This is a genomic window from Escherichia sp. WS2035 (assembly GCF_046487065.1).
Classification (GTDB): Bacteria; Pseudomonadota; Gammaproteobacteria; order Enterobacterales; family Enterobacteriaceae; genus Escherichia; species Escherichia coli.
Map to the genome: position 1 here is coordinate 1 of NZ_JBJQKD010000003.1, position 57,671 is coordinate 57,671.

General features: G+C 48.1%; 47 protein-coding genes and 10 pseudogenes. 19 read left to right on the top strand and 38 right to left on the bottom strand.

The genetic code is table 11. The features are described 5' to 3' along the window. On the top strand, nt 1–183 hold a 183-nt coding region (locus tag ACJHX4_RS06915; protein WP_410239910.1), incomplete at its 5' end, for a hypothetical protein. Nucleotides 184–301: 118 nt separating this feature from the next. Then, nucleotides 302–681, top strand: a pseudogene (locus ACJHX4_RS06920) (GTP-binding protein); the annotation flags it as partial. A 451-nt stretch (nt 682–1,132) separates the two neighbouring features. On the opposite strand, the gene sfaX reads toward ACJHX4_RS06920, so the two are convergent. The 11 genes from sfaX to ACJHX4_RS06975 form a co-directional block, all read right to left on the bottom strand. Beyond that, nucleotides 1,133–1,684: an HTH-type transcriptional regulator SfaX gene (gene sfaX, locus ACJHX4_RS06925; RefSeq protein WP_001445604.1), complete on the bottom strand. Its 552-nt coding sequence runs from the start codon at nt 1,682–1,684 to the stop codon at nt 1,133–1,135. Between the two features lie 262 nt (nt 1,685–1,946). After that, nucleotides 1,947–2,954, bottom strand: coding sequence for a P fimbria tip G-adhesin PapG-III (papG-III, locus tag ACJHX4_RS06930; RefSeq protein ID WP_001531935.1), 1,008 nt, complete (start codon nt 2,952–2,954; stop codon nt 1,947–1,949). Between the two features lie 43 nt (nt 2,955–2,997). After that, the gene (papF, locus tag ACJHX4_RS06935) at nt 2,998–3,501 is read right to left on the bottom strand and encodes a P fimbrial tip protein PapF (protein WP_001531937.1); all 504 of its coding nucleotides are present in this window, start codon (nt 3,499–3,501) and stop codon (nt 2,998–3,000) included. A gap of 74 nt (nt 3,502–3,575) precedes the next feature. Next, complete coding sequence (locus ACJHX4_RS06940) at nt 3,576–4,097, bottom strand: fimbrial protein (protein ID WP_001531938.1); 522 nt, start codon at nt 4,095–4,097, stop codon at nt 3,576–3,578. A 26-nt stretch (nt 4,098–4,123) separates the two neighbouring features. After that, the gene (locus tag ACJHX4_RS06945) at nt 4,124–4,660 is read right to left on the bottom strand and encodes a fimbrial protein (protein ID WP_000597719.1); all 537 of its coding nucleotides are present in this window, start codon (nt 4,658–4,660) and stop codon (nt 4,124–4,126) included. A gap of 9 nt (nt 4,661–4,669) precedes the next feature. Next, the gene (locus tag ACJHX4_RS06950; RefSeq protein ID WP_000261302.1) at nt 4,670–5,251 is read right to left on the bottom strand and encodes a pilus-assembly fibrillin subunit; all 582 of its coding nucleotides are present in this window, start codon (nt 5,249–5,251) and stop codon (nt 4,670–4,672) included. Between the two features lie 36 nt (nt 5,252–5,287). Beyond that, complete coding sequence (locus tag ACJHX4_RS06955) at nt 5,288–6,007, bottom strand: molecular chaperone (protein WP_001363619.1); 720 nt, start codon at nt 6,005–6,007, stop codon at nt 5,288–5,290. An 85-nt stretch (nt 6,008–6,092) separates the two neighbouring features. Next, the gene (gene papC, locus ACJHX4_RS06960) at nt 6,093–8,603 is read right to left on the bottom strand and encodes a P fimbrial usher protein PapC (RefSeq protein WP_000654936.1); all 2,511 of its coding nucleotides are present in this window, start codon (nt 8,601–8,603) and stop codon (nt 6,093–6,095) included. Nucleotides 8,604–8,661: 58 nt separating this feature from the next. Continuing rightward, entirely contained in the window at nt 8,662–9,249 is a 588-nt protein-coding gene (locus ACJHX4_RS06965; RefSeq protein ID WP_021533987.1) for a fimbrial protein, read from the bottom strand. A gap of 62 nt (nt 9,250–9,311) precedes the next feature. Next, entirely contained in the window at nt 9,312–9,863 is a 552-nt protein-coding gene (gene papA, locus ACJHX4_RS06970) for a P fimbria major subunit PapA (RefSeq protein ID WP_001531940.1), read from the bottom strand. Nucleotides 9,864–10,070: 207 nt separating this feature from the next. Next, nucleotides 10,071–10,385: an adhesin biosynthesis transcription regulatory family protein gene (locus ACJHX4_RS06975; RefSeq protein ID WP_000930062.1), complete on the bottom strand. Its 315-nt coding sequence runs from the start codon at nt 10,383–10,385 to the stop codon at nt 10,071–10,073. A 405-nt stretch (nt 10,386–10,790) separates the two neighbouring features. Here ACJHX4_RS06975 and papI point away from each other — a divergent pair, with 405 nt between their 5' ends. After that, nucleotides 10,791–11,024, top strand: coding sequence for a major pilus subunit operon transcriptional regulator PapI (gene papI / locus ACJHX4_RS06980; protein WP_000006211.1), 234 nt, complete (start codon nt 10,791–10,793; stop codon nt 11,022–11,024). Between the two features lie 461 nt (nt 11,025–11,485). Here the strand turns inward: papI and ACJHX4_RS06985 are convergent. Further along, nucleotides 11,486–11,899 (bottom strand): annotated as a pseudogene (locus ACJHX4_RS06985) (helix-turn-helix domain-containing protein); the annotation flags it as partial. Here ACJHX4_RS06985 and ACJHX4_RS06990 point away from each other — a divergent pair. Then, nucleotides 11,897–12,049, top strand: a pseudogene (locus ACJHX4_RS06990) (integrase core domain-containing protein); the annotation flags it as partial. The pseudogenes ACJHX4_RS06985 and ACJHX4_RS06990 sit on opposite strands and share 3 nt — an antisense overlap. 66 nt (nt 12,050–12,115) lie before the next feature. On the opposite strand, the gene pgtA reads toward ACJHX4_RS06990, so the two are convergent. Genes pgtA through pgtC form a run of 3 tightly spaced genes read right to left on the bottom strand, consistent with a single transcriptional unit; the run spans nt 12,116 to nt 16,576 of the window. Next, nucleotides 12,116–13,363, bottom strand: a complete 1,248-nt coding sequence (pgtA, locus tag ACJHX4_RS06995; RefSeq protein WP_001531941.1) for a two-component system response regulator PgtA — start codon at nt 13,361–13,363, stop codon at nt 12,116–12,118. Continuing rightward, entirely contained in the window at nt 13,353–15,362 is a 2,010-nt protein-coding gene (pgtB, locus tag ACJHX4_RS07000; RefSeq protein ID WP_000790442.1) for a two-component system sensor histidine kinase PgtB, read from the bottom strand. The genes pgtA and pgtB overlap by 11 nt, the downstream gene beginning before the upstream one ends. Then, on the bottom strand, nt 15,359–16,576 hold the full coding sequence (gene pgtC, locus ACJHX4_RS07005) for a phosphoglycerate transport regulator PgtC (RefSeq protein WP_085961702.1): 1,218 nt from the start codon (nt 16,574–16,576) through the stop codon (nt 15,359–15,361). The genes pgtB and pgtC overlap by 4 nt, the downstream gene beginning before the upstream one ends. 398 nt (nt 16,577–16,974) lie before the next feature. Between pgtC and pgtP the strand changes: the two genes are divergently transcribed. From pgtP to ACJHX4_RS07020, 3 genes and pseudogenes are all read left to right on the top strand, one after another. After that, nucleotides 16,975–18,339 (top strand): phosphoglycerate transporter PgtP, encoded by a 1,365-nt coding sequence (gene pgtP / locus ACJHX4_RS07010; protein WP_000948757.1) that lies wholly within the window; start codon nt 16,975–16,977, stop codon nt 18,337–18,339. Nucleotides 18,340–18,381: 42 nt separating this feature from the next. Beyond that, complete coding sequence (locus tag ACJHX4_RS07015; RefSeq protein WP_000639469.1) at nt 18,382–18,747, top strand: hypothetical protein; 366 nt, start codon at nt 18,382–18,384, stop codon at nt 18,745–18,747. An 87-nt stretch (nt 18,748–18,834) separates the two neighbouring features. Then, a pseudogene (locus ACJHX4_RS07020) lies at nt 18,835–19,142 on the top strand (transposase); the annotation flags it as partial. 164 nt (nt 19,143–19,306) lie between these two features. On the opposite strand, the gene ACJHX4_RS07025 reads toward ACJHX4_RS07020, so the two are convergent. The 6 genes and pseudogenes from ACJHX4_RS07025 to ACJHX4_RS07050 all read right to left on the bottom strand — a co-directional run bounded on the left by ACJHX4_RS07025 (nt 19,307) and on the right by ACJHX4_RS07050 (nt 22,493). Next, nucleotides 19,307–19,864 (bottom strand): hypothetical protein, encoded by a 558-nt coding sequence (locus tag ACJHX4_RS07025; protein ID WP_001335046.1) that lies wholly within the window; start codon nt 19,862–19,864, stop codon nt 19,307–19,309. A 38-nt stretch (nt 19,865–19,902) separates the two neighbouring features. Next, nucleotides 19,903–20,419, bottom strand: a pseudogene (locus ACJHX4_RS07030) (VENN motif pre-toxin domain-containing protein); the annotation flags it as partial. A gap of 4 nt (nt 20,420–20,423) precedes the next feature. Further along, nucleotides 20,424–20,780, bottom strand: a complete 357-nt coding sequence (locus ACJHX4_RS07035) for a DUF596 domain-containing protein (RefSeq protein WP_000627272.1) — start codon at nt 20,778–20,780, stop codon at nt 20,424–20,426. Continuing rightward, a complete protein-coding gene (locus ACJHX4_RS07040) occupies nt 20,777–21,226 on the bottom strand; it encodes a hypothetical protein (protein ID WP_000250900.1) in 450 nt (149 codons plus the stop codon). The genes ACJHX4_RS07035 and ACJHX4_RS07040 overlap by 4 nt, the downstream gene beginning before the upstream one ends. Further along, nucleotides 21,183–21,413, bottom strand: a complete 231-nt coding sequence (locus ACJHX4_RS07045) for a hypothetical protein (RefSeq protein WP_001350109.1) — start codon at nt 21,411–21,413, stop codon at nt 21,183–21,185. Before ACJHX4_RS07045 ends, ACJHX4_RS07040 begins: the two co-directional genes overlap by 44 nt. An 81-nt stretch (nt 21,414–21,494) precedes the next feature. Further along, a complete protein-coding gene (locus ACJHX4_RS07050; RefSeq protein WP_001335043.1) occupies nt 21,495–22,493 on the bottom strand; it encodes a VENN motif pre-toxin domain-containing protein in 999 nt (332 codons plus the stop codon). A 152-nt stretch (nt 22,494–22,645) separates the two neighbouring features. Between ACJHX4_RS07050 and ACJHX4_RS07055 the strand changes: the two are divergent. The 4 genes and pseudogenes from ACJHX4_RS07055 to ACJHX4_RS07070 all read left to right on the top strand — a co-directional run. Continuing rightward, nucleotides 22,646–22,822: pseudogene (locus ACJHX4_RS07055) on the top strand (transposase domain-containing protein); the annotation flags it as partial. Between the two features lie 1,029 nt (nt 22,823–23,851). After that, on the top strand, nt 23,852–25,069 hold the full coding sequence (locus ACJHX4_RS07060) for an MFS transporter (RefSeq protein WP_000246906.1): 1,218 nt from the start codon (nt 23,852–23,854) through the stop codon (nt 25,067–25,069). Nucleotides 25,070–25,080: 11 nt separating this feature from the next. Continuing rightward, a complete protein-coding gene (nanY, locus tag ACJHX4_RS07065; protein WP_000611570.1) occupies nt 25,081–26,199 on the top strand; it encodes a 2,7-anhydro-N-acetylneuraminate hydratase in 1,119 nt (372 codons plus the stop codon). Between the two features lie 42 nt (nt 26,200–26,241). Continuing rightward, a pseudogene (locus ACJHX4_RS07070) lies at nt 26,242–26,366 on the top strand (hypothetical protein). Between the two features lie 53 nt (nt 26,367–26,419). Here ACJHX4_RS07070 and ACJHX4_RS07075 read toward each other — a convergent pair. Continuing rightward, the gene (locus ACJHX4_RS07075) at nt 26,420–26,725 is read right to left on the bottom strand and encodes a surface-adhesin E family protein (protein WP_001335038.1); all 306 of its coding nucleotides are present in this window, start codon (nt 26,723–26,725) and stop codon (nt 26,420–26,422) included. On the opposite strand from ACJHX4_RS07075, the pseudogene ACJHX4_RS07080 reads away from it, so the two are divergent. Further along, a pseudogene (locus ACJHX4_RS07080) lies at nt 26,681–26,785 on the top strand (integrase core domain-containing protein); the annotation flags it as partial. The gene ACJHX4_RS07075 and the pseudogene ACJHX4_RS07080 overlap by 45 nt on opposite strands. A gap of 18 nt (nt 26,786–26,803) precedes the next feature. On the opposite strand, the pseudogene ACJHX4_RS07085 reads toward ACJHX4_RS07080, so the two are convergent. The 6 genes and pseudogenes from ACJHX4_RS07085 to ACJHX4_RS07110 form a co-directional block, all read right to left on the bottom strand. Beyond that, nucleotides 26,804–27,307 (bottom strand): annotated as a pseudogene (locus ACJHX4_RS07085) (IS4/IS5 family transposase); the annotation flags it as partial. A gap of 123 nt (nt 27,308–27,430) precedes the next feature. Then, complete coding sequence (locus tag ACJHX4_RS07090) at nt 27,431–27,751, bottom strand: hypothetical protein (protein ID WP_000355946.1); 321 nt, start codon at nt 27,749–27,751, stop codon at nt 27,431–27,433. A 13-nt stretch (nt 27,752–27,764) separates the two neighbouring features. Next, complete coding sequence (gene cdiA / locus ACJHX4_RS07095) at nt 27,765–37,631, bottom strand: contact-dependent inhibition effector tRNA nuclease (RefSeq protein WP_001531945.1); 9,867 nt, start codon at nt 37,629–37,631, stop codon at nt 27,765–27,767. Nucleotides 37,632–37,643: 12 nt separating this feature from the next. Continuing rightward, entirely contained in the window at nt 37,644–39,416 is a 1,773-nt protein-coding gene (locus tag ACJHX4_RS07100) for a ShlB/FhaC/HecB family hemolysin secretion/activation protein (RefSeq protein ID WP_024187038.1), read from the bottom strand. A gap of 221 nt (nt 39,417–39,637) precedes the next feature. Next, a complete protein-coding gene (locus tag ACJHX4_RS07105) occupies nt 39,638–40,261 on the bottom strand; it encodes a hypothetical protein (protein ID WP_001313589.1) in 624 nt (207 codons plus the stop codon). Nucleotides 40,262–41,015: 754 nt separating this feature from the next. Then, complete coding sequence (locus tag ACJHX4_RS07110; RefSeq protein WP_000416157.1) at nt 41,016–42,047, bottom strand: LacI family DNA-binding transcriptional regulator; 1,032 nt, start codon at nt 42,045–42,047, stop codon at nt 41,016–41,018. Between the two features lie 270 nt (nt 42,048–42,317). Between ACJHX4_RS07110 and ACJHX4_RS07115 the strand changes: the two genes are divergently transcribed. Genes ACJHX4_RS07115 through ACJHX4_RS07125 form a run of 3 tightly spaced genes read left to right on the top strand, consistent with a single transcriptional unit; the run spans nt 42,318 to nt 44,333 of the window. Beyond that, entirely contained in the window at nt 42,318–42,761 is a 444-nt protein-coding gene (locus tag ACJHX4_RS07115; protein WP_000916811.1) for a PTS sugar transporter subunit IIA, read from the top strand. A gap of 15 nt (nt 42,762–42,776) precedes the next feature. Further along, nucleotides 42,777–43,064 (top strand): PTS sugar transporter subunit IIB, encoded by a 288-nt coding sequence (locus ACJHX4_RS07120; protein WP_000705927.1) that lies wholly within the window; start codon nt 42,777–42,779, stop codon nt 43,062–43,064. A gap of 12 nt (nt 43,065–43,076) precedes the next feature. Further along, nucleotides 43,077–44,333 carry a PTS ascorbate transporter subunit IIC gene (locus ACJHX4_RS07125; protein ID WP_000345349.1) on the top strand — a complete coding sequence of 419 codons (1,257 nt, stop codon included), beginning with the start codon at nt 43,077–43,079 and terminating at the stop codon, nt 44,331–44,333. A gap of 215 nt (nt 44,334–44,548) precedes the next feature. Here the strand turns inward: ACJHX4_RS07125 and ACJHX4_RS07130 are convergent, their stop codons facing one another. From ACJHX4_RS07130 to rbsK, 4 genes are all read right to left on the bottom strand, one after another. Next, complete coding sequence (locus ACJHX4_RS07130) at nt 44,549–44,833, bottom strand: transposase (protein WP_000436071.1); 285 nt, start codon at nt 44,831–44,833, stop codon at nt 44,549–44,551. Nucleotides 44,834–45,253: 420 nt separating this feature from the next. Further along, complete coding sequence (locus tag ACJHX4_RS07135; protein ID WP_000107474.1) at nt 45,254–46,267, bottom strand: aldose 1-epimerase family protein; 1,014 nt, start codon at nt 46,265–46,267, stop codon at nt 45,254–45,256. Between the two features lie 11 nt (nt 46,268–46,278). Beyond that, a complete protein-coding gene (gene fucP, locus ACJHX4_RS07140) occupies nt 46,279–47,595 on the bottom strand; it encodes an L-fucose:H+ symporter permease (protein WP_000998349.1) in 1,317 nt (438 codons plus the stop codon). A 27-nt stretch (nt 47,596–47,622) separates the two neighbouring features. Beyond that, nucleotides 47,623–48,543, bottom strand: a complete 921-nt coding sequence (gene rbsK, locus ACJHX4_RS07145; RefSeq protein ID WP_000350265.1) for a ribokinase — start codon at nt 48,541–48,543, stop codon at nt 47,623–47,625. A gap of 302 nt (nt 48,544–48,845) precedes the next feature. Here rbsK and ACJHX4_RS07150 point away from each other — a divergent pair, with 302 nt between their 5' ends. After that, nucleotides 48,846–49,628 (top strand): DeoR family transcriptional regulator, encoded by a 783-nt coding sequence (locus ACJHX4_RS07150; protein ID WP_001315616.1) that lies wholly within the window; start codon nt 48,846–48,848, stop codon nt 49,626–49,628. Between the two features lies 1 nt (nt 49,629). Here the strand turns inward: ACJHX4_RS07150 and ACJHX4_RS07155 are convergent. From ACJHX4_RS07155 to ACJHX4_RS07170, 4 genes and pseudogenes are all read right to left on the bottom strand, one after another. After that, nucleotides 49,630–49,856 (bottom strand): annotated as a pseudogene (locus tag ACJHX4_RS07155) (acetolactate synthase small subunit). 774 nt (nt 49,857–50,630) lie between these two features. Beyond that, complete coding sequence (locus tag ACJHX4_RS07160) at nt 50,631–51,065, bottom strand: zinc-ribbon domain-containing protein (protein ID WP_001221615.1); 435 nt, start codon at nt 51,063–51,065, stop codon at nt 50,631–50,633. Next, entirely contained in the window at nt 51,053–51,454 is a 402-nt protein-coding gene (locus ACJHX4_RS07165) for a putative zinc ribbon protein (RefSeq protein ID WP_001531948.1), read from the bottom strand. Before ACJHX4_RS07165 ends, ACJHX4_RS07160 begins: the two co-directional genes overlap by 13 nt. Before the next feature lie 259 nt (nt 51,455–51,713). Next, nucleotides 51,714–52,283 carry an inovirus Gp2 family protein gene (locus ACJHX4_RS07170; RefSeq protein ID WP_000221502.1) on the bottom strand — a complete coding sequence of 190 codons (570 nt, stop codon included), beginning with the start codon at nt 52,281–52,283 and terminating at the stop codon, nt 51,714–51,716. A 203-nt stretch (nt 52,284–52,486) separates the two neighbouring features. Here ACJHX4_RS07170 and ACJHX4_RS07175 point away from each other — a divergent pair, with 203 nt between their 5' ends. Further along, nucleotides 52,487–52,684, top strand: a complete 198-nt coding sequence (locus ACJHX4_RS07175; protein ID WP_000236763.1) for a hypothetical protein — start codon at nt 52,487–52,489, stop codon at nt 52,682–52,684. A 344-nt stretch (nt 52,685–53,028) separates the two neighbouring features. On the opposite strand, the gene ACJHX4_RS07180 is transcribed toward ACJHX4_RS07175, so the two are convergent. Then, nucleotides 53,029–53,178, bottom strand: a complete 150-nt coding sequence (locus tag ACJHX4_RS07180) for an Hha/YmoA family nucleoid-associated regulatory protein (protein ID WP_071527034.1) — start codon at nt 53,176–53,178, stop codon at nt 53,029–53,031. A gap of 751 nt (nt 53,179–53,929) precedes the next feature. Between ACJHX4_RS07180 and ACJHX4_RS07185 the strand changes: the two genes are divergently transcribed. Both ACJHX4_RS07185 and ACJHX4_RS07190 read left to right on the top strand, forming a co-directional pair. Then, nucleotides 53,930–54,136, top strand: a complete 207-nt coding sequence (locus tag ACJHX4_RS07185) for a helix-turn-helix transcriptional regulator (protein WP_000632609.1) — start codon at nt 53,930–53,932, stop codon at nt 54,134–54,136. An 86-nt stretch (nt 54,137–54,222) separates the two neighbouring features. After that, a complete protein-coding gene (locus ACJHX4_RS07190) occupies nt 54,223–54,825 on the top strand; it encodes a hypothetical protein (protein ID WP_000804452.1) in 603 nt (200 codons plus the stop codon). A 321-nt stretch (nt 54,826–55,146) separates the two neighbouring features. Here ACJHX4_RS07190 and ACJHX4_RS07195 read toward each other — a convergent pair whose 3' ends face one another. Next, the gene (locus tag ACJHX4_RS07195; protein WP_001297234.1) at nt 55,147–56,631 is read right to left on the bottom strand and encodes a YfjI family protein; all 1,485 of its coding nucleotides are present in this window, start codon (nt 56,629–56,631) and stop codon (nt 55,147–55,149) included. Between the last annotated feature and the right edge of the window lie 1,040 nt (nt 56,632–57,671).

Below are 57,671 nucleotides of genomic sequence, written 5' to 3' on the forward strand. Positions count from 1 at the left end.
TGGAAAGCTCTCAGAACAATGGAATTGCAGAAAGGTGTTAAAACGATGAAAGCCTTCATACCCAAATCGAATGTAAGAACGGCAGTAAAGACTGAATTGCGTAACCTTGCAGTAGCTCGAGTATTACACTGCATAGTGTGCAGGGTTATCTCCCATCGAGAAAATATCGGCGCCAGCGAATAACGTCACCTTAGATGTAGCAGTTGCCAAATAGTAACTCAAGGGCGGGCTTACCGCATACACTGACACTTAGCGGATCGACAGAATATTATTAGCAGATCATCACTGAACGCTACGTAATTATCGTAATAAAGGCTTTTTCTGGCTACCAGGAAGACCTGACATGGCTCTGCTCTGGAACCAGGCCGCAGGAAGCATCAATCTGGAGTTTATCAGCTACTGGAATTCCGGTGTATTGGCAGCCCCTGATAATCACCTGACCCACGAAGAGCGCTCTGCTTTGCAGAAACTCTGGGGCGGTTTGGAGGCAGGAGATGCCATTTAACGATTATAGGACGTTCTGATGAAGTCCATGATTTTACCTCCGCCTTAATTAACTGTTTTCTTTCTGAAGAAAAAATTGTCTGGTGGCAATCAGGTGGCATTTTCCCGGATCCCTGGCCCGCTAATATATCCCGGCTGAACAGACGATTAACGAGATATTGCAAATATGGCATCTGAATCGATTATGATTTGGCGGCATCCATCTCCGTTCACAGTTTGGCATGCTTCCGATCATTGATTGGCATCCAGCCAGTCACTCCGGGAATTAACTCTTTTCACCGCAGTCTCCATTGCCGTGTTTAAACCAATGGAGACGTCAATGTCCAAAAAGAGAAAATCCAGGAGTGATCCTACCCACGTAATGTGGACACGGCCCTAAGCGAGATTATGGTTTTCAAATTGTTCCGGGCTGAGACCGCCACAACTCCTTCTCCTGCCCGGGCAAAGTGCCTGGTTCAGACAATGATATTAACTGGCTGAAATTTTCGACGCGGTACAGGTCTCCCTGCTTTGAAAGATGCCTGGCGCTGCAATTTTTATCATTTGTTTTTGTATCCGGAAAAACACGTCTGCAAGAATCATTATTCTTTTGCCTGAAGCTATCCGGCATACTCAGGCATTTCACGCTTTATGAGCTGACATCATCAAGATGCGCCAGTAATTTTTTATTAATGACTTCAAACAGTTCCTGTTCATCATGGGTCAGATAACCCCAGATTTCTTTCAGATACATGCTTTGTGCAAGAGTGAGCCTCTGAATAAAAAACATACCTTCAGATGTCAGACTGATTTTTTTAGCACGGCGATCCTCCCTGCTATCCGTCCTTTTTACATATCCGGTTTTTTCTAAAAAATCTGTAATGCGGGTAATATTAGTTCTGGTAAACTGCAGTTTCTGGCTTATCTCTGAAGGTGACAGACAATGACTCTCCGCTGTGAATAATGTGGTGAGAACCATGTACACTGAGTGATTTATTCCATACGCCCCCAGAAATTCAGATATATTATCCTGCATCCTTTTATTTGCGCGAATACAGAGTTGCATCAACAAATGCTCCTGAAAGGGATATGCGGGGTCTTTGTTTTTTTGGTGTCTGATTATTTTTTCTAATGTGTCTGTGTTATTCATTTCATTATTCTCCATATTACTGAAACACACTGTCTGTGTACAAGCGCGCATCAGTCATCCGGTAAACATCGACTTTCCACTACAATTTATTCCTGCCTGATTTCTGTATAACTGAGATATCCCGGCACAGCGTACAGATAAATTCCCTCAGATAAAAGAACATAAATGCTGGCTGCTGACAAGTCTGTGAAAAAGGATTATCCATACTGCTCAGTAATCGCGGATAATTCACCAGCCCTCCGCCCGTCTGAAAGGTGACTTCCCGGGGCATGCCAGATATCCACAACACACTATCCGGCTCCGGATAAACCATTTATGGCAATATCATGAGCAGCGTTGCTGAACCAGATAGTACTCCTGGTTGTATCTTTGAAGATTCACCATAGAGGCGACTGCCGATGGTCAGGTTTTGTGTACCTGCACTGTACCATCTCATCGTTGTCTCTCCTTTGTCCACGCCATTAACCGAAACAATGGAGTCCCAGCCATGACCCAGACCAACCGAAAATTGCTGACCATGGCTGTATGCCGGAGTTGTATTGCTTAACAGGAAAAAACGAATATTTGTAGGCACATCGCAAGACACAGAAAGAGTCTGAGCCGCATAATGATTATTAGCGCTATTAATCGACAGATCACCATGATTTATTTCCAGAGACTGTGCAGAAGGACGGCATCCTCCGGTATTTTTAATTGAGAAATTCAATGTACCATTAAAAGGAAATGTTTTCATTAACGAGGAAGGAATTTTGTAGCGTCCACCAATATAATCATAATTATTACGCTGAATGCCACGTAAGAACTTAACTGGAAACGTATAATCCCCCTTAGGAAGGTCAACAGGCAATCTGGCGTTCAGGGTAACACCACCAAATGACCATGCCAGACTTCTTTTTTCTCCGATATTGAAACATGTCTGTCCAGATGTGTTTGCTTCATCCCATGCAAATCCCTTGGTAAGATAGTAATTATCATTATCTTCTGCATCAAGTGAAAAACTTCCTCTGGACTGAAGTTCAAGATATATATTATATCCATTATAGGAAACATGTTTAGGAACAACCAGCCATGCAAAATACTCAGACCAGTAAAGACCATGAGTCCAGGTAAATCCATTGCAGGCCACATAGCTTAAAGTTGCCGTACTTGATGCGGAGTTTATATCCACTATGAATTGAACAATATCGGTTACTTTAACACTAAGTTGAGGACGATAAATGTTATCATTAAACGAGTAAAACATTGTACTCTGGTTTGCAGCCAGAGCATCATTACAGCCTGACAGGGATAAAAATAAAAAAGCAGGGAGCCATTTTTTCATCAGAAATCACTTCCGTAATTACAGTTATTCATTTGGGTATGACTCAGTTATAAATCATGCTCATACTGGCCGTGGTCCGGAAATCCCCGCCATTCAGTATCCCGCTGCCATTACGAAAGGGCACTGAAGTAAAGGTGAACGTTGAACGTGCTGTGTCCAGACCTGCTGTAACTCTGTAACCATTTCCTGAACCATTACCTAATGTAAGAGGTGTTGACATTCCTTTTCCCTGATACAGCGCTATACCAAAATGAGTTATATTTGTTGCCAGTACATTATTCTGACCTACTCCCATAGTATTTCCCGTAACTTTTATCCAGAGAGAGCCACTCTTATACGGACAGGATATGCTTATGTTTTTTGTGACTTCACCACGTGAGTTGTCCACGTGCTCAGGATTAATATTCCCAAAATCAACAACAATATTCTGCCCGTTATTAATGGTGCATGGGGGGATATAAACATTTCCCCTGATGTTAATCTGCACATCAGCCAGTACAGCGACCGATGTCAGAAGCAACGATATAAATAATGATAAACGAATCATCCCCCCTCCGGAGAGCGGCACAGAAAACATTTTATTTTATGAGATATAAAATCGGCGTATTTTAGTTGATACTATTACGAATATGATGCAACCAGCGTTGCCGTTGCAGAAAATGTTCCCGCCTGCAAACTCTGCATATTTCCTTTATATCCAAGTTTTGCGTAAAGAGTAATCTTTCTGGCTGGTGCTGTTCCTGTGATTTTTCCGGGCGTAAACTGACTCCCTAAAGTGACAGCGTTACCAATACCACTGTTATTACTATTGTAAAGATAAATGAGCAGCCCATCACCAGAAGCGGTTGAAGTATTAGGCACCAGTATCGAATTACCTGTCTGACCATTTGATGTTATTGTAACTTTCATGGTTCCCAGGCTATAGGGGCAGTTCATGTCGACGGTAAAGTCTTTCTGATTTCCGCCACTCTGTACCAGATTCTGAATTTCAATATCACCCCAGTTAACTTCAGCATTTTGTACAGTACAGGCAGGAATAATCAGTTTTCCTTTAAAGGTCAGATTATCAGCTGCATGTACATGCTGAGACATTAACACTGCCCCCAGCATTACCGGAAGACACAAACCTCTTATCTTTTTCATCTGAAATATCCTGTACAAAATTTTTTCTAACGATATGTTAATTCAAACGTGGCTGTTGCTTCATAATCACCGGGTACCACACTCTTCGTCCGCAGGGCTTCCGGCGTTGCCACAACATACGCGCCGAAAGGAAGCTCAAGACTGTTTCCGGTAACCTTTTCCCCCTGGCCTTTGTTATGGGAGGTGCCGGGTTTCAGCAGACTGCTGCCATCGGTGTCCAGCAGTGCAATGCCTAACCGGCCGGAATTCACTCCGGTTACCTTCAGATGGCCCGGGAGGGCCGCCTCCTCCGTCCCCTTAAAGGTCAGTGTCACAATTTTGCCAACTGCTGTTGCATGGCAGTTTTCCAGCCTGATGACAAACGACTCTGTCGGCGAACGTCCGGGCGGATACCAGAAATCCCTGGACGCGCGGGTTTTGAAGACGACATGTTTATTCAGACTGTCACCGGACACATGGCAGGGTCTGTCAAGCAGATTACCCCTGAATGCCACATCTGAGGCCATTGCCTGCCCGGCAGACAGTGCGGCAAACAGTAAAAGAGCGCCTGTGCTTTTTATCATCACATTCCCTTACTCATATTTTATGCTCAGACGCAGCATGGCCGGATTGCTCCTGGCATCAGAATACTCACCCTCCTGTGTCGCCCTTTTCCTCCAGGCGGCCAGCATCTCCTCCTGCCGCCGGTCAGGCCGGCACAGTAAAAAGGTATCACCATCGTGTATAACAAGATGGTCACAGCCGGATAGCTTACGGTCAGGAAGTAAAGCACTTCCGCTTCCGGGACCGGTTACCAGTGAGCCGGAGACTGTCATCGCAACGCCCCGTTTTCCGGGCTGAAGTGCACCACCGTCCCCACATCCTGCCAGCCTCAGCATCAGAGGTGCTCCGGCTGACGCAGAGTGATTCTCCGGCCGGAGGCTTAACGGCACCTCATTACTCACCAGCGTGCAGGGTGAGGACAGCAGTGCACCACTGACTGCCAGGCTTCCGGTGCGTCCCCCCCGTTCATTTATCCGGTAATGATGCAACTCATCTGCAGTAAAGACGTCATCGTATATACCCCGCTCTTCAGCCCGCAGGAAAGTATGGATGAAACCACTCAGCGACAGTGCAATAAGATACAGTACTGCTGTTGTTTTATTCACAACCATAATATCCCACCCGCATTTAACCGTTATTGCGGTACATTATTTCTCTTTTTTCACAGAGCAACGGCTGCCATTACAGATAAACGACAGTACCGGGCGACCACCATAGTCGTTAATATAAGACAGATAAGGGGTATTATAATTTGCCGATTTTACTGTCTGCTCTGAACGGGGAGACAGCATCACGGTTTCAAACTCACCTTCCTCTGCCTGCTTTTCACTTCCTCCCAGACCAATAACAGTGACATAATAGGGCGTTGGGTTTTCAATACGATACCCACCGCTGACTTTGTTCAGAATTAACTGGTCCTGCCATACTTCATTTGGTCTGGTTTTAATTGCTGCCGGGCGATAAAAAAGCTTTATTTTGGTCTGTAAGGCTATCTGCAGTACATTGGCCTTTTCACTCCTCGGCGGTATTTCCCGGAGATTAAAATAAAACAGTGATTCCCTGTCCTGAGGAAGTTTACTGATATCCGGTGTGGTACTCAGCCTGACCATGCTTTTCGCACCCGGCTCAAGGCGCTGAACCGGAGGGGTGGCAATAACCGGCCCTGTAATAATTTTTTCCTGATTTTCATTTTCTATCCATGCCTGAGCAAGATAGGGCAGTTGTTTGTTATCATTGGAGATATCAAGCGTCATTGACTTCTCACTCCCGTCAAACACCGCGCGGGTTCTGTCCAGCGAAACAGCAGCGTCTGCCCCGGATATAACAAACAGGGGGATGGCAGCCATCAGAATCTTTTTTCGAATCATACTTAATTTCCACATTCTGTAATTTCACCTGGTCCGGAAAATGGCATAACCGCATTCATCAGCCGTTAATATTCCGGACTTTCATTTATTTCTGAGGCGTACAGGGAAGCAATAACTGCTGGTCAGATATTGCTGTCTCCGGTACATTTACCTGACACTGTATTTTTCCATCCCAGTTTACCGACAGGGTTTCCCCCGGCGTCACGCCACTCAGCCAGGCAAGGCCTTCGTCGGCCACCATGCCCAGTTCCCGGCCTTTTTCACTGGTTACACTGGCACCAAACGGGGGCTGAGAGCCATCAGCAAGACGCAGTATTGCAAACAGACGTTTCCCTTTAAGCACGCTGAATTTCCGGTAACCAATGGCACCTTCTGTCAGCGCCGATTCCACAACAGAACGGGTTGCTTCCACATCATCCGGTAAGCGCTTCAGGTCAACAGAGGTTGTATTCCGGTAATAACTGCTGATGTCAGTCACCACGCCCGTTCCCCAGCGATTTGTCACCACCTGCCCGCCATCAACCGGTACACCTCCCACACCATCCGTGTCAACAAGAAGACGTGTTCCACCGGACATTCCCCCTGCATGTAACGCCGCACCTTTTCCGGTAATTGTTGCCCCACCGGAAGCACTGACGCCGAAAGACGTATATCCTTTCTGCAGGGATGCAATATTCGCGGACAAATTTGCCAGCGGACTACGATGACTGTAATAGGCATTAATCTGACGTTGCGATGTCAGTCCACCGCCACTGTTAAGGCCGGCGTTCAGGCTGTAGCTGTCCAGACCGTCATTGAACGTGTCAGTGTAGCCGGCCATATTCACATAACGGTCATTACTCATACTGCCACTGTAGCTCGCTGTCCCCGTCCCCAGCGGCACGGATATACGCAGGTAAGCAGAATCGTTATCACGCCCCAGATATTTAGACCTTGAGGCTGACAATCCAACCGCCACACCCTGCAGTCCGAAAACATTAAAGTAGCGGTTGACGCTCACCGTATAATAGTCCGTTTTCCGTATGTCCCAGTATGTCTGACGGCTGTACTGCAGGTTAAAAGAGGTGTTCCAGTCCGCCACGTTTTTATTCAGCGTAACGGTATACATCTCTTTTTCCCGACTGCTGTAATCATTACGGTAGCGGGCGTTCAGGTACTGCTCCATGGTCATATAGTTTCGCTCTGAGAAACGATACCCGGCGAACGTAATGTCGGCATCCGCATTATCAAACCGTTTGGAGTAGCTCAGACGCCAGGATTTTCCCTGAAACGTTCTCTCTCCCTCAATACGGGCTACTGACTGCGTGATATCAGCGGAAAGGGTCCCCGGCACACCCAGGTCCCAGCCGGCACCGGCTGCCAGTGCATTATAATCACCGGCAAGCACAGCCCCGCCATACAGCGACCACTGGTTACTGAGCCCCCAGGATGCCTCTCCGGTCGCAAATACAGGCCCTTCGGTCTCATGCCCGTATCCACGGGAACGACCGGAGACAAGTTTATACCGGACCTGTCCCGGACGCGTCAGATAAGGAACCGAGGCTGTATCGACCTGAAAGGTTTTCTTCCGTCCATTCTGTTCAATAACCTCAACATCAAGACGTCCGCGAACTGAACTGTCCAGGTCCTGAATACTGAATGGCCCTGCGGGGACCATCGAGTCGTACAGCACCCGTCCCTGCTGCGACACCACAACACGGGCATTAGTCTCCGCAATCCCGGTAATCTGCGGTGCATAGCCTCGCAGTCTGGGCGGCAGCATCCGGTCATCGCTTTCCAGGCTGGCTCCCGTATAACTCCATGACCGGAATATATCTGAGTTGATATTATTCTCGCCCAGCGTCAGGTTTGCCCGCCATCGTGGAATGGCACGGAACAGATAAAAGCGACTCCATGTGAAATTTCTGTTTGTCGTTTTTTCCCCGTTGTAGCGGCTCTGCTCCTGGCTTCCCTGATAGTCAGCCCGCAGGCGCCAGGGCCCCAGATTCCCCCCCACAGTCCCGTTATAACTGAACTGATGAGAGTCTCCTCCCTGATAATTACGGGAAACCGTCCCGTTGAGGTTATAATCCAGCATCAGTCCGGGAATGCCGTCGTCCCAGCGTGAGGGAGGCAGCCAGGTGGCATCAGAATACTCAAGCCAGGCCTGCGGCATATTGATGCGTAATACGCCCGCTCCGGTATCAGGACGAATATCCACTCCCGGCAACCCATGAAAATCCGCACACTGACCATCATGCCAGTAAACAACTTTATCCAGAGATTCTGCTGTTAACCCCATCAGTCTGACCATATCTGATGTCAGACAGGCCTGCGGCAATTTTTTTTCTGCCTTATCTCCTGACAACGCAGGTTCAACAAATGAAATCTGTAACGATGCGGGAGAAATACTTTGCCCGTTAACAATCACATCCAGAAGATATTGCCCCGGCAGAACATAGCCGGCTTCTGAAAAACGGGTGAAGTCAATATTTTTCTTGTCCGCTGCGTCAAGTACATCTGTATTAAACTCAACGGCACTGGCTGCGTTACAAAACAGAGACAACAATATCACACAGGTAATATTGTTGACTGCAAAAGGTATTCTGTCTTTCATTCCACGCATCACCAGATTCACAAAAAAGATAAATAACCGGACATCTCACCGGAGTGACTCACTCATAATCGACCCGGAATCCCAGCACAGCAAAATAATTTCCGGCTTCAAGTTTTTTTCCGTTTCTCACAATTCTGAGGGTGTAATCCAGCGCTTCTTCATTACCCGTCAATGGTATTGCAGGCATTACTTTCCCTGCCCGGGCAATATTTCCCCTGGCATCAGCTATCTGCAGATTAATTCCTTTTGCCTGACCGGATAAATTAAACTTATCCGGCGTTTCACCCCGGACGCCATCGAAAGTCACCCTTATCCGGGAATCAGAGAAAAGGTTCCCACCCTGACTGTTAAATTCACAATTCCTGAGCCGGAGGCTGAATTTTCTTTCAGGTCCGGAGAAACCATTCTGTAAATCCCGTACCGGGGTTTCCCCCATATCAATAATCTGCCAGGCGTCTTCCATCGCCAGAGTACAGGCAGGTCTGACAACCTCACCATGAAAAGTAGCCCTGCCATCCCACCATACGTGTTCTTCTCCCCAGTATTCAGGAAGGGACATGCCGGGCGGAGGAAATGGCTCTGAAGATACAGCATGAAGTAATGTACTCCAGAAATACATCACAAACAGAACACAAAAATTCTTCATACCTTAAATGTCGTTGTCAGACACAGGGTGGGTCTTGCCTCACCCTGTAAAAATCAGATGAATTACTGGTAACTTAAATTAAAGGTTGCGACTGCAGAAAAAGCACCTTCAGTAATTTGAGCATTACCATCAGATGATTTCTTAACAACAGCTGTATAATGCAGTACATTATCACCATCTTTCAGGAGATTAGCGTCCCCCTCCGTACCATCGAAGGGAACGTTTTTACCCGCAGCCTGAATCATAATAGCTGTGCCCGTACCGCCGTTAGTAGCTAACTCACTAGGATGACCACTAACTGTTGGGCCTGTAAAAGCTAACTTAACGCTCCCAGTTTTAGCATTACCATTTTTAAAGGCAGTAATGTCACAATTAACTAATTCAATATCCAAGTTCATTGGCTTGGATTGACCATCATTTGCAAGAAAACTTTTTGAAAGTTGTCCAAAATCAATAGACTGATCAGCTGATTTCTGAGAAATGCTGCATGGAGCATCAACAACAGTTCCGTTAAAGGTTACTCTACCCTGCCCCTGTGGAGTAGTTGGAGCAGCATTTACACCAAAAGACACCACTGCCATAGCTACCGCACCGGCAATAACCGACTTAATCATAAATAACAACCTCTTTTTCATTACTGAACACACCAGAGATATCTGGCAATTTAAAATGACCCGATTACCTTTAATAACCAGATCAATACAAATAATATTCTCGTATTTTCAGGGCAGGTTATTTATCGACAGAATACTGATATAACCTGTCTGCTTTCTGATAAGGGCTTCTTTTTTTATCTTCCAGAAACTCCGGAATGCCATAATTTAGTCAAATGCCGACGACTCATCTGTATAATAAGGTGCAAGCCTTGCTGCAAGAGCATTCAGCCGTATAAGTCTCCCCAGTGTTGTACTGAAATACCCATTATTCATCTGGTATTTCTCGCAGACCTCCTTACGGGAGTGCCCACCTACCAGATAGTCCTTCATAGCCAGAATGACCCTGTCACTGTGAATAGAAGAAATACCTATCAGTAAAAAAAAATGCATTTCAGACATAGAGCCGGGCAACAGTACGCTCTCGCGTATATTCAGCAAAAACGCATTTCCTGACCGACTGATGACTTCATGATGCGCCATGTTTCCCCCCTTCTGTCGGGCCCCTGGATATATGCTTCCGGCCCGGAAACACTCTTAACGCAATAAGGTAAATTTAGTTTTTTATGTTGTAAATATTGATTTAAACGATCTTTTAACCCATAAAACAAAATCAAACTAGAATAAAACACCAACAACAAGAATACACTCAGATAAAAACATCATGGTGAATTGAATTTACAGCATAAAAGATCGTCTAAATGCATTTTTACGGACTTTCTTTTCACAGAAAAATAACACACAAAATGTGATACACATCAAATAAAGCCAACAAAAAGCAAATTCACTAAATTTCACAAATAAAGCAAACATAGAGAATAAAAATACCTTTCCGTTGATAACAGAGAGCATGATTTTTATTATTCGAAGAAACTTTGTTACAGTGAGATGAGTGAATATATGAAGAATGAAATACTGGAATTTCTGAACAGGCATAATGGAGGGAAAACCGCAGAAATTGCGGAGGCGCTGGCGGTAACGGATTATCAGGCACGCTATTACCTGTTATTACTGGAAAAAGAAGGTGTGGTTCAGCGCTCTCCATTAAGGCGAGGCATGGCAACATACTGGTTTTTGAAAGGAGAGATGCAGGCGGGACAAAACTGTTCTTCCACAACTTAATAACTCAATTTGTGGGCATGCTTCACTGAAACAGATAAAAGTTACATCAGAGTGCAGATTCAATTTTGCAGCATTCGTCACAAAATAAAAATCCAGCATTTTATGTCAGAATACCTCACATGATAATAAAACCTGTCCGGTTTTACTGCATGGCCAGACATTATAAAAAAGCAAATCCTGTAAACTCCATTCAGCCTCCTTGCTGTCCGGTAACGGAGGCTGTTTTTTCGTTACGCCTTTCCCCGGCAGCATCAGTAGCAGTAATTTATAGATTCTACGAACTGAGACTGTCTGTCCGGGGAGAACGTACACAGCCCGACACAATGTACCAGTCAATAATATCCAGTTTCTGATTCCCTGCCTGACAGACCACTCTCTGGCAACTTTGTATTCAGTTCATCTACTACTGGAGACAGATTTATAAAATCCAACGCCGCGATCTTTGACCGTCCGCATCCCCTACTCTCTGTGCTGCGGTCATCGGTTAATTCCAGCGTCCGTCCGTTACGATCAGATATTACTGTTATATACCTATACCTTTTTAAAGGCGACTTCGTCTACATTCATATGACGTGCTAATAAAGGCTTTTTCATCCGGGACAGACCGCGCTTAACCACACGAGTCATAATGCCGTCAACGGCATTCCAGCTAATTTTAAGTTGTTTCCTGACGGCATCAACGGTGCTGATTTTTAGCCATGAGAGCACGAACAATTCGAACAGCAGCGAGTACCGGCTGCCGGACCAGTCCATGCTACAGGCAGGGGCTGGCAACAACGCTTCGGGCACATAACGCGGGGAACATCGGATTCGACTAATCTCATGAACTGGCAGGTATCGAGGTGGAGCCATTTACGATGTTGGTGATCGTGAACAAAGCTGAGTTTTACGCTACCGTAGATCTTTCTGCTGATGACCTGAAGGAACTGCTGGCAGAATGGCAGCATTACTATAACTGGGAACGTCCTCATAGCGCTCACAACGGTAAAACTCCGATGGAACACTACTTTGAACTTGCTGAGAAAATTGAAACGATGTCTATGAATCACACAAATGACATAACATTATGAACAAGCTCACAAGTCTGATGGTTAAATTTTATAATGCTCCTTACTAAGACCGTATTTTTTCATTCTGAGATAGAGTTTTTTCCGTGGGATTTGTAAATATTCAGCAACCTCATTGATACGCCCCTGATGGATATTAAGCGCCTCTGTGATTATCTGTCGCTCAGCGTCCTCCACTCGCCTGTCAAGCGGTGCCGGGGTTCCGACGTGCATCAACGGGTTTGCTGTTTCTGCCAGCGGTAATATTCCTACAGTAAACAGTTCTGCTGCATTGGCCAGCTCTCGCACATTATTTGGCCACATGCGGCGCATCATCTCTTTGAGCATCTCTTTTCCCACTTCCGGAACAGGATGGTTAAGCCGTTGACATGCCTTACAAAGGTAGTGGCGAAACAGTGGTTCAATATCGTCGGGGCGTTGAGTTAATGGCAGGCAAGCGATTTGTGTCATTGCAAAGCAGTAATAGAGCTCCGCGATGATATGGTTGCTGGCGGCCAGCTCGACCAGCGAGGTGTCTCCAATACCAATCAGGCGAAAAGGTCTGTGTTCCTGGCTTTGTAACTGAACCAGATGGTACTGCTGTTCACGCGTCAGGTGTTCAGGATGGCTGAGCACTAATGTTCCCCCCTGAGCCAGCGCAATGAAATCATTAAGCTGTGGTGCATTGTCTGGTGTCAGCTCGCGGTAGACAAATTCGCCTTGTGCATTACGTCCAAATTGGTGCAGATAACGTGCACCGGTCATCCGTCCTGTGCCAGGGGCACCGTAGAGCCAGACGGCAATATCTGTCTCAGACAACTGCTGTAAACGTCGCCGATACTGATTTATCCATTCACTTCTCCCTATCAACTCCACCTGCAATGTCTGTTGGCAATACTGACGACGCGCAATGATTGATTGACGCTGGCGTAGCGCCTCTTCAACCAGAGAAAGCAATTTGCCGGGATCAACCGGTTTTTGCAAAAAATCCCACGCGCCTTTTTTTACCGCATCAACTGCCATTGGCACGTCGCCGTGCCCGGTGATAAGCAGAATGGGGATCTGTTGATCATCCTGGTGGAATAACATCATCAAATCGATACCAGAGCAGCCAGGCATACACACATCACTTAGCACAATGCCTGGCCAGTCTGGTTGTATCCACGCCTGCGCCTCAAAAGGATTGTTACAGGCAAAAACCCGATAGCCTGACTGTTCAAGTAACTGTGTGTAGGCGTCCAGCACATCTGCATCATCATCAATCAGCAGAATCGAATATTCACTACTTAGCATCTTCCACATCCGTTAGTCTGAATTGCAGTACCACACAGGCATTCCTGGTCATCGTTGATGCCAGCCGTAATTCCCCTTTCATTTGCTCCATTAACGACACACAAATTGAAAGACCAATACCCAGTCCTATTTCTTTACTGGTGGTAAACGGCTTCAATAACGAAGGCAACAATGCCTCAGGCCAGCCCGGGCCATTATCGCCAATGAATACGTTCAGCGTTTTACCCTGCATTTGCCAGTTAACGGTAATGACAGCGCCTTGCCCACAAACATCAAGCGCATTCGCCAGTACGTTAACCAGTACCTGCTGGGTTCTGACCTCATCGCCTGAAACTGTGGCTGTACCTTGTGGCAGAACAAGCGTAGCTTGCAAAGGGCGATGACGCATGGCCAGAAGTTCCCAGGCCGCACTGAACATCTTTGCTAAATCAATGGCATGGAGTGATATTTCCAGTTCGGCGCGCCGGGTAAACTGCCGTAGTGAACGGATAATGGCGTCAATGCGACTAATCCCCCCTTCGGCTTTACCAAGCATCATGCAGGCCTGTTCTATCTGGGTCTGTTCAATGGCCCTGCGGGCTGTAAACAGATACATCGACAGCGCATTTAGCGGCTGATTGATCTCGTGGGCCAGCGTGGTCATCGTTTGCCCGACTACCGCCAACTTCGCTGTCTGAATCAGTTCGTCCTGGGCGGCACGCAGATCGGCTTCTATCACCTTTCGATCGGTAATTTCTTGTTCAAGTTGCTGTTTTTGCACATTGAGCTGCCCGAGAGTATGGCGTAATAATCCTGCAATTCTCCCCAGTTCATCATTCCCATAAACAGGAATAGTCGTTTCCGTGCCTCCCAGACCAATTTGCACAACGGCCTGATTCAGTAGGGTAAAGCGTTTCACCAACCGTGAGCGGATAAAATAATGGTTGAATACCCATGCCAGCAGTAACGCCAGTGCTGTCGCCACTAGGATCAGCCCACCGCTAACGCGAACAATTTGTTCCATTCGTTGATTAAACATCTGCATTTGTTGATGAGTACTGCCAAGCTGCGCTTCCAGTAACGTTCTGAAGAGACCCAGTGTCGCTTCCCTGGTGCGACTGGCATCCTCTAAGGCTTTTTGGGCGGCGACATATTCACGCATCGTATCCGGCATTTTGTTTTTTACGATTCCCATATCCAGCAATTCATCGATAGTCTGCCTCAGGGTAATGGTGCCAGGCCAGTCATCCAGCATACGTATATTTTCATCTGCCGTTTTTTTCAGATTTTCAAAATAACGGAGATGAGTTTCCACCTGTGTGTCGTCATCACGTCCTGATTTGAGTTCATTGAGTCTGTCACGCAGATCGTCAACAATCTGATTTTCAATGCGTGCCAGGGTATAAACCTGCTGCTGTTCATTTTGCACTTCACGAGATCGCTTCAGGTATTGCGCCGTATCGCCCTGTCGGGAGGCGATTTGATCCAGCAGCGTTCCCTGCTGCCAGGTGAAATCCTGCACTAAAGAATTAAGCTCGGTAGTAAAATCATCGTGTAACCAGTCAATCCTCGCTGATAGCTCACTCACCTTTTCCCGTAGTAAAAACATGTTGTAAAGCGCACGATCCAACTCGGATAACAGTGATCGACTGTCCTGCAAAATGACCGTCAGTTGTTGGCGTTCCCGGGATGACAGCCCCCGACTAAGCCGTTCTATGGTGTCGAGATGCTGAATAATCTGGGTACGAAGTTGCAATCGCACCGTGGTGTTGGGAGCCTGCAAAAATTCATTTAGCTGGTCTACCACCAGATTCAGGTTCCCTTCAATAAGGAAAGCAGAGTGAATACGGGGAAAATACTCATCCAGCGAGTAACGAATTTGTGAGCTTTGTTCATGCCATGAATACAGACTGACACTACTGACAATCAGGGTCAGTAGTGCCCCCATCAGAAATGCGCAACGTAAGCTGGTACTGATACTGACCTGTCTTAAACGCTGCCACAGCGTTATGTTTTTCATTTCAGCTCTTCCAGTTTTTTTATCGCCAGGCGCTGGTTATTCAGAAACCAGAGTTGCCATTCCATCATTTGCTGCTCGGCAAAGCTTTTGTTATCGAACTGTGCCAGCCAGAAGGGATCTTCACTGCTGGCCGCTGCAACGGGCACTTGTGTTAACAGTGCACGTATTTCTGGTAATGGTTTCTTCAGGCGTGCCTCGGTACTGTGCAGCGCTCGCCAGGCATCTTTTAGCTGTGCTAACCGAAAGCTAATTGCCGTATCAAACAAGCGCTGCACCAGACGCTGACGTTTCAGGATAAGGTGATAATTCAGCGGGGGTTGATTCATCAGGAGCTGTTGTTGCGTTGCCCGCGGGTTGTCTGCGGCAAGTGGTGTCACCGGATATTTTCCTGTATTGGCATCGGCCAGAATACGCTGTCCTTTCGGACTTAACAGGTAGTGAATAAAGCGACGGGCTGCATCGGCGTGTGGGCTTTTCTTGAGAATTGCAACGTAGGTGGGAGATACCGCAGACCGGGGGAAATAGGTAAAAGAGAGATGGGGGTCATTTAACAGTAAATTAGCATAGTTATCGATAACGGGGCCGGCAACGCCGAGTCCGCTTTTTATTTTATCGGCTACGCCAAAACTGCGGGAGGAGATTGTCACCAGGTTTCCTGCACTTGTCAGCAACGTTTCCCATCCTTTCACCCAGCCTTTTTGCTGTAGTAATGACTCAACCATTAAATGGTTAGTATCTGAACGCGACGGACTACTCATCAATAAAGCGTCCTGATAGATCGGCAAAGCAAGATCGTCCCAGTCAGCAGGGGCAGGAAGGTGTTTTACAGAAAGCGCCGGACGATTAATGAGCAGACCAAAACCTGATATTGCTACTGCAACGGAGGTTGCACGGATCGACTCCGGCACCAGATTTTGGCTTTCTGCGGGTGCATCATCAAACGGGGCAAGTTTCTGGTGCTCCTGAAGGTGCTGGAGCAGCATTGGTGATGAAGTCAGGATCAGATCGACGTTTTCTACGTTGGCCGTATCAAGCAACTGTTCCAGTGAGGCACTGGTGCGGTTAAGCGTACGGATCATTACCGACTCAGGCTCTGTTTGCCAGCGCTGTATTATCCACGCGGTAGCTCCGGGTGAGAATGTGGTGGCCATCACCAGTTCATTTCGTTGAGCCCTGACGGCCCCGGTATCCATCAACAACAGTAAAAGAATCATGGTTTTGATGCCGATTTCGCACCAGCTAAAAAATCGGTTTGTGATCCAGGTCATAAATATTAATACACCGCAAAAATCGCATTGAGACAAAAATTACCCGTTTCAGACACTTCGTCTGATAACACATCTGCTCAAAGAGAGCGTTAATATATTAATCAGTGATTACCCGATAATCAGCATGAGATTTGTTAATATCCGCACATGCTAACAATAAAACAGATAAAGCATAAATCTACCCTGTCTATGCATCAATAAAATGGGTCAAAAACAGGCTTTGATTTTATTAATTTGTGTCAATTGTGACACATTTTTTCAGTTTGATGTTTCATCTCAATTATATAACTCTCATTGTCAGAATACTCCAAGTGTTCATATCAATATAAAATACAGGTGAAGACATGTTATCAATATTTAAAACGGGGCAAGCGGCGGATAGTGTTCCGGCGGAGAAAATTCAGGTGACATATCGTCGCTATCGTATGCAGGCGTTACTTAGTGTATTTCTGGGGTATCTTGCATACTATATCGTGCGTAATAATTTCACCTTATCGACGCCTTATCTTAAAGAGCAATTAGATCTCAGCGCCACACAAATTGGCGTACTGAGTAGCTGTATGCTTATCGCCTATGGTATCAGCAAAGGAGTGATGAGTAGCCTTGCCGATAAAGCCAGTCCGAAAGTCTTTATGGCGTGTGGGCTGGTGTTATGTGCCATCGTTAACGTTGGCCTGGGATTCAGCACCGCATTCTGGATTTTTGCGGTATTGGTTATTCTGAATGGTCTTTTCCAGGGAATGGGCGTTGGTCCTTCTTTCATCACTATTGCTAACTGGTTCCCTCGCCGGGAGCGTGGTCGGGTTGGTGCTTTCTGGAATATCTCTCATAACGTCGGTGGTGGTATTGTTGCACCCATTGTTGGTGCCGCTTTTGCCCTACTCGGCAGCGAGCACTGGCAAAGTGCGAGCTATATCGTTCCGGCCTGCGTGGCCATCGTTTTTGCGGTAATTGTGCTGATTCTCGGTAAAGGTTCCCCACGTCAGGAAGGTCTACCCTCTCTGGAAGAGATGATGCCGGAAGAAAAAGTCGTCCTGAATACCCGACAGACGGTAAAAGCACCAGAAAACATGAGTGCCTTTCAGATTTTCTGCACTTATGTATTACGCAATAAAAATGCCTGGTATGTCTCACTGGTTGACGTATTTGTATACATGGTACGCTTCGGGATGATTAGCTGGTTGCCTATTTATCTGCTGACGGTGAAACATTTTTCTAAAGAACAAATGAGCGTCGCGTTTTTATTTTTTGAATGGGCCGCAATCCCTTCCACGCTACTTGCCGGTTGGTTGTCAGACAAACTGTTTAAAGGGCGTCGTATGCCATTGGCGATGATTTGTATGGCGCTGATTTTCATTTGCCTGATTGGCTACTGGAAAAGTGAATCGCTGTTTATGGTGACAATTTTTGCTGCCATTGTTGGTTGCCTGATTTACGTTCCACAATTTCTGGCTTCCGTTCAGACTATGGAGATCGTTCCCAGCTTTGCTGTTGGTTCTGCAGTAGGCTTACGCGGTTTTATGAGCTATATCTTCGGTGCGTCTCTGGGCACCAGCCTGTTTGGTATTATGGTCGATCATATTGGCTGGCATGGCGGATTTTATCTTCTTGGCTGCGGTATTATTTGTTGCATCATTTTCTGCTGGTTATCACATCGTGGTGCAATTGAACTTGAACGTCACAGAGCCGCATATATAAAAGAACACTGATTACCTTCCCCAGGGCCGTCTCCTTGGGGAGTGGAGTATATTATGATTTATAAGATATCTGGAAATCAGAGATTAATATGGAAATTTTATAAGACTGATGACAATAAATGGAGATGGTATTGTCATGAGAAAAATGGATATCTTTTGTCTCAATCAGATAACGCATATAATTCGCAATTGTTATGCATTGAAAATGCTAAAAAACAGGGATACTCAGACGAATCGGTCTTGCCACTTTTTCTACATATTTCCTATATTCAGGAAAAAGGCTGGAAATGGTATCAATGTTATGATTGTGGATATATTGTAAAAGAAACCTCTGTTTTTTTCCCGACATACCAAGCATGTATCATTGATGCTGAACAAGAATGTATTGGTATACTAGTTCAACTGTCTGAAAAAACTTGAAGCGCCCCTTGAAACGCCAGACAGTGGATGTATCTTAAAATAAGAGATAGGCTTGGATATATGTCTAACACTAGTTCTAATTTTGAGATAACTGGAACTTTGCTGGGGCAGGAGCTTCGTAAACGTAAAACTCCTCAGGAAAAAATTGCCATTATTCAGCAGACAACGGAGCCTGGCATGAGGGTGTCCCATGTGGCGCATTTGCATGGTATTCAGCCCAGTCTGTTGTTTAAGTGGAAAAAACAATACCTGGAAGGAAGTCTCGCTGCTGTTACTACCGGAGAGGATGTTGTTCCTGCCTCAGAACTGGCTGCCGCTATAAAAATAAAAGAGTTACAGCCCTTGCTGGGTAAAAAAACATGGAAGTTGAGATCCTCAAAGAAGCCGCGGAGTACACCACTCTACAGTAGTTGCGCAAAGTCGGAGTGGACGATAATGTGATCGTCTATAAGGGCAACGCTATCATAGTCTTGTTCTGGCGCGTAAAAAAACGGTAAGCGTAAAGCCAATGCCGTCTGTAACTCCTGATCCTTGCAGACTAAGTTACTTTTCCACCTAGCTAGGATCCTATAGAACCGCCAATATCTCCAGCAGTTCCAAGAACATTGCTCGGTTTCATGCCTTCTCGAATGATATCGTTACGATTTACTTCAGCATATTTTATCCATGTTGGATCGTACTTAGGATCCCAGCCATTTGTCACCCATTTTCCTACAGCATTCGTAATATTATCTGTCCCCCAAGTAATACCTTTACCGATACCATACCCGGCAGCAGAACCGATACCATTTGAAATTGCACCAGACAGAGGATCTTTGTTGTCAATCCAGTTACCCAGCGCACCACCTGCCGCATTCCAGCCCACAGTCCCCGCCAGGCCATTACCCATGCTGAACACATTCACCCAGCCTGCAATGGCTGCGTTTGTCGGATCTACAGTACCATCAGCCAGATAACTGATACCAGCATTCGCACTTGCTCCCAGTCCCCACACAGCCTGAGCACTACCGGGGAGTAGTGCCACTGTACCTGTTGCCAGAGCCAGCCCTACAGCATCCCTCTCATTCATTGCTTTCTGGCAGGCGGCACCAGAAGGGTTTTCTGCACATGTTGCCATGTCGATACCATGCTGGCGTATCCACGCAGCCTGAGCATCTTCACTACCGCCAAGTAAATTATTCTCAACAGTCGTCTTACCTGACTGTGCGCCGGCTACCGCTGAAGCCCCGAGTCGCCCACCAGACCACCGGCCAGGCCAGCAGCAACCGTTGCCAGTGTCGAGACCGTCTGCTTCTCTGTCTCGCTCAGTTCACTCACCGGCTTACCGTACATCTGTGTGGCTATCATTCCCACCACCTCGCCGGTGGCTGCACCTACAGCACCGGCAAGAGCGTTATTTCCCTGTGCCACAGCCAGTGCGGCATTCACCACGGCATGAGCAGCCACATTTGCAGCCTTATTCACCTCACCGGTAACCGGGTCTGTGGTCATGGTTTTCACCACTTCGGCCAGATACGGTGCTGCACCACCTGCCAGGGCTGCACTCAGATTACCGCCGGCCAGTCCCTGTACCGCTGCCGTTGTAGCCTGTATCGTTCCCTCCGGTACCAAAAACTGAGGCCGCCATATCGTTGTTATACGCTCGCTGCGCCGCATCCTGCGCTGTGAAGGGGTTATCAGGTCCATTCGAGAGAGCCATCTTCAAGCACCCAAACAGCCCCCCCCGGACAACTCTCATCAAAAAACCAGATACCGTCTTCCATCTCTTCTTCTGTTTTCGGAAATGCCTGTCGAAAACGCTCAACCTGCTCGTCAACACTTCCTTCCAAAAACTTACCGTGCTTGGCGAGTTTGATACGCCCTTCTTTCAGAAGACGGGTTAATGCCCAAAAAAAGATTTCTCTTCTATCTGCAAAACTAAACTCTGCAGGGTGAATATCAGGAACTGAATAACACAAAATAGCATCAAGAGTCTGTCCCTCTGCAGCGTCTGTCAACTCCTTGTATTCTCTTTCACTTAACTCAGTAATCATTTGAACTTAATCTCCACACGTGAATATTTATTCCCCAGTTCAGTAAGCTTTTGGTTATTACGAATATCTATAGTCCAACGAGCGCCTGTCTGACCTTCTGATGTAGATATGTTTCTAAGTGTTATTACCGAACCATCTGATAGTTTAGACGTGTAGATTCCCGATTTTACCTCTTTCAGCGGTGTATCGCCTGCCAGTTGCTGTGCGTAATTGTGGATCTGTTTATCCGTCAAAGTCTGGCTTTCAAACACTTTCGTCGTACCATAACGGTTACTTACCGAACTCTGCCTGATAGTCTGCCCATCCACCGTTAACTCTCCGGCCGGGTGACTTTTATCATATATTTTACTCAGTTCATCAAATCGTTGTTGCTGAACCTCCTGATGACGGGCTTTTTCTTCATTATCCGGTCCCCATCCCCCCCGGTATTCCAGCACCTGCACCACCAAGCTCAGCTTTATCCTTATCCGTTGCGCTCGCTACGTCTTTGCCCAGATTCGGCTGTTTGTTTCCGTCTGTATTGTCGCCATTCAGCACATGCCCCGGTCCTCGGGTGCCATCGCGACTCGGATCACGTACAGCACACTGTTCCCGTAGCCAGCGTAACACCACCGGTATCCCAGCTATTATCATTCCCGGTATCCTTACTGGCATTACCTGTAGCACCAGCTATTGCTGCTGCCGTATTAGCTGCTGTTTCAGTGGCTATCACGTTCAGCATATTGTTTTCAGCCGAGTTCCTGCCTGTGCACCCGTACCGGCAGACGCCGTACTGTTGCCTGCAAGTCCCCCCGCAATACCAGAGGCAATGGTGGCCAGCATGCTGATTTGCTGACGTTCCTGTTCACTCAGGTTATCGGTACGACCACCGTAGTAGTTATCAATGATATACCAGGCTGCAAGTTCACCACTGAATGCCCCAGCAGCACCGGAAGCCGCATTGTTTCCGCCCAGTTGTGCGGCAAGTGCACCCCAGACTGCGTGAGCCATCAGGTTTGCTTCCCGGTTATCGCCGGTGGACTGTTTTATAAGCTGTGCCACTGCCGGATTCAGACCGCCCGCCAATACCTGCCCCGGGTTCCCTGCATTCAGTCCGCCCAGCACGCCCGTGATGGCCTGTACCACCATCTGCGGCGAACTGCCCGTACCGTAGCCTTTCATGACCTCTCTGTATTCCGGAGTCTCCCGCAACTGTGCATCGCTCATGCCAGGATGCTCTTTCCAGGCTGCTTTCATCGCTTCAGTTTCGCCATACGTCATTACGATATTACTCATCTGACCGCTAATCTGGCTGATAACCTGCGCTTCCTGCAGACGCTTCTGTTCTTTCTCCTTGTCAAATATCGGTGCAATGCTGCCGTTGGCGTTTTCCGGGTCCCGGCTGAGCCCGGCAATATCCTGCTTCTGACTCTCCTTATCACGGATAATGAGATTTCCGCCGCTGATGGCGGATGACGTGGTACCTTCAGCATGTCCACTGCTGCCGGACATACCGGTAAGTGCGTTCGCCGCACCGGCTATTGCATTTGAGGCCACCATCTGGCTGGCTGACATCCCTGAGCCACCCGATAAACTGATTCCGGTATAGCTGGCTTTATAGTCTGCCTGGTTATGGATATCCGACCAGCCCAGAGTACCGGTGTCCAGCGAGTTCCTGTCGGCAGGTGCTGTCGAAGCAATCACCGCACCATCGAGCTGAGTGTGATTCCCCACAGTGATATCAAAATAACCCCGGCCTGCGAAAATACCGCTCTGCTCATTAACGGAATCATAGTTGCTGTGGATATTATCGCGGCTGGCGCTGCCATAACCACCTCTGCCAGCACCCCAGGTAAAACTGCCGCCCGCTGACGCACTGCTCTGACGGCTGTCGTATGGCGGGAGAACGCGCTGCGCAAATAATGAGCTTGCTGGAAACCGCGAAACGCAACGGTCTGGAGCCACATGCCTGGCTGACAGACGTCCTGACACGTCTGCCGGAGTGGCCGGAGGAGCGACTGGCAGAGTTGCTGCCCCTTGAGGGATTTACCTTCTCCGGGTGAGTGATACCTGCCGTCAGGTGTTCGCTCACCGGGCCATAACCTGCAGTTGGGAATTGAATGCCTGACAACAGGAAATGAGCTAGAGCAGTAAACACGCGGGCTGACAATGGGTCAGAATATGAGTCAGCCCGGCGTTATTCCTAGGGTCAGTACTTCAGATCCAGCCTCCGGTACCAGACTAGCTAGCCCCTATGCAACCAAATAAATCAACCATCGTCAGAGTGCAATCGTTCATATACACTGTCGGTGATGCGCTGAAAAATGCGTTAATGTTGAGTTCCTCGAACCCTTACCAATTAAGGGACATAGCCAGATACGCAACTGGCTGATGCAAGCAGTCTGATGTCTTTAGATCCGCTGGCCTGCGGGCATGACAATGTCAAACAGTCAAAGATTGTTGCGTTGACGGTCAGTCTTAGGGACAAAAAAGCTCAGTATTCTCGTTGGCAACCAGATAATTTAACAGTTGATGCTGAAACGAAATAGGCATCTTGGTTGTGGTGTTTGTAACAAACTATCAGATACAAAAATATGCTCAATTTGTGACATCAGTAACAAAACGCGTTTTGTTATGTGGATTGCTTGTTTTTTGATCTGGTATAACAGGTATAAAGGTATACAGAAAAGCAAAGAAATACTGCAAAGGAAAACAGCTATAACGTAAGCTAAAGTAATAACCTCTCAGTCTTTCCTCATTTGACTAAGGGAGTTTTATTCAACCTGAACGGACTACGAAAATGAGCACAATGAATAAGTCAATTTTTGAAGCAGGGTTGAACTGTGCCAGTGGTGGAATATCTGGCGAACATTTTTTTTGATGGTGACCCAAAACTGAAGGTGGGTATCAGTTTTATCTTTCATAGCGTGAAATATGTTAAGAAGAAATGGAGAAAAAGATTGTACTGATTAGGTATTGATAACAATTAATAGTACTGGCGTATTTGAAGACAATATAATTATTGCTGGATATTGTTGAGGCTCCCTAATATTTACTTTAAGGGCTGTATTAGAATAACACAGGAAACAAATATGGCAACAGTATGGTATAAACAAGTTAATCCACCACAACGGAAAGCTCTTTTTTCTGCATGGCTTGGATATGTATTTGATGGCTTTGATTTTATGATGATATTTTACATTCTTCATATTATAAAAGCAGATCTTGGCATTACGGATATTCAGGCCACTTTAATAGGGACAGTGGCCTTCATAGCCAGACCTATTGGGGGCGGTTTTTTTGGTGCCATGGCTGATAAATATGGGCGTAAGCCAATGATGATGTGGGCAATTATCATTTACTCAGTCGGAACAGGCCTTAGCGGTATTGCTACAAACTTATATATGCTCGCAGTTTGCCGTTTTATTGTTGGCTTAGGGATGTCTGGTGAATATGCATGTGCTTCAACTTATGCAGTAGAAAGTTGGCCTAAAAATCTTCAATCTAAAGCTAGTGCTTTTTTGGTAAGTGGTTTTTCTGTTGGAAATATTATTGCGGCACAAATAATCCCTCAGTTTGCTGAAGTATATGGATGGAGAAACTCTTTTTTTATAGGCCTGTTACCAGTTTTACTAGTTCTTTGGATCAGAAAAAGTGCTCCAGAAAGTCAGGAGTGGATTGAAGATAAATATAAGGATAAATCAACATTTTTGTCTGTCTTCAGAAAACCACATCTTTCAATCTCTATGATCGTTTTCCTCGTCTGTTTTTGTCTATTTGGTGCAAACTGGCCGATAAACGGACTACTTCCTTCCTACCTAGCAGATAATGGAGTTAATACAGTGGTTATTTCAACTCTGATGACAATAGCAGGTTTAGGTACACTGACAGGTACAATATTTTTTGGTTTTGTTGGTGATAAGATTGGTGTAAAAAAAACATTTGTAGTTGGTCTAATAACTTCATTTATTTTCCTTTGTCCTCTTTTTTTTATTTCTGTGAAAAACTCTTTTCTTATAGGATTATGTCTCTTTGGATTAATGTTTACAAATTTAGGTATTGCAGGGTTGGTTCCAAAATTTATATATGATTACTTTCCAACAAAATTAAGAGGATTAGGGACCGGTCTTATTTATAACTTAGGGGCAACTGGAGGAATGGCCGCACCTGTATTAGCTACATACATTTCTAGATATTATGGCTTAGGTGTTTCATTATTCATTGTTACGGTTGCATTCTCTGCCTTATTAATTTTGTTAGTTGGTTTTGATATTCCAGGTAAAATTTATAAACTATCCGTGGCTAAATAATTGGAGGCTTTATGATTAATTATGGCGTTGTTGGTGTTGGATACTTTGGCGCTGAATTAGCTCGTTTTATGAATATGCATGATAATGCAAAAATTACATGTGTATACGATCCTGAAAATGGAGAAACTATTGCCCGTGAATTGCAATGTATCAATATGTCAAGCTTGGATGCTTTAGTTTCAAGTAAATTAGTCGATTGTGTGATCGTAGCCACCCCAAATTATCTGCATAAAGATCCAGTAATTAAAGCAGCAAAGAATAAGAAGCATGTTTTTTGTGAAAAACCAATTGCATTAAGTTATGAAGATTGTGTGGATATGGTCAAAGCGTGTAAAGAAGCTGGTGTGACCTTTATGGCTGGGCATATTATGAATTTTTTCAATGGAGTTCAATATGCACGGAAGTTAATTAAAGAAGGTGTTATCGGCGAAATATTATCATGTCATACCAAGAGAAATGGCTGGGAAAACAAACAGGAGAGACTTTCCTGGAAAAAGATGAAAGAACAATCTGGTGGACATCTATATCATCATATACATGAGTTAGATTGTGTTCAGCATTTACTTGGAGAAATACCAGAGACGGTTACTATGATTGGTGGAAATTTAGCTCATTCTGGTCTAGGGTTTGGCAATGAAGATGATATGTTATTTATGACCTTGGAATTCCCGTCAGGAAAACTAGCAACCTTAGAGTGGGGGAGTGCATTTAACTGGCCAGAACATTATGTCATCATCAATGGAACTAAAGGCTCTATTAAAATTGATATGCAAGAAACAGCAGGGTCACTTAGGATTGGCGGTCAGACAAAGCATTTTTTGGTCCATGAAACACAAGAAGAAGATGATGATCGTCGGAAAGGCAATATGACCTCAGAAATGGATGGCGCTATAGCATATGGTCATCCTGGAAAAAAAACACCATTATGGCTTGCCAGTTTAATAAGAAAGGAGACGTTATTCCTCCATAATATCCTCAGTGGTGCAAAACCTGAAGAAGATTATATTGACCTTCTCAATGGTGAGGCGGCCATGTCGGCGATTGCTACTGCTGATGCTGCCACTCTTTCAAGATCGCAGGACAGGAAAGTGAAAATCAGTGAGATCATTAAACATACATCAGTAATATAAAAACTATACGCCTCTTGATTTAATTCAGGAGGCCTTTTATGTATGATCAAGAATTTTATCTTCGATAATCTCATAATTTTAGCAGCGCCATTTATGATAAAAAATCCCTTAAAACCAATCTAATCTTTTTCTTCCTCTGTGTATTTGTTCCCCGTATGGCGTCATAATTTATGCATACGTGATGCGGGATAGTTACAATATGCAGCGATAGCGCTAAGTTTTAGTTAAAATCCCCCATTAGCGGGATATGGGGATCTCTGGGAGGTTCAGGTTTTAGCATCGCGACTTTAATACGACAGACGCTGGTGACGATGATGACAAGCAGTGACTCTTCCGAATAAGGTTCCCACTGACTAATTGGAGCGCGCTTCGCAATAACATCTCCCTTCGCCCAGTATTGGGAAAAGTAGATACGTTCAAACAGTGTACGCTGTTTCGTCTCACAGTTCACGAGATTGATGATCGATGAACAGGCAATATAAACCTTGCAGTGGCGATCGAGCATTACAATGAAAACCATCCGCATAGTGCGTTGGGTTATCGCTCTCCGCGAGAATATCGACGTCAGCGGGTAATGTTAACTTAAGATACAGCCCCTGTCTGGAAATAAGGGGGTAAGAACACCCGCATCGGTAACTATTATGACTCTGGCCACAGGGTTTACAGCCTCGGCAAGGGCATCTGGGAAGTTTTTTTGTATCTGCGAGTTCTGCTGTTTTTCTGACGGGACTACCCAGCTTAACAGGGGAAGCGAGCATCCATCGCAGAGCAGGCTGGCGCGGAGCACATGATGCTCCTGAGATGAATATCCACTCCAGTCAACGGCGATGACACAAAGAGATAGCTGGCTAGTCAGCATGGCAATAATATTATTGAAAATCAGTGGGATATCGCGGTGAAGAGATTCATTACCGAGCAGTCGGTCAACGCGTTTGATTTTATTTTTGACCCGAGCCAAGCCGGGTAAATAACGCCCGATGCTGGTCAACGTCAGTGATGCGCCATTGATGAGAGCGATGGTGGCATCCAGCAAAGCATTTTGTCGGTATTTGTGAAACGGTGCTAACGCATCGTGGAAAAAATTCTGACATACTTGTCGAGCAGGCATAGAAGCGATCTCATTGAATTGGTTGCACAAATCAGTAGATCACAAAACTCTATGCCTGTCTTTTTTACCCGCCCATTACTAGGGATTCCTCAGCGCTAACTGAGGGCGGGATTTCTACTTCTATTATTCAGGCCATGCCAATCCATCACTGAATTTTTTATGCCAATATTTTCTTGAGTAAAAATCATCCCTGTCCAGATGATATATTAAATCTTGTATCCTTTTTCCTGGCTTATATTCATATTTGTATAACATAGTAGCAAGTTCAGATTGCATACGAAAGAGGTCATCAAATAGAGGCTGCGCATTATCAAAATTGGTGCTTCCGATCTGATGAACTAACGATTCAATACACTCCTCATACAACCGAAGGTTACGTTTTATTGATAAAACAACATCTCGATACATCTCAAGATCTCGTTGAAATTCAGGCCAAATATCCATTTACTTCCTCTTTTTATTTAACCTTGACTGGTTGAATATGACCAACTTGTCCCGTTTTCGGGTTATAGATCATTTCAAGACCTGCACCTTCATATCTTAAGTAGCCAGGTGCGCCTCTAGGATCCGGCTCAATTTTTGGATTGCTATTCAACACTTCTCTTGCTTGCACGAATGGCGCAGGTCTGCCTTGCTCCCATAATTTCTCATAATAACTTTTGCTGAATTTCATTCCATCTACAGTATAAAAATCACCATCAAAGGATATCTTTTTCCCAATACCAAGGTAGCTTAATTTATTTGATGCAGCTTGCCCTATAAGAGGCGTTACCGAAGCCGCAATGATCTCCAAGCCCTGCGTTGTTTCGGTGTAGCTTTCTGCGGTCTGACGATCCACCCCTTTGGTGACCATGAAATAGTTAATCATGGCGTTTTTCACCTGCTGCTGATTCTGTGCATCAACACTGGTGATATCGAGGAGATTGACTATCTGACCATACGCATCAGCGTATTGCTGGCTGTATTTCGAGTTATAAGGGCCATCTTCGTACCCTTCTTTCGACGCAATAACTTTCAGTCTTGCGCTGGCACACGCTGAACTACTCGCATTACCATTACTACAGGCAGCAATAACCTCCTTATCACTGGCAATATCTTTTTCAAGCAATGCATCATATTTCTGCTGTGCCTTTTCACGCTCTGCCGGATCTTTACTGTTTTTAAGCGTCTGTTTTGCTATCTCAAGTTCTGTCTTTTCAGACACGCTCAGGTAGTTATTCTCAACAGCATTCTTCCCGCTCTGTGCTCCCACTGCTGCTGATGCGGTGCTGTTTCCGGTTAGACCGCCGGCCAGCCCTGCTGACACAGTTGCCAGCGTACTTATCGTCTGCTTCTGCTCTTCACTGAGGTCTGACTGCTTCACTCCCGGATACAGCATTCCGGCAATCGCTCTGGCTGCCAGCTCTCCCGTTGCTGCGCCTGCTGCACCAGCAGCAACATTATTACCCTGCATTGCCGCTACTGTACCGCCCAGAATGGCGTGAGCAATGGCGTTTACTGCCGGGTCTTTTTCTGTTGATTTCAGCAGATGCGCCAGTTCCGGTGCAGAAGCTCCGGCCAGAGCACCCGCTAAATTACCACCCGCCAGTCCCTGAAGCGCGGCTGTCGCGGCCTGGATACCCCGCTGAATTTCACTGCCGGTACCATACTTCGCCATTTCATTCCTGTAAGCCTGCGTGTCACGCAGTTTCGCAAGATATTCCTGACGTTGTTTCTCTGTTGCATTAGCAGGAAGTGTTTCGCCGGTTGCTTCCTTCGCGGCCTTCAACGCATTCAGTTCTCCCTGTGTACGCGCAATATCCGCCACCTGACTGCCTATGTCACTGATAAGCCCCACTGTCTGCAGACGCCTCTGCTCTTTCTCCTTGTCAAATATCGGGCTGATACTGTCATTAGCGTGCGCAGGGTCACGGCTCAGGTTCGCCAGATTCTGCTTCTGATTGTCCCTGTCCCGGATGGTGATAGTGCCTTCTGCCACTGCGGCCTGAGTCGTTCCTTCCGCATGTCCGCTGTGACCTCCGGCGGATATCATGCCACCCGGCATGTTACCCTGAAATTTATCCCCGAAGCTGCCACCACCGCTCAGACTGATTCCACTGTGACTGACTTTATAATCCGCTTCGTTGTGAAGGTCACTGAACCCCAGCGTTCCGGTATCCAGGTGGTTTTTATCCGGTGTGGCAGTGGAGGCAATCACCGCACCATCCAGTTGGGTATGTCTGCCCACTGTAATGTCGAAGCCACCATCACCGGCAAACATTCCGGTTTGTTCAGCAACGGAGTCAAAGCGGCTCTTCATCTTATCCCGGGAGGCAGCGATGTAACCTGAGCCGGTCATGGAGCCAAAGGTAAAACTGCCGCCGGCAGCCACGCTGGTCTGTTTACTGTCGTACTTACTGGTGTCCTGCTGGCTGCTTATCAGCAGGTCGTGGCCCACATCGGCGATAATCCTGTTGCCGTTGACCTGAGCACCGTTCAGTACCGTATCCCGACCACTGTTGATGGTGACGGTTTTACCGCTGTCTGTTGTGGTTTCAGTCCACTCAGTACCGTTACCTTTCTCGCTGCCTTTTGCCGCATTAACGCCGGCAAAGACGCTGATACCGGCACCGTTACCACCGGCACCGATACTGACACCCACGCCACCGCCACTGCTGCTGTTCCTGCCCGTTGTTTTTTGTGTGTTTGCGGCGCCACTCAACAGAATATCATTCGCGGCATCCAGGCTTGTGTTACCACCGGCCTTAAGCTGGCTTCCGGCAATCACAATATCTCCGCGGTTATCGCCCCTGTTTTTACCGGTTGCGACAACAGACAGATTATTCCCGGCATTCAGCGTACTGCCGGATACTGTGTTACTTTCAGAATGTTGTTGTGATTTCGATTTCTGGGTGGTGAGCGACAGGCTGACTCCCATCGCATTCGGGTCACCGGTTGCGGAGGCCATTGTCGCAGCCTGTCCGGCCTGCACACCAGACAGCGCTGTCTTTGTGGCCTGCAGGGCTTTCAGACGGCTGTCACTGCTCTCCTTCGTCTCCTGTGCACTGGTAACCGCATTATTGATGGCACTGCCCACCGTGCCGGAAAGGGCAACCGTCAGCCCGCTTTTCTTCTGCTCAAATTTTTCGTCCACAGTACGACGGTCATGCCCCGGGTCAACCACCACACTGTCACCGGTAATGCTGATATCCCGGTTCGCAATCACATCCGAACCGCTGATATGAGCCTGTTTGCCCGCGGTAATACTGACATTACCGGCAGTGGAGCCGATGGTGCTGGCACTCTGACTCTGCGTTGTCCCGGCCTCGCGCCGGTCGTGCGTTGTCTTACTGCTGCCAATGGTGAAACCAATACCGCCGGTACCCATCAGACCGGATTTCTTCGTTTCCTTAAAGCGCCAGGACGTATCTGTACTGGTGGCAGCAAGAACATCAACATGGTTACCCGCCGCCAGTGACACATCCCGGTCAGCCACCACATCCGAACCCTCTACCGTCAGGTTATCACCGGCGTTAACGGTCACGCGGTTCCCCGACAGCAGGGAGCCTGCTTCACGGGTGGCACTGTCCTCACTGATGGTGCGGGTGGTTTTCTTACTGAGAAAACCTCCGCTTTTTTTCTTCGTTTCCAGATAGTGATAGTCACTTTCTGTCGCCGTGGTCAGGGCAACATCACGACCGGCATTCACGCTGATATTGCCGGTTGCGGTAACGGATGACGCAACAGCGGTGATATCCCGTCCTGCGTTGACGGTGGTGTCACCACCGCTGGCGATTTCCGTTCCCTGCTGACGGACTGTCTCGTTAATCTCTTTCTTTTTCTTCGACGTATAGCTGTCGCCTGCGCCGGCAGACTCTGCCACCAGGTTCACATCACGTCCGCCCCGGATGACCACGTTATTTTCCGCAGCCATACCGGCAGCCTGACTGGCAATATCACGACCGGCAACAAGGAGGAAGTTATCGCCCGCTGTCACCGTGGACACAGCTGCGTGGCTTTCATGACTTTCTGACCTGCCGTTGCGACTGTTTTTGCTTTCCCTGACTGCATTCAGACTCAGGTCGTTACCTGCAGAAAGCAGGGCGCTGTGCCCGGCAGAAACAGAGGATGCCGTGACATCCAGATTATGGCCTGCAGCCATCGCCAGGTTACCGCCGGCGCTGATGCTGCTGCCCTGTGAGGTGGTGGATGATGAACTGTTGTCATCAGTGTGCCAGAAACCGGACTGACTTTTGCTCCCACTTATCAGGTTTGCGGCAATGTTGATATCATTACCCGCAGACATTCCAAGGTCTCCACCGGACGAGACCGTTGCCCCGGTAATATCAATGTTTTTCCCTGCATCCAGCGAAAGTGAATCAGTGCCTTTAATGGTCGCAACCGGACCGGTGTCCGTACCGCTGAGATGCACACCACCATATTGGCTGTCACTGCCCGCATTCCATTGCTGACGCCGGGTGATATTGCTGATGTTGCCACTCACGCTTTCCAGTTGTACGGTTTTACCGCTGATGACTGAGCTGATATTGCTGATATCCCCGATGGCGCTCAGGTCCAGGCTACCGCCCGCGCTTATCAGCCCCGCATTCAGGTTGTCGATATAGCCGGAACTGTCGAGCGAGAGGTCGTTCTGTGCGTTGATGCTGCCGCCGCTGTTGGTGATATTGCCGCCCGCAAGTTGCACGTTGTTCCCGCTGATAACGCTGCCGTTATGCAGGGTGATATCTTCCGGCGACAGATACAGTTTCGGGACCATGACTGTCTGTCCGTTGATGGTGGCTGACTCCCACCACAGTATGCTGCCGTCAAGCTGAGCAATCTGTTCAGCTGTCAGCGCCACACCAAACTCTAATCCCAGTCCTTTCTGTTGTCTGGCCGCGTTATCCATCAGATACCGCATCTGTTCCGTGTCTGAACCCAGTCCGTTGAGATAACGTGAACCCGTCCGGCTCAGCACCGCGTTACTGACATACCGGGTATCAAAGACCGCATCCCCCAGGAAACGATAATCTTTTTCCGGTTTCAGCCCGAGGCGGTCAAGAAAATACGATGAGCCCAGAAACTGTTTTTCATCGGTATACGACGGAGCCGTTTCACGTGGCGCCTGACCCGGTTTCGCTCCAAGAAGCTCATACAGTCCGGCAAACAAATGGCTGTCCACCTGTCCGAGACCATCCAGTTTCGGGTTCACCGTAATCAGATACGGACTGTCCGGGTCCGTGGACGGAACCAGGTATCCATTGTTGCCGGAAGGCAGTGGCCAGTCATCACTGATACCGGTCTGACCGGTCAGTGGCGAACCTCCGGCAATATTTTTCAGGGCACCTGCCAGTTCATCGTGCCATTGCGGAGAGCCAACCACCACCGGCTCATACTGCTGCAGCGCTGTCTGTGTCAGACTGTCTCCGCCGGTCTGCTGACTTAACGTATTCAGTACCGGTGCAGAGACCACCGGACTGACACTACCTGCATGTGCAGTGGTTGTTCCGTTATTGATACTGCTGGTAAAACGGGTCTTAACATCCCCGCCCGCCTGAATAACGGAATAATACGTCTTACCGGGCGTGTAATCTTTTTCCCGGCCATCCAGTGAAAATCTGATGGTATTGTTTTCAAATTCCGGTGACAGCAGGGGCAGTTTATCCAGAGAGCCTGTGGCATAGCTACCGTAAAACGTTTTCGGGTCGTAGCGGTATACCAGATATTCATTCTCTGTCCCCGTCTGCCAGCTCTGATTGCTTAACTCTCTGCCCGAAAGTGCGATATCCCCATTCGCCAGGATAAATGACGCCCGGTTTTCCAGTCGTTCAGCCTCAGCAGAAAGATTACGCCCTGACGCAATGCGGCCTGCCGGATTATCAGCACCGGTTACTGTTGTGATGTTCTGGCTGCTGAGAAAGCGCTGTGTGGCACTGTCAGCAAACGGAGCGTAATAATAAAGCGTATCCATTGTGATATTGCATGCCCCGTGCCCGTTGCAGGGCGTACCGTGCTGATTTTCAACTTCACGGGTGAAATAGCCATAGCTGCCGTCAGGAAGAAGGGAAAGGGGAATATCAACCAGAGCATTTCCCATTCCCTGAATGGATGAGGGGTTAGTCCGGGTTGTTGTTGTGGCAGAAAATCCCTCCCGCTGGTTCAGAAGATGCCCGGTCCTTACAACAATATCGCCCTGATGCGTCTCAATATTCCCGGAGGTATTGATAATCTCTGTGTTTGCACCGCCGGAAGCATCCTTCTGTACCCACAGACTGTTGCCGGCCAGGATATCACCATGCTGGTTATGCAGACGGTCTGTAAACAGCTTCAGGTTATTCCCCGCATAAATCAGCGCACTGTTCAGCAGGGTACCGGCCACATTCATTGTCAGACGGCCTGCCGTGCCGGTAAAACCACTGATGGTGATATCACTCCGGCTGTTCAGACTCACATCGCCACCGGCCTGAAGTGAACCCGGTGCGTTAAGGAAAAGACGCTGTGCGCTGAAAACACTGTTGCCTTTACCGGCAGTCAGCATTCCATTGTTGGTGAATGCCTCTCCGGCACCGAGCACCATGGCATCACCCTGCATCACACCGCCGTTGGTGATGGCATTTTGCGACGTGACGGAAAGGGTTTTCCCTGCGGCCAGGGTACCATGATTCGTGAGGGCAGCAATCAGTTTCAGTGTGACATCACCGGTGGCCACCACCTGCCCCTGACCACTGAAGTCCTGAGCGTCAAGCAGCAGGTTGCCTGCACTGTACAGCCGCCCTGTACCATTTTGCAGCAGTGAACTGCCCTTGACGCCAAGCCCGGAGGTTCCCAGCAGGGTACCGCTGTTGCTGAATGTGTGGTAATTCACCAGCAGGTCCGCCCCCTGAAGCGTACCGGTATTATTCAGCGTGGTTCCTTTAACGTCGGCACTGCCGGTGGCAAGTACGCGTCCGCCGTTGACAGTATTCACCACATCCAGCAGCAGGGTGGCAGCCTGTACCAGTCCGCTGCCGGTGTTCGCCAGCAACTGCGCCGTCAGCGTGAGGTTACTGCCGGAAAGGATTTTGCCGTCGTTCTGCAGACGGTCTGTGGCGTTCAGGGAAACCCCGCCACCACCCTGTATCGTGCCCTGGTTACTCAGGGTCGCAGTACTGACATTCAGTGCATTCCGGCTCATCAGAACACCACCGGAACGGTTGTTCACGCCACCGGAGGCGGCCAGCGTCAGCGTTTCGCCCTGCAGATGCCCGCCGTTTGTGAGTTGTCCTGCCGTGATGGTGGTGGCATTTCCCTGTAATTGCCCGTCGTTTGTGACACTGTCTGCCTTCAGCGTCAGCACACCTGCACTGAGCAGTTTTCCGTTCGCCTGATTGTTCAGCGTCTGATTCACCGTGAGCGTGAGAGTATCCACACCGGTGATGTCACCCGCACTGGTCAGTGAGTTCGCCTTCAGGGTCAGATTTTTTGCAATCCATTGTCCGCTGTTGCTTAAATTCAGTGCACTGAGCGCCATTTCACCGTTCGAGGTGACTTTGCTGCCCGCTGTGCTGACGAGCTCACCCGTCAGACGTGCAGTCAGGCTGTCAGCCGCCTGGATCGCCCCGCTGTTTGCCAGACTGTCTGCGGTGATCAGCACCCGTTTGCCCTGCCAGTGTCCGGAACTGGTAATACTGCCTGCGGTGATTGTCAGATCGCCGCTGGTCAGCAATGAACCTCCGTTATTCATCAGCGCAGGTTGAGGGGATGCCATACGGGCGGCAAGCGTCAGCGCGGCTATCCCGGTGAGCGTGCCACTGTTGGTGACACTGTTCTGGCGAATCGTGACATGGTTACCCTGGACAGTGCCGCTGTTATCCAGTGAGTTTCCATCAAGGGAGAGCGTGCCGGCCGAAAGCAGACTGCCCCGGTTGTCCATGGTGGCTGCTTTCAGCGTGGTGTCACCCTGGCTCATGATATCGCCGGTACTGGTCAACTGACCGGTTGCCGAAGCAGTAAGGTTACCGGTTGCCAGCACGGAACCACTGTTCGCCCATCTGTCCGCCTGCACGGTGAGATTCTGTCCCTGCGTGGTCCCTGCGGTATGCAGTGTTTTACCCCGGAGGGAGAGGTCGCCCGCCGTCAGCCAGCGTCCGTTACGGCCCTGTGAGAGGGTGTCGCCTGCAAGCGCCAGTGCACCGGCGCCCTGCAACAGACCATCACCATCCAGCGTGGTCGCCCTGACGTTCAGCGTGTCAGCGATGATTTTTCCCGGATTGCTGAGGGAGGCAGTGTTTAACGTTAAACCATTATCACCGGTGATAAGCCCGCTGTTGCGGATGTCCGGTATATCCAGCGTCAGGTCTGCAGCACTGTACAGCGTGCCGTTCTGCTGATTATCAAGCCTCTGTGTGTTAACGGTGAGTGAGGCCTCCCCCTGCAACAGACCACTGTTGGTCAGGGTCTGTGACTGTGTATTCAGGGCGGAACCAACAAGCACACCGCTGCTGGTCAGTTCCGGCGCACTGAGGCTGAGCGACGGGGCGCTGCTTTTCCCGCTGTGGGTGAGCTTTTCACTGGCGTTCACCGCCATGGTCTGTTGTGCTGCCTGCGTACCTGCAAGACGTGCATCTCTGGCGTTGATGCTGAGATTTTTACCGCTCTGAAGCTGTGCGCCCGCTGCGGTACTCAGTTTGTCTGCCTGAACCCGGAGGGTGTCACCGGCACTGTTTTCCCCGTCCAGCGCCACTGTTGTCACATTCAGCGTCATCGCAGCATCGCTGTGGGTGACCGATTTTTTACCGGAGCTCAGCGCCTGCGCACTGACCGTCAGCCCTTTGCCGCCGGACAGCACACCGTTCTGTGTCACATCCTGCGCCTTCAGCACCAGTACATCATCGCTCACCAGCGAACCTGTACTGGTCAGTTTCCCACTGGCCGTGATATCCACTTTGCCCTTCGCGCCAGTGCGGCCGCTCTGGGTAAAGTCGCGGGTATTCACGGTCAGGGGACCGCCACTGAGCAGGGAGCCACTGTTGCTGAGCGTTGTACTGCCGAGCGTCAGGGAAGCCCCCTGAACAGCACCACTGTTATTCAGCGTGCCGGCATCGAGTCCCGCATGACCTTTCGCCAGCAATATTCCGTCCTGTGTCAGCGTGGTGGCGCTGGCCGTGAGATTCTGCCCGGCGGTTATCTGTCCCTGTGTTGTCAGCGTGTCACTGGCGACAGTCACGATATCGCGGGCCGCGTTAATCTGGCTGGCGGTATCCTGTGTGATGTTTTTCGCGGCAAGCGTTACATCCCGGCCGGCAGTCAGTTTTTCATTCTGTTGAGTGATTCTGCCGCCGGCGGTCAGGCTGAGGTCCTTGTCGCTGTTAAGCGTTCCATTGCTGAGAACGATATCGCTCCGGCTGCTGACGCTCAGGTTACCTCCCGCTTTATGGTCGCCGGTTAAGGTGACGCCCTGACCTTTTGCAGTGACGGCCCCCGTGGCGAGACTGTTGTTGACAGTCAGTCTGCCGCTGGCATCCAGGGTGATATCGCCCTCGCGGGCATAAAGGTTACCCAGATTAACCCCGACACCACTTTCAGTGGAGGTCAGATGAATACGCCTGGCGTACATTCCACCGAGCGCGCCGGTATCAACGGCAACTTTCGGCACATCACCTTCGCCCTTCAGGGCACTGACGCGACCATCTGCAGTTATCCGGTTAGCGCCTGCAGTGACAGTTAAATCCTTCGCATGAAGCGCGGCATTCACTTCCGTTGCACGGGCAATAATGGATACGGCATCGCTCCGGGTGCCGTCCAGGCCCGCGCCATTGATGGTGATACTGCCTTCAGTCACCTCCAGCGCCTGCAGGCTGCCGTCGGCATTCATCACAGGTTTGCCTGTGGTGAGCGTCGCGTGCGGCGTGTTGATAAAACCACAGCCGTCACAGGTGATACCATACGGGTTGGCAACCATCACATTCGCCGCTTTGCCGGCCACTTCCGTATAGCCCTGCAGCAGTGAGCGCTTACCGCCGGTCACTTCGTTGATGATACCCTTCGCTTCCCCGCCCGCTTTCAGGTTCGGGTTATTCTGTATCAGTCCACCAAGCTGCGTCGGATTAAGCTTACCGGTGGCATTATTGAGAATCAGCCCTTCCTTCCCGACGTTGTAATCCGTAAACCGGTTATGCGAAATCCCGGCCCCGTTCGGCGTGGCAATGTTCACGACCGGCACACCATTTGCCGCTTTATCCATTCCAGCCCCGTTTTGTGGGGTGATGACGGCCCCCACAGCCGGTAACAACGGCTGCCCGGCGATAATCGTACTGATAAGGTAACTCAGCAGGCGGTAAGTGAAGCGAACGGGAGGCTGATGCATGGTAATAATCCCTTAAAACGCGACGGCAACGCGCCAGTAAACCGTGAGATGGTCAGGGGCAAGCCAGTCCGGGTAAACCAGAGGCAGTCCGGCAGTGAACGAACCGGAAACATGACCACTGGTGGTGCTGAGCCCGGCAGCAGCACCCCACAGCGTGCCGGACGAGTACGGGTCATCTCTGTCAGAGTGCAGCCAGCCGCCGTCCAGTGCAGTCACTGCACGGACTGTCCCCACATATGGCAGGGAGAACAGAGACCAGGACAGCTCATTCCGCAGATAACCGCCGTTATTACCGGAGATATACTGCTCCTTAAAGCCACGCACTGAACTCTCACCCCCGAGGCTCAGTTGTTCCACACCATGAAGACGGTCCGGTGACCACTGGGCATAAGCGCTGGTCAGCCACCACACCCTGTCCGTGACGGGGCGCTGAAAACTGGCACTCACCGACCATTTCCGGAACTGATTTACGGGCAGGTCTCCCCTTTTCCCGTGGTCGCTTTCTGCGCCGAACCAGGGCATCCCCCGTGTGAATACCGGATTCAGTGTTCCGACACCACCCAGAAACTTGTGTGTGTGATTCAGCCCGACAGAAAATGAAGTGAGTTTACGGCTGCTGCCCTGAAGCAGAACATCATCCAGATAATTGTGAATAATGCGGTGCTGCAGACCTCCGGTCAGTGCTGTCTTCATGTCCCCGTTACGGAACAGGACATGCGACAGTCCCAGCCGGTGAGTCTGCAGGTCTCCCGTGGAACGCCACCGCCAGCCCCGGTTATCAATGGTGCTGAGGTAGTCACTCCATGAATACGTGTAATCCACCAGGGTATAGCCATACGGCAGACTGACACCGGCGGCAAAATTCCTCGCATCATGTGACACCGAAAAGTCACTGCTCCGTCCCCCGCTGACAAACCAGTTGTCAGCCAGCCCCAGAGGATTATTAAAGGAAAGGACACCATTTAACTGCCCCGTACCGGTATTCTTCTGCCCGCTGTTGTCGATGCCCACGCTCCCTGTGACAGGCCATTCCGGCAATGCCGTCAGTGTCACCACCGACCATCCCTCACGGTCACCGGGCGATATTTCAATCTGTACCGGCTCCGTACGCAGACGATTAATCTGCTCCATCCCCTGCTCAATATCCCGCAGGTTCAGAACCTTCCCCTCCATTCCCGGGAAAACCATCTTCAGGGTGCGGGCAGGAAGGTCAGCGCCTTCCGCCCGGATTTGCTGCAGCCTGCCTTCCATGACCGTTATGTGCAGTACGCCCCCTGAAAGGTCCTGCTCTGTCAGAAAGGCCCGGCTGGTGATATATCCCCGGCGTATATAGCCGTCCGTCACGGCATCCGTGACCGCGGTCAGCCCCGTGATATTCAGACACTGATTCACCCACGGTGCCACCAGTCTGTCGGTTTCTGCAGACGTCAGTCGGGTGGCCCCACTGACAACAATGCTTGACACCGTAAAGCAGGGACCTTCAGTACCGGCAGACGTTTCCGGAGACGGCGTGATGGTCAGCGGCGCACTGCGCTCCAGCGCATCACGCTGACGCTGGTTTTCATCCAGCAACTGCTGCTGTTGCTGCTGAATTGCACTGCGGTCACCCGGAGACAGCATGGCTGCCGGAGACGAAAATGCGGGGATGAAACAACCAGAAAAAACGGAGAGGGAGAGATAGCATATCCACGGAGAGCCGCGCCGGAACATATCACAACAGGGGACAGACAACGCACGGGATAAAAGGGACGTTTTCGTCAGAATGTTTTTCTGCCGGTGCTGCATGTTCTCCCCGTATTCTGGCCTGTGTGATGCCAGTGTAAATTCATGTCAAAAAGTGTCAGTAAAGAAATTTACATCAGAAGAGAAGCATTTTTGAACAGTAACCCGGTAAAATATCAGGAAAAATCGAAGAAATGTGATAAAGGACGTATTTTTGGCTGTGACGAGGGCAAAACCCTGTTCCGGTTACCGGTCATGCTCCGGCCCCCACAGACTATTTTGCGTCAGGAGTAATATACAGGGATATGACGAGTTGTTCCGGTTATGTTGTCATACACGTCCACAGAAGCCGTCGCAATCCGCATCCCGTACTTTCTCAGCCTCAGGATATCTGCCGCAATGCGCTGGCTGCCGAACCAGAACAGGCCGTCCAGTGCGCTCACCTGCAATCCTGTCTCCAGCGCATACTTCAGCCGTTGACGGGGCGCTTTCACTTCCCGGGCAATCAGTTGGTATGGCGATGATGTGTTTTCATTCGCAACCACCCGCCGAATACGGTGAGACAGATGATACCGGAATGTATCCGGCCCACCCGAAAGGCTGGCCTTCAGGTTGTACACGCAGCCAAAGCGTTTATCGTTGAACACCACATTTTTCTGGCTGATGTCCCATTCTTCACGCAGCGCGGCAATCAGTTGTGGTGTACGAGTAAGCAACAAGCGAAAAGGCAGTTCAAAACTGGTGACGTAATCCACATTCAGCAGAGCAATACGCAGCCGTTCTTCTGGCCCGGCCTCTGTCTGCCGGCACTCCTCCAGAACATCCTGCCACTGCCGGCGAAGGCGTGGAGATTCATTCAGTTCTGTAAAGCAGTTTTTATCCGCCAGATAGTCAATTCGTATATGCATACTGAAGAGCATTCCGTATAAAGATTCAGCTGGCAAAACTTTATCAGTCTGTAAAAACTAACGGAAGAGTCGATATTTCTCCCGTCCATCACCGGATGATTGTTGCAATACCCCGTGGCATCAGAGACTGAACAGCCGTTTTTAACGCAACGTATTGCTCTGATGTATCAGGCCGGACAACCCGAAAACAGCCTTTCACCCTGCATTGTCCGCCAGCGCTTATTACCAGCCACGTCTGTTGCAGTAAAGTAATCAGTTGCGAACATTATTTATCAATCGTGACGCTGGCTCGCGCATGGCAGAAAAGGTCCTGACTGAGCAACAACAGGCATCGTACTGTTGCTGCTCCATGTTGTTTATATGAACGCATCCCGTTTGCAAGGCTTCCGTGTTTTTGACGTTGACGGTAGATTGCTGCTCTATATCCTTATTGCAGCCGGTGCTGCGGGCCTCAATGAGATTCGCTGACTCTCGCCTTATTCACGCAACGAGCTTTAAGCTCAGAAAAACATCCAAGTTTGGTGAGTCACAGTCTTACCTGTCGTTGTCATCAATATAGGAATGGATAATCTGGAGAGCGATACTGCAGGCTGATATTGCGGTTTTGCGACAAGTTTTTAGCATCCGCTTCTACGCCAAATACCTGAAGTAGGAATGGATGCGTTAGCAGCATACATCCGGAACTGCGCGGGGAATAGCCGGAAACGGCTATCCCTACCACAATAGCTAACTTTGTAATAGCGCTCTTTTAGGCTCATGTACTCTGACGTAATTCTATCTGGTAGTTGAATTGCACGATACGCGACTCTTCTGATTCATCATGATTATTATTCAATAGTCCAATCAGTAACTTACCTGTCTCTATCCCCATTTTTTTGTAGTCAATACGGATGGATGTCAAAGTTGGGTGTGTTTGATCGCAATTGTCTGAACCGTCAAGACAAGCTACAGCGATATTTCCAGGGATTTTTAACAAACGCCGCTGGCACTCAAACATTATACCCAGCGCAATCTCTTCGTGGCTGCAAATCACAGCATCCAGCTCTGGTTGTCGCAGTAATATCTCGTTTAATGCGTAACGCCCCAATTGCAGACTTGCGGCATCCGGCATGGTGATAACAAGATCAGTGTTCTGGTAATGGCTCAGCATTGCTTTATGCCAGCCGTTCAGTTGCTGACGTTGCAGGCGGTTGTCCATATGCGCACCGATAAATCCGATATTCTTATAACCCTGCTCCAGCAGATGTTCGGTCAGTTTATGTGATGCTTCAAAAAATGCTGTTTCGATGGTAATTTGAGCCGGACTGAAAGGGGAACCGATAACGTTAATGGTAGGTATATTTGTTTTCTCGAGTATCTGGTGAGTTTTATCAGCCAACTGAGAACCAAAAATAACTAACGCCGCCGGGTTGCCTTGAAGAAGCGTCATCAGAATTTCAGCTTCTTTGAGCTGATTATACTCATGACACCCAAGCAGTAGCTGGAATTCATTTTTATTAAGCACCTGCTGTAATGACTGCATAAAGCGGGAGCTGGCTTTATCTGTCAGGGAAGGAACCAGTACGGCGACTGTATGACTGTGACCAGATGCAAGGGCGCCAGCAGTTCTGTTGGGAATATAACCCAACTCTTCTACGGCCTGTTCTATCTTTTCCCTCAGCTTGTCAGAAACCTGTTCCGGTGTTCTCAGCGCGCGGGAAACGGTCATGGTTCCGACACCTGCAAAGTTAGCGACCTCCTGCAGCGTCACCCGTCCGGTACCACGGCGCTTACGTGTTTTTTCCATTTCGACTCCATGGATAATTACAACCAGCTGTTTTCATTACTTTTATTTCACCATTACTCTTTCCAGTTTTTGCCCACGGTAGCAAATATCCTGTTGCATTGTATATGCAGGAACCGAATATAGCCAAAGCATGGCGGCAGAGAAATGATAGCGCTATCACAAAGATTGGTAGCGTTATCAGATAGCGCTATCAAATGCGACAATCATCACATTAATTAATGCGTAAAATATCTACTCTCCTGTTAATTATCATCGGGAGTTATCAGTCGTATGTTAAAAAATCTATTAAATACAGAGGTCGTTCAGGTCGTGGAACAGGTCAAAGACTGGCGGGAAGCCGTGGCGATTTCATGCCGACCGTTGATTGAAAACGGTTCTATCGAACCGCGTTATGTTGATGCGATCTATCACTCGCACGACACTATCGGTCCGTACTATGTGGTTGGCCCTGGTATTGCGATGCCTCATGCGCGCCCGGAAGAGGGGGCTAACAAGCTGTCATTAGCACTGACCCTGATCCCTTCAGGTGTGAATTTTGATGCCGATGAAAACGATCCAGTGAAATTACTGATTGTGCTGGCTGCAACCGACAGTACCAGCCACATTGAAGCGATTTCTCAACTCGCCAAGTTATTCGATAACGAAAAAGACATACAGGCTATTTTGACGGCCAAAACGACGCAGGACATTTTGTCTGTTATTGCGCGCTATTAATTCTGAGGAACATTTATGAAAATTACAGTGGTTTGCGGTAACGGCTTAGGCACCAGCCTGATGATGGAAATGAGCATTAAAAGCATTTTGAAGGATTTGTCCATCAGCGCTGATGTTGATCATGTCGACCTGGGCTCCGCGAAAGGGACGCCGAGTGATATCTATGTCGGCACCAAAGATATTGCCGAGCAGTTAGTCGCGCAGTCTGTCGCAGGCAAAATCGTCGCCCTGGAAAATATGATTGATAAGAAAGCCATGAGAGAACGTTTGTCCGTGGCATTAACCGAATTAGGCGCACTGTAAGCTGGGGGCGATATGGATTTCTTTCGTTTTTTGATGAGCGATGTACTTTCCGAACCCGCGGTGCTGGTCGGTTTAATCGCCCTGATTGGCCTGATTGCACAGAAAAAACCGGTAACCGAATGCATTAAAGGTACCGTCAAGACCATTATGGGGTTTGTGATTTTAGGCGCAGGGGCGGGTTTAGTTGTGTCGTCACTGGGTGACTTCGCAAACATTTTCCAGCATGCCTTTGGTATTCAGGGTGTCGTGCCGAACAATGAAGCCATTGTTTCCGTAGCGCAGAAAAGCTTCGGGAAAGAAATGGCGATGATTATGTTCTTTGCGATGGTTATCAACATTATGATTGCCCGTTTCACACCGTGGAAATTTATCTTCCTGACCGGTCATCACACGTTGTTTATGTCGATGATGGTAGCGGTAATTCTGGCAACAGCAGGCATGACCGGCGTTACGCTTATAGCCGTTGGCTCTTTGGTTGTTGGCGTGGCAATGGTCTTTTTCCCGGCTATTGCGCATCCGTACATGAAGAAAGTGACCGGTTCTGATGACGTTGCCATCGGCCACTTCTCAACATTATCTTATGTATTGGCCGGTTTCATCGGCAGCAAGTTTGGTAATAAAGAGCACTCGACTGAAGACATGAATGTGCCGAAAAGTCTGCTGTTCTTGCGCGACACGCCGGTTGCTATCTCTTTTACCATGAGCATAATTTTCCTGGTGACGTGCCTGTTTGCGGGTGCAGATGCGGTGAAAGAGCTTAGCGGTGGTAAAAACTGGTTCATGTTCTCTATCATGCAATCCATTACCTTCGCAGCTGGCGTGTACATCATTCTGCAGGGTGTGCGCATGGTGATTGCGGAGATTGTCCCGGCATTCAAAGGTATTTCAGACAAGCTGGTTCCGAATGCCAGACCTGCTCTCGATTGCCCGGTCGTCTTCCCTTACGCACCTAACGCTGTACTGGTTGGTTTCCTGAGTAGCTTTGCTGCAGGTTTAATCGGTATGTTCACGTTGTATCTGCTGAACATGATCGTGATTATTCCTGGTGTGGTGCCGCACTTCTTCGTAGGTGCAGCTGCAGGGGTATTCGGTAATGCAACGGGTGGACGTCGTGGTGCGATTTTGGGTGCCTTCGCTCAGGGCTTGCTTATTACCTTCCTGCCAGTATTCTTATTGCCGGTGCTGGGTGATATTGGTTTTGCTAACACCACCTTCAGTGATGCTGACTTTGGCGCACTGGGTATTTTGTTAGGGATTATCGTTCGCTAATATTTTGATGACATTAATATCCTCCAGGATTTCAGGAACGTGGAGGATATTAATTCCTCTTATTTTCTCCATTTTTCTTTCTTCCAGTCAGGACTGCATCCGATTAATCGTAAGCGCTCCGAGAAGTACGTAGCGTAAGGATTATTTTACAGCTGAGAAGTTTCAGTGCAGCAGTTCATGCACGCGGTTCGACGGCTAGTCATTGATCTTCATAATTACCTCGCGTAAAAAACGGGGTAAGGCCGCTCATCCAGCGTCATCTCCACAGGTAATAATTCAACGCCAATGCCAGAAGAGTTCGTTACCGGAAGACGCCGTGATATACGCCCTTTGATCAGCGAGAGCCTGAGCCATTTGAACAGAAGATTATCATTGATATCATGCTCCCGGGCAATACGGGCAACAGAACCCCTTGGTTGTAAAGCCAGTTTAACCATTTGAAGTTTAAACTCATTTGAAAATAACCTGCGGGGTTCAGCTGATAATGTTTTTTGTTCCATAACAGGTGTCCACTAGTTGAAAAGGTGGGTACCTATGTTACCAATACTGGCTTAATGGCTACATACAGCAGTCGGTTTACGCATACACTTTTATAGTGCACTCCGGCCTCATGAATATAACGGTGGATTACCGCCGAACGAATCGGAAAATAGATACTGGAAAAAAACTGAAATTGTGACCAGTTTTTGTTGACCACTACAAATAAATAAAAGAGTTGCAGTGCTTGCTCGGTAAGAAAACAATGGAGGTTAAGCTCCTCAAAGAAGCTGTGGAGTACACCACTCTACAGTAGTTGCGCAAATTTGGAGTGGACGATAATGTGATCGTCTATAAGGGCAACGCTATCATAGTCTTGTCCTGGCGGGTAAAAAACGCGCTTACCTTAACGATAAGCGCGCCGCTGTTCAGGCCTTGAGTGGTTATTCAATTCCTGTGGTGACTGTAAAAGTGCGCGTTTGCTGCGGTGCAACCTGAATCAGCGTGCCATTACGTTGCGCGGCAAGATACCCCTCAGGCCGACAGGTTGCAGGTAATGCAAAGGCGGCTACCTGTTGCTCTCCGTTATAAAGGATCCAGCGTGTCACATAATTTAGTTCAGCACTGTAGAAACGAGTAACAAACGTGGTGCCATCGGGAGAGATCATGCGAAACTCTGGCTGATCTGTATAAGCGTCCAGTTTGTCTGCAAAGAAGACAATTTCTGGATCATAAAATTCCGGTTGACTCAGCGTCGACAGAGAGGCTTCTCCCTGCATAATCCGTTGATTAAACGCCAGCCACTGAGCGGTGGGATTAACATGCGAAGGCACTGATTCACGCAATCTTAATATTTCGTCCGGGATATTCTGGCTGAATGTAGCATTTGGTATATATGCATAATTCATGTGGCACATATATTGTAGTGGCATATCTACAGAAGCCAGATTGGTTACGGCCATCTTAATATCGAACAGTGTAGAGGATTTGTGAAGGACCACTGTTGGCTGAGCCAGATAATGATGACCGAAACCCATTACATACTCGTAACGCCCGTTAAGGCGTAACATATCTCCGTCTAATTCCAGCCATGCTTCATCCATCGCGGCACAGGCCATTTCACCGTGTAGCAGATGAGTATCTTCCGCAGATGGGCAGCCATTAGCCAGCAAACCTGAATGAAAAGCAAAACAGCCATAGGTCTCTATCACCTCTGTCGCCGGTTTAGGCTGGCGAAACATATTGCACATGGTGAGGCCGTGTCCATCAAATTGCGCATCCCAAATCATCTGCCCCATCCAGGGAAGAATAATCAAATGTCCACGACTGTTTGCAATTTTAAGCCCCTCGACACCGCTGTCATATCGAAAAGACGTGACAGTAAAATCACTATTTTCCAGCAAGATACGAGGTTTCTCGCCAAAAAGCGCCCGCCACAAATTAATACGCGTACTCATAACGGTTCTCCTCAGGACGCTGTGACTTCAGCCAGTGCGGTACGTACTTTGCTTTCACGCCAGAAGTAGACTCCGACATAGACAAAGCAGAGCATAGAAACCAGGAATGAAAGCTGTAGTGAGTGGAACATATCTGCAATATATCCCTGAATTGCCGGAACCACCGCGGCACCGACAATAGCCATAACAATGACTGCTCCTGCCATTTCTGTATGTTCGTTATCAACTGTATCCAGTGTTCCTGCATAGATCGTCGCCCAGCAAGGGCCAAACAAAACACTTACCAGGACGGCGACATAGACCGCGCTGAAACTTGGAGCCAGTGCAACATATGCCAGGAACAGCGCCCCTATAACGGAATAGAGAATCAATACTTTTTCCGGATTAAAACGCGTCATAAGGATATTGGCTATAAACTTGCCAATAAAGAAGCAGGCAAAGCTATAGACCATGAAGTTTGAAGCATCACGTTCGTTGATATCGCCCAACTCCAGCGCCAGACGGATGGTAAATGACCATACTGCGACCTGCATACCCACATAAAGGAACTGCGCCACAATACCGCGACGAAAGCGCGGATTTCTAGCTAGATAGCGCAGCGTATCCATTGCTGACGGGCGTTTATGGTGACTTGTCTGTGCCACTTTACAGGTTGGGAAGCGGGTTAAAAGGAACAACACCATGACCACAACCAGAATCATAATCATATACTTATACGGTTCAAGGGTGTTCTCTAACATCAGCACCTTAAAGTTGTGAATTTGCTCGGCGTTCATTCCTGACATCTGCTTTTCAAGGCTTTCCCCCTCGGAGAAAACCAGATATTTGCCCAATAAAATACCAGACGCAGCACCAATCGGATAAAAGGTCTGGCTGATATTGAGCCGCAATGTGGCATAGGCTTTTGGACCGATCATTGAACTGTATGTGTTCGCTGCAGTTTCAAGGAAACTCAGGCCAATCGCAATCGCAAAAATAGCTGCAAGGAACATAGTGTAGGTTGCCATATGCGAGGCAGGGAAAAAAAGTGTACAACCACCAATATACAGCGTCAGGCCAATTAAAATTGCCACCTTATAACTGGTCTTTTTAATCACAAGGGATGCTGGTATTGCAATTAAAAAATAACCTCCATAAAATGCGCTCTGCACCAATGCTGAAGCAAAGTTACTTAGCGAAAATACACTTTTGAATTGAGTGATTAATATGTCATTTAATGCAGCTGCGCATCCCCATAGCGGGAATAAACACGATAACAAAATAAACTGGAACAAGGGAGTCTTATTCAGATACCCATCAGGCATCTGAATGATGTTTTTATCGTTCATAGTGCTACCTTTAACTGTGCAGGATGATTATTCGTTTAAGGTTAAAAATTCATTAAATTGTTCAATACTCGGATAAGATGATTGCGTACCTTTCCCTGTGACGCTGAAAGCGGCAAAGAGAGCGGCTTTTTTCAAAGCGGCTTCAACATCACCGCTTTGAACATAATAATGGGAAAAGCAACCAATAAATGCGTCACCAGCGCCACTAGTATCAACAGCATTTACTTTGAATGCAGGAACATGGACTTCCTGATCGCGGGTCATCCATAATGCGCCTTTTTCGCTCATGGTAACAATAATATTGTTCAGCCCTTTATCAACTAACGAACGTGCGGCCAAACGAATATGATCATAAGTATCAACCGACATACCGGTTAATATTTCCAGTTCTGTTTCATTCGGGATAAAGAAATCACATTTGCAGGCATAAGACATATCTAACTCACGCAATGCCGGAGCCGGATTTAATAACACTTCAATACCATTTTTCTTACCAAACTCAATCGCGTGGTAAACTGTTTCCAGTTGAACTTCCAGTTGTAAAACGATCAATTTGCATTTTTTCAGATCTTCTGCAGCTCGATCGATATCTTCCGGGGAAAGAAATTTATTCGCTCCCTTAATTATTAATATACTATTGCTCGAGTTGGCATTAACAAAGATCGGTGCAACACCACTGCTGGTACAGGGGACTTTCTCAACATAAGTGGTATTAATTCCCCATGATTCGAGATTACGAATAGTATTATCCGCAAAAATATCATCACCTACTTTAGTCAGCATCAGGACTTTTGAATTCAATTTAGCCGCCGCCACCGCTTGATTAGCACCTTTCCCACCACATCCGATTTTGAAGGCAGGTGCTTCCAGAGTTTCTCCTTCTTTAGGCATCTGATTAGTGTAAGTAATGAGATCCACCATATTGGAACCAATAACTGCAATGTCCATTTCACTACCTCTTATAAACTTTCGCATAACAATGGTATTTAAATAACATTAGCATGTTACTTTTGCATCATTTGTGACTGAGATCGCGATTAGCACATCAACCCGATGTTTATTTAATAGACTTCCAGTCTTATCACTCAGGCTAACACTATCTAATCATAAGCAACCTAACAGGATTAATACCGAAAATTCAGCAGTCTATACCCTTTTCATTTCAAAGGGTCGGTCGTATAGTATGGTAACTAAAACAATGTTTACTAATGCCATAATGTTATTTTTATAACATTTTACGGAGAGAGTTGATGGAAACGAAGCAAAAAGAGCGTATCCGACGTTTGATTGAAATACTTAAGAAAACCGACAGAATCCATTTGAAAGACGCGGCACGAATGCTGGAAGTTTCTGTAATGACTATTCGTCGCGATCTCCATCAGGAAGATGAACCTCTGCCACTGACCCTACTGGGTGGCTATATTGTAATGGTGCATAAACCCGCACCATCCATGCCAGTAATCCAGGACGTTCCGAGAAATCATCGTGATGACTTACCTATTGCAATTCTGGCCGCCGGAATGGTTAATGAAAATGATCTGATCTTCTTTGATAATGGCCAGGAGATACCGCTCGTTATAAGCATGATCCCGGATGCAATCACCTTCACTGGCATCTGTTACTCACATCGTGTCTTTGTTGCGTTGAATGAAAAACCTAATGTGACAGCAATACTTTGTGGTGGTACGTATCGTGCCAGAAGTGATGCTTTTTACGATGCCAGTAACTCTTCGCCATTAGACTCTCTCAATCCGCGAAAAATATTTATTTCCGCCAGCGGTGTACATGATCACTTTGGCGTCAGCTGGTTTAATCCCGAAGATCTTGCCACTAAGCGTAAAGCGATGGCCCGTGGACTAAGGAAAATTTTGCTCGCCCGCCACGCCTTGTTCGATGAAGTAGCCTCTGCCAGCCTCGCACCGCTCTCTGCATTTGATGTTCTGATTAGCGAGCGTCCGTTACCGGCAGATTATGTTACGCACTGCCGGAATGCTTCTGTAAAGATCATTACACCTGATTCAGAAGACGAATGACTTACTGAAAAAACACCGTACTCTTGTTAAACATCGTCGGATTGGACTGATTACGTTGCACTTTCATCACATATTCCAGTTTATCAATTTGGCTTATCATCTACTCCAGACGCTGGTCATCATTGACCAATAGTCTGATATGGCTTTTGTCGCTGTCCTGAATCGGCAGGCAGAAAATGCCTTCAACGTTAAAAGCACGACGGGAAAAAGCCCACAAAGGTTAGTCATTACGCCCGGATAATAAACAGGCTCCTCCCTGTTATGGAAGCCGTTGTATTGTCCATAATGTCTGGGTTTTTAATGCACACTGGATAACAACCGGACGAATCTTCAAATATTACTGGCGCTGACAGCCGGTTTGAATTCATCTCACAACCCTGCATAGAGCGAATCTCCTGCCTGCACGTCACTCCACTCCATGGTATCAACTTCACACTCTTTATCTGCGGCTAGTTTCAGTCACCAGATAAGCATCGACTATGAAAGGTGAGCCATGACAACATAACGTTGGTAACGCTCTGACGCCTTAACGGAAGATGCCTGCCACCACAGGGAATGTAAACGACTGAAGTGTGGCCTTTAATGCCGTGAACGGCTCATGGTCTCCTGGCACGGTTGCCGCCCCAACCTGTAACAACATTCCACAGTACAATGTCTGTCAGAGCCGGAGCCTCCCATGCCTGTTGAATAAAACCCCGGATGCTTCCCCCGATTCTTCAAGTAATACTTCGGTTATTTACACTATTTTATCCCTGTTGAATTTGGTTAAGCCGGTGCAGACGCGCCGGGAAACGCACGCCTGAACCGGCACATTAAAATACAATACAACCCCCTGTTACTGGAGATACGAATGGAATGACGAGGCAGCCTGTCAGTCACAGGAGGGCTGTTGGCTCAAAATCAACGGAAAGGCCACCAACACCGGAATTAAGCTCCACAGTCCCCGCACTGGCAATCCATTCCCGGGAACGGCATTACCGCAAACTGCTCCGGAGGCAACCATTACAGCCTCTGTAACGGATTATCAGCCCTGGCATCTTCCGACGGCACCTCCTGCCGCCCCCACGCCCTGCTGTATACCCCGGTACCGCAGCGTGGGCAGCACTTTTCCCCCTCATAATCTTCGTCACACATCACACAAAACCACTTTCTCACCTTCACCGTATAATCCGGAACCGTCATGCCCTGCAGATGCAAACGACGGGCCTCTTTCTCTGCCGGGTCAAGCCAGGTACATCGCAGCAGGATTTTTTCAGCGACAGTCATCTGGTCATGTTCAAACCACGGTGGTTGTCCGTCATTGCCCCGCTGAAGTGTTAACGGGCATCCACAGGACACACAGCACAAAACGTCCTGTCGGTTGTGCTTCGCAGCTTCTTTCGCCGTAACAAAATGGCCTTTGCTGTCATTCGCCATATAACAGTTCAGAATTCGCATATTTCCTCCTGAGTTGTCCGGGGAATACTGAATCCTCCGGTCTGGCAGTTTGTGCAGTACTGCTCCCCATAATAATCGTGGTGACATTGTCTGCAGTGCCAGCTGGCTTTACGCACCACGGGTAAGGCATCCGGTACGAATTGCTGCAGACGTTTAATCAACTGTATTTCTCTGCGCTCCGGCCTGACATAAGGGCACTGTTGACCGTGCTCTGTCAGCCTGTCGTCAGTGTGTTCAAACCAGGGAAGTTCAGTGTCGTATTGCGGATGGTATCTGAGTGCACTGCCACACAAGTGGCAGGTGTAGTGAGCATAAGGTGCGGCCTGTGCAGTACGGGCGCCCGTCAGACGTCCGTTGCTATCAAGAGCGAGAAAGGATTTTGCGTACATAGTATATGTTCCTTACCGTCAGACGACACGCAGGCAACAGCCGTCCCGGTACGGGCAGCGTGGTCAGGGTGTGAATGGCGGTTCAGTTAAAATCTGGACTGGAGTTTGGGTAAAGCAGGCTGGTTGCTGTTACAGCACTGTGGTTGTCACACAATGGAACACTGACGTAAAAAACAGTCAGTGGGCGAGTGGATACATCGTTGCCGCCAGACAACAACCCATACTTTTGGTTTGCCGGATATTGGCGCGCCAGTCGTGCTCAACTCCGGCTACAGCCAAAATTGCGCTCACCGGTACCGTTGACTTTGGTGTACTCTTTCGCGAGATAGTCAGCACGCTTCAGCATATCCCGTAAACCAGCATCATCATCGCGTTCCAGCCACACCGCCGGCCAGGCCGGAAAATGCACCAGCGTGGCATGGCACCCGACATCCACTCCCAGGGCACTGCACCACGCCTGTTTAATCATTCCGGCCAGTGACCCCGGAGCGCGGTAATCGCCGGCACGACACCAGGTATCCCGGTTGACCAGCAGCAGCAGGTGATAGTGTTTTTTGCCTTTAAGCTCCCCGAACTCCCGGGCCCAGGCGTAATGCAGGGTCGAGGAATGCACGCGTTTACCTTCCCGATGCTTACGTTTCTGGTAAGCGTCGATTCGGGCTTTCAGGGCATTGATGAAGCGGGATATCACAGCCGCGTCCGTTGCTGCCGGTACATCCGGGAGACGCAGATCAACCCGCAATGCCGTCAGACGGGGATGAACATCCAGTGCGTGCCGCACCGTCTCACGAATACGTTGCTGCCAGAAGGGGTTGTATTTGTAGGTCATGGTTAAATCTCCGTATGGTTTCGTTCATACGGATTAACCACGCCGTAAAAAATGCGCAGAGTCCCTGAAGTGATCTCCAACCAGGCAATATCTCAGGCACTCTGAGATAACCCGACTGTCGTCTCCGGACTGACGGCTGAATTTTCAGCGTTGTTTTTTTAATGCAAAAAGCCGGTTACGGATAAGATTGTGAGGAGGACGTGATGGTGATACGCAAAACGGTGTGCAGGGATTGTGATAACGCCATCCCTCATAATACGGAATGTTGCCCGGGCTACGTGTCAGCAGATCCCTTCGATTATTACCGAAATACCGATCGTCTGCTTTGTCTACTGACGTTACTGCCTGTGCTGATTCTGGCTGTCGTTTCAGGCGTCAGTGTATTTGTACTGTTGCAGTAGGTAAAAGGGGAGAGATTAGCCGGAGTCAGCGGAGCAGAGCGCCCCGCCACCTCTGCGTTTGCTGTGCCAGACAGTGACAGTAACGCACCAGCTCCCCGATAAATACGAGAAAACCTCAGCAGAGGTCGGTAATGCCCGAAAATCGGCCCATTACCGCCTACACCTCCGTACACCATTCCCTTTTGATTTCGAATTCTTTGTTGTCGCTATACCGCTTAACGTTCCCGGTATTATCCTGGTTCCCGACAACAGGAACATATTCAGCTTTTAATAACCTGAGAAGAGCCAATAAGAATCACAAAGCGGATAACACCTGGCGCGATGCAGTTGTGATTACCGAACGCTCAGATGACATATTTCCAGACTGAAGCGGGAACACGATCGTAAAGCTTGTTCATTGTCAGTTCTGCCAGTCGGTGATCGACCGCAGAGTTGAAGGCTTCCATCTCCGCTGGAGTAAGCTTATAACGCGTGTGGGAAATCACTTTTTCCAGTGTCTCCCGGGATGAACAACGACGGAACTGCTCTGGTTTTAACTTCCATTAGCCTCTCATCACTTTATGCTGCAATTAACGTGATACTGTCAGCATACCGTACCAGACTGACATTCTGGTACCCTCCCCAAACTCATTACTCCCGTACCACCACTTAACCGGTCTCTCAGACTGTCACTCACCAGGTCGGTGTCAACGACGGATGCTTAATGCACTCTGTTCACGTGCGTTGCTGGTACGTTTTATATACGCAGGTTATACGCCAGCTATCAGGGATAGCGCAGTCTGTTGATACTGCGTTCTCATCATGCCCACTGATCACACTCACCGTGTTTATTTCACATATATGAACTCATGTATTTGATCTCATGTGTTTGCTCTCTCTTATATATTTATAATACCAATCAGACAGTCTTATCCCATCGGTGATACCTGTCGCCTGCCCACCGGACACGGTCTGCCCCATCGTAACCGCCCCGTAAATAACTCTGCAATTATCAGAACGCCAGTTTTCCCCTCTTCCTCACGAAAATCATCCCTTCTTTATCGCGCGCGCGTGCGGAAGCATCGTTTCGTAACAACCACCCGGCATACCGGTACGGCTCAGCCACCGTAACCTCCCCGTTTATCTCCTGGCGGTCACATTCCCGATTATTTTTTACGTTTCTCCCCGGTTGTTATGCCGGTGAAGGTGGTGCGTTGTTTTCATGACCACACCGGCTGGTTTAACAACATCCGGAGGAACATTCTCATGATCACCCCAGTTTCACTGATGGGTGACCAGATGGTCGACATGGCATTTATCACTCAACTGACCGGCCTGACCGATAAGTGGTTTTACAAACTCATCAAGGATGGTGACTTTCCTGCGCCCATCAAAATGGGCCGCAGCTCCCGATGGCTGAAAAGCGAAGTGGAAGCCTGGCTGCAGGCGCGTATTGCACAGTCCCGTCCGTAATTCTTAACCGTTCATCTGCAGCAGACGCAGTCTCCGGCCTGCCGGCGGCGTTCTGCTGCCTGTTATCCCCCGTGAGGAATATGAAAATGAAACCACAGTATCAGACCCGTTACGAGCTGCTCCACGAAAGCTACCAGAAATGGCTGACCGGCTTCACCCGGCACGCCGTATCCTGGGGCGTGTGTCATCCGAATATCTACTACTTCCATAATCTGACGCCCGGGTGGGTGTCATTCAATGGTGAAAAACCGGAGATTGCCATCGTACCCCAGAGTCTGCACCGGCTGATTTATGGTCCGGACAAACGGACCACGCCGCCCCTGGATGATGATCTGATAGTGAATTTATGCACCAGTGAACATCTGCTGGTTCATCATCCGATGCTGGAAGGCATTCTCCTGTCTGAATGTGAACGTCTGAGGCAGCGTTCGCTGGCAAATAAACTGATCAGCCTCTTCCGTCAGTTTGGTGGCACGGAGTTGCGCCTCAAACTGGTCTGGCTTTGCTGGCTTGATTTAATGACCGGAAACTGCCTTGACGACTGGACGGAGAATCTGAAACGGAAATCAGAAAAAGAGCTGGAGGAATGGATCATCAACCGTCAGAAGCAGAGCGCAGCACTGACGGATCTGATGGATCAGTACGTGCTCCTGGCATACCGCACAACGGTTGACGATAAGCGCACCTGATGCCAGTTGTTTCAGGGAAGCTGGTATCCGGGCAGGGTGCCAGGGCTGACTGAACGGCCTGTCTGCCTGCCGTTTCGCTCTCCGTGCGTTCTGTCACACGCTGCACCTGAACGCCGGACTGCGGGCACGCAGACAGGAAAGTCGCAGGCTGGAACTTCTGACCGGCGGGTATCAGTTATATGCCTGTTGATTCATCACCACCACGCAGCTCCTGAGCTTTAGTTCATCACCGATATTCATACATCTGAATATCGGTGATGAAATCCCAATAATAATCAATCATCTAAGTCTGAAGCATAATGGAGAAAAACTGCTCACCGGTTACTTCGCTCTCAGCTTATTGTAGTGATAACCCGAGGTAAAAATACCAGAGACATCAGACAACTTTAAACTGGCTATCTGGGGAAGCAGAACATACATGGTTTTTCCTTCCGGCACGACAGAAAGCCTGAACTGAGATTCAAGAATGTTCAGCAATGCGTTCAGTTTTTTCCTGTTTCTGAACCGGCCCGGGCCACACTGGAGAATATAATTTTTCCTGACACGGGGCGGGCATTCTCCGCGGCACTCCTCAATGAGCCAGTCGAACAGCTCCTCGGCGTCCTTCTGCTGCAGTTCAGATTCATCAGGTAACGCAAATAATTTTTTATATTCATCTGTGTACCACGAACTTATTACGACAGCAGACGTCATGATATCGGCAGAGATTTTCCCTTCACCATAGCTGAAATACTGAAATAACGCTGCAATTCTTGCAATGTTTTCTGTTTTTTTTGAAACATGTCCCCGAAACGGGCTTAAGGGTCCGGAAGGGGATAAATCCTGCTCCAGAACATTATAGTGCTCAATAAATATTTTTTGCGCTTCAGGCGAAAAATGCAGACAATACCGTTCATCCTCACTGGATTTTTCAATACTGCCTCTGGCCAGTTCCATTAATCGTTCATGAAATGCCGTTAATGATCCTCCCGGAATCACAGCTCCGTTAATAAAGCGTTTCCCCTGCGTGGTTGCAGGTTTACTGATAAGACAACGGGCAAGAAAACCACTGTCCCTGGCAACAGAACCTTTTCGCTCCATATATCGGTCAAAAAGACCGGGTTGCACCATGAGGGATAACGTCATTCTGGCATTTTCAATCATCTGTTCGGGTTCATTCTTTCTGTCCACAGACAATACAGAGCCATCCCACATTTTGTTAATAAAAGGCAACTCAGACAGGGTATATCCATCAAATATAATACCGGCTTCATCTGACATAATACCCACTGAACGCCATTTACCACAAAGCTGATTCTTAATTGCCGCAGTCGTGGCATCATTAAAAATGAATTTATACCTCACAGGTTCTTCCGCACTGTTTTTCTGAAGTACTTCCAGTTGTCTGAGGGTTTCTGACTCATCCGCGCCTTTGCGGAGTTCTTTATTCAGTTTTGACAACAATGCTTTTTTCTGAGCCTTTAAAAGCTCTTCCTTGTTTTTCCAGACAGCCAGTTCACTTTTGTATCTGGAATATAACTGCATCTCCTGCTGGTACAGGGGCTTCATTAATAATTTGTCCACTGCGGTTTTTCGTTCTCCGGACTCGGCAAGCGTCAGGAAAAAAAGAGAGACCGGCCCCCGCAGTGTATTCAGTCTGCAGACATCAATCAGATTCTGGCAGACAAGTGAAACAGCGCCCAGGGCAGACGCTGCCACAAGCCCAAGGGGAGCCTGCGTAATTTGCTGAGCTTCAATAACGGCATCACGAATGAGTGGAGGCAGCGAACTCAGGGGAAACTCATCACAAGGCTGACCGAATGACATAGTAACCTCACTACACACAGATATAAAAGCACTGCAATTCTGGCTATTAATAGCAAAAATAGCAGTCAAATCAATATGAGGTAAAAATTTTTGTTGATTTAATGGTTAAATAATAACCACAGTGTGTTTTGCTGCTGAAGAAAGACAAAATGAATCTGTGTGTCCCCTCCTTCCCTTCAGAGCACATCCACTATTCAAATTTTACACAACCACGTACGAACAAAAAGCATCATCCCGGGTATTGCAGATACCGGTTTCCTGCCGGGAAGAATCATAAACAGAACACCGGGAATAACGCCTTCAGGAATCACCCCCTCCTGAAGAAGAATAAAATAAAGAAGACTACAGTTCCTGCACTGAATGCTGAGTACAATATTCTATGGACAGGATGACATATTTATAAATAACAAAAACCATTTAATACTGATACATCAATAAAATACTTCCTCCCTGCTGACGCAGATAAAATGCACCATTTTTTCTTCAAATACTTCTGTATAATCGCCAGCCAATGATGAGAATGGATTAAAATAACACTTCTTCGACAAACACAAAAACAGCCTTCATTTTACATCATCATCCAGTTTCAGTTAACCCCGGACGAGCGACAGCGTTTCAGTACAGGAATTAAAAGCCAGCTTTTGCTCAGTAAAAACATACTCAACTAATAATATCTCAGCAGATATTATCCTGACCAGGACACCTCACATTACTGAATTCTCTTCCGACAGTATCACTGCACAAATAAAAAAGAACGGGATAAATATTCAGACCGGAAGAATGGTGTCACAAAAGCATTTAATCATTACGCATGACCAGGAAGGGAAACACTTAACCACATGGTATCAACAGATATCATTACGTGTGCACTCTTATAAAAAACACACAGAAGAAGTAAGATAATTATAAACGTAAATTTAATATCTCCCACTGACATCTCCCCCACAATACACTGAAAAATACTCACAGCAGTAAACACAGACACACCTGATAATCATGCAGCCGATAAATATTTTCCCCTTTACGGAGAAATCAGCCTG

Coding starts and splice junctions, on each gene's coding strand:
- sfaX (WP_001445604.1), bottom strand. CDS start 1,684: ATGCGCGCTTGTACACAGACAGTGTGTTTCAGTAATATGGAGAATAAT.
- papG-III (WP_001531935.1), bottom strand. CDS start 2,954: ATGAAAAAATGGCTCCCTGCTTTTTTATTTTTATCCCTGTCAGGCTGT.
- papF (WP_001531937.1), bottom strand. CDS start 3,501: ATGATTCGTTTATCATTATTTATATCGTTGCTTCTGACATCGGTCGCT.
- ACJHX4_RS06940 (WP_001531938.1), bottom strand. CDS start 4,097: ATGAAAAAGATAAGAGGTTTGTGTCTTCCGGTAATGCTGGGGGCAGTG.
- ACJHX4_RS06945 (WP_000597719.1), bottom strand. CDS start 4,660: ATGATAAAAAGCACAGGCGCTCTTTTACTGTTTGCCGCACTGTCTGCC.
- ACJHX4_RS06950 (WP_000261302.1), bottom strand. CDS start 5,251: ATGGTTGTGAATAAAACAACAGCAGTACTGTATCTTATTGCACTGTCG.
- ACJHX4_RS06955 (WP_001363619.1), bottom strand. CDS start 6,007: ATGATTCGAAAAAAGATTCTGATGGCTGCCATCCCCCTGTTTGTTATA.
- papC (WP_000654936.1), bottom strand. CDS start 8,603: ATGAAAGACAGAATACCTTTTGCAGTCAACAATATTACCTGTGTGATA.
- ACJHX4_RS06965 (WP_021533987.1), bottom strand. CDS start 9,249: ATGAAGAATTTTTGTGTTCTGTTTGTGATGTATTTCTGGAGTACATTA.
- papA (WP_001531940.1), bottom strand. CDS start 9,863: ATGATTAAGTCGGTTATTGCCGGTGCGGTAGCTATGGCAGTGGTGTCT.
- ACJHX4_RS06975 (WP_000930062.1), bottom strand. CDS start 10,385: ATGGCGCATCATGAAGTCATCAGTCGGTCAGGAAATGCGTTTTTGCTG.
- papI (WP_000006211.1), top strand. CDS start 10,791: ATGAGTGAATATATGAAGAATGAAATACTGGAATTTCTGAACAGGCAT.
- pgtA (WP_001531941.1), bottom strand. CDS start 13,363: ATGCTAAGTAGTGAATATTCGATTCTGCTGATTGATGATGATGCAGAT.
- pgtB (WP_000790442.1), bottom strand. CDS start 15,362: ATGAAAAACATAACGCTGTGGCAGCGTTTAAGACAGGTCAGTATCAGT.
- pgtC (WP_085961702.1), bottom strand. CDS start 16,576: ATGATTCTTTTACTGTTGTTGATGGATACCGGGGCCGTCAGGGCTCAA.
- pgtP (WP_000948757.1), top strand. CDS start 16,975: ATGTTATCAATATTTAAAACGGGGCAAGCGGCGGATAGTGTTCCGGCG.
- ACJHX4_RS07015 (WP_000639469.1), top strand. CDS start 18,382: ATGATTTATAAGATATCTGGAAATCAGAGATTAATATGGAAATTTTAT.
- ACJHX4_RS07025 (WP_001335046.1), bottom strand. CDS start 19,864: ATGGCAACATGTGCAGAAAACCCTTCTGGTGCCGCCTGCCAGAAAGCA.
- ACJHX4_RS07035 (WP_000627272.1), bottom strand. CDS start 20,780: ATGATTACTGAGTTAAGTGAAAGAGAATACAAGGAGTTGACAGACGCT.
- ACJHX4_RS07045 (WP_001350109.1), bottom strand. CDS start 21,413: ATGATAATAGCTGGGATACCGGTGGTGTTACGCTGGCTACGGGAACAG.
- ACJHX4_RS07060 (WP_000246906.1), top strand. CDS start 23,852: ATGGCAACAGTATGGTATAAACAAGTTAATCCACCACAACGGAAAGCT.
- nanY (WP_000611570.1), top strand. CDS start 25,081: ATGATTAATTATGGCGTTGTTGGTGTTGGATACTTTGGCGCTGAATTA.
- ACJHX4_RS07075 (WP_001335038.1), bottom strand. CDS start 26,725: ATGCGGATGGTTTTCATTGTAATGCTCGATCGCCACTGCAAGGTTTAT.
- ACJHX4_RS07090 (WP_000355946.1), bottom strand. CDS start 27,751: ATGGATATTTGGCCTGAATTTCAACGAGATCTTGAGATGTATCGAGAT.
- cdiA (WP_001531945.1), bottom strand. CDS start 37,631: ATGCATCAGCCTCCCGTTCGCTTCACTTACCGCCTGCTGAGTTACCTT.
- ACJHX4_RS07100 (WP_024187038.1), bottom strand. CDS start 39,416: ATGCAGCACCGGCAGAAAAACATTCTGACGAAAACGTCCCTTTTATCC.
- ACJHX4_RS07105 (WP_001313589.1), bottom strand. CDS start 40,261: ATGCATATACGAATTGACTATCTGGCGGATAAAAACTGCTTTACAGAA.
- ACJHX4_RS07110 (WP_000416157.1), bottom strand. CDS start 42,047: ATGGAAAAAACACGTAAGCGCCGTGGTACCGGACGGGTGACGCTGCAG.
- ACJHX4_RS07115 (WP_000916811.1), top strand. CDS start 42,318: ATGTTAAAAAATCTATTAAATACAGAGGTCGTTCAGGTCGTGGAACAG.
- ACJHX4_RS07120 (WP_000705927.1), top strand. CDS start 42,777: ATGAAAATTACAGTGGTTTGCGGTAACGGCTTAGGCACCAGCCTGATG.
- ACJHX4_RS07125 (WP_000345349.1), top strand. CDS start 43,077: ATGGATTTCTTTCGTTTTTTGATGAGCGATGTACTTTCCGAACCCGCG.
- ACJHX4_RS07130 (WP_000436071.1), bottom strand. CDS start 44,833: ATGGAACAAAAAACATTATCAGCTGAACCCCGCAGGTTATTTTCAAAT.
- ACJHX4_RS07135 (WP_000107474.1), bottom strand. CDS start 46,267: ATGAGTACGCGTATTAATTTGTGGCGGGCGCTTTTTGGCGAGAAACCT.
- fucP (WP_000998349.1), bottom strand. CDS start 47,595: ATGAACGATAAAAACATCATTCAGATGCCTGATGGGTATCTGAATAAG.
- rbsK (WP_000350265.1), bottom strand. CDS start 48,543: ATGGACATTGCAGTTATTGGTTCCAATATGGTGGATCTCATTACTTAC.
- ACJHX4_RS07150 (WP_001315616.1), top strand. CDS start 48,846: ATGGAAACGAAGCAAAAAGAGCGTATCCGACGTTTGATTGAAATACTT.
- ACJHX4_RS07160 (WP_001221615.1), bottom strand. CDS start 51,065: ATGCGAATTCTGAACTGTTATATGGCGAATGACAGCAAAGGCCATTTT.
- ACJHX4_RS07165 (WP_001531948.1), bottom strand. CDS start 51,454: ATGTACGCAAAATCCTTTCTCGCTCTTGATAGCAACGGACGTCTGACG.
- ACJHX4_RS07170 (WP_000221502.1), bottom strand. CDS start 52,283: ATGACCTACAAATACAACCCCTTCTGGCAGCAACGTATTCGTGAGACG.
- ACJHX4_RS07175 (WP_000236763.1), top strand. CDS start 52,487: ATGGTGATACGCAAAACGGTGTGCAGGGATTGTGATAACGCCATCCCT.
- ACJHX4_RS07185 (WP_000632609.1), top strand. CDS start 53,930: ATGATCACCCCAGTTTCACTGATGGGTGACCAGATGGTCGACATGGCA.
- ACJHX4_RS07190 (WP_000804452.1), top strand. CDS start 54,223: ATGAAACCACAGTATCAGACCCGTTACGAGCTGCTCCACGAAAGCTAC.
- ACJHX4_RS07195 (WP_001297234.1), bottom strand. CDS start 56,631: ATGTCATTCGGTCAGCCTTGTGATGAGTTTCCCCTGAGTTCGCTGCCT.